Below are 47,612 nucleotides of genomic sequence, written 5' to 3' on the forward strand. Positions count from 1 at the left end.
GCGGCGGGCAGGCCGCGGCGGGCGGCGGCGACGGCATGCCGCGGGTGGCGATCGTCCCGGCGAACGGCAACGGCAAGGCCCGCCCCGACCAGGGCGTGACGGTCACCGCCGCGGGCGGCACGCTCGGCCAGGTCTCGGTGAAGCTGAAGGGCGCCGACGTGCCCGGCGCCCTCTCCCCCGACAAGACCACCTGGCGTTCCAGGTGGACGCTGCAGCCCGGCGGCCGCTACCAGGTGTCGGCGACGGCGACGTCCCCCGAGGGCAAGTCCGCCACCGCGACCAGCGCGTTCCGCACCAGCCGCGCCACCGCGGCCACCCGCGTCAACAACGTCGTCCCCTCGGAGAACGAGACGGTCGGCACCGGCATGCCGGTCTTCGTCCAGTTCAACAAGGCCGTCCCCGAGCGGGCCAAGCCCGCCATCGAGCGCAGCATCGAGATCTCCTCGACCACCCCCACCGAGGGCGCGTGGCGCTGGCTCAGCCCCGGCGAGTCGTTCAACGGGCTGCCCTCCGTGGTGTTCCGGCCGAAGCGTCCCTGGAAGCCCCGGCAGAAGGTCTCGGTCACCGTCCACTACGCCGGGCTGCGGATCGGCGACAAGGTCTTCGGCGACCGGGACGTCACCCGCACCTTCCGGATCGGCGACTCCCACACGGTCAGCATCAGCGGCAAGACCCACCGGCTCGTCGCCAAGCAGAACGGCCGCACCGTCCGCACCTGGGGCGTCAGCCTCGGCTCCGGCGGCGAGGTCAAGAACGGCGTCGACACCCTGCTCACCACCAGCGGCGTCCACCTGACCATGGACCGCAGCCGCATGGAACGCATGATCTCGCCCGGCAAGAAGAAGGGCGACCCCGGCTGGTACGACGAGAAGATCCCGTGGGCGACCCGCATCACCAACAGCGGCGTGTACATCCACCAGAACACGGCCGACCCCGCCTGCCTGGGTCGGCGCAACTGCAGCCACGGCTGCATCCGCTCCCCCACCGCCGACGCCAAGTGGTTCTTCCACTGGGCCTACCGCGGCGACATCGTCAACGTCACCGGCACCAAGCGCGACCTGGCCTGGACGAACGGCTGGGGTTACTGGCAGCTACCCTTCTCCACGTGGGCGAAAGGCAGCGCCCTGGGCAAACCGGTAACCACCACCCGCGCCTGACCCGTCAGGCCGACGGAGCGAGCTGTGGCATCGAAGATCGTCCTGCACATCGGCCTGCAGAAGTCGGGCACGACGTTCCTGCAGCACATGCTCCAGGACAACCACGAGACCCTGGCGGCATCGGACGTCCTGTACCCGATCCCGCGGGACTGGCAGCGCGGCCGGCGGACCGTCGCCAACCACGAGTGGGCGAGCTACGGCCTGCTCGGCACCGAGTACCCGTGGGTCTCGGAGCTGCGCGCGGCCAAGGAGGAGCCCTCGTGGCGGGCGCTGCTGGAGCAGGTCAGGGCATGCCCCGGGACGGTGCTGCTGTCGGCCGAGGCCCTCTCGGTCATCCGGTCGGACGCCGCCTCCCGGCTCTTCACCACGCTCGGCGCCGACGACGTCGAAGTCGTGATCACCGCCCGGAGCCTGGGCCGCTCCCTGCCCTCGCTGTGGCAGCAGCACATCCGCAACGGGCTGAGCGGCAGCTTCGACTCCTACCTCAAGAGGCTCGCCCGGCAGCGGGACGCCCGCATCGAGACCGACCCGGACGCGCACATCTGGCGTGCGTTCGTCCTCAGCGGACTGGTCCGGCGCTGGTCAGCGGCGGGAGCGTCCAAGGTGTCGGTGGTGACCAGCCCCGGCAGGCCCCCGCAGCTCCTTCTGGACCGTTTCACGCAGGCGGCGGGTCTGCCCGGCCTCACCCACACCCCCGTCGCGGACCGTCAGGCCCACACCGGCCTCACGGCACCCGAAACGCTGGTGCTCGCGTCCCTGAACGCCGCGTTCCGGGAGAGGTCCTGGCCCAAGGGGAAGGCCGACCGGGCACGGCAGGCCATCACGGAGAGCTTCCAGGCCCGCGACCAGCGCGGCGGCAAGGTGACCGTCCCACCCGCCTGGCGCTCCCGCGTCGCCGAGTGGAGCAAGGAGGACCTCGACGCCCTCCAGAAAACGGAAGCGCACATCGTCGGCGACCTGGCCGACCTGCACTACGACCCCGCCGCGGACGAGACGGACCCGGCGACCCCCGAGGAGACCGCCCGCGCCGGCGCCGCAGCGGCCCTCACCCTGCTCCACGCAGAGCCCCGAGAGTCCACCCTGCACCGCAACACCCGCCGCCTACGCCGCCGCCTAAAGCCCTGACTCACCAGGTGGACGGGAACATGCGGTGCTTCAGGAGCAGATCGACCTGCTCCGCCGCCGCCTTGGCGTCCCCGCAGGGGAAGAGGTAACCGGCCCGCCCCCGCTGCACGTCGTGGTAGGCCCACATCCCACCGGGGACGGCCCGCACGCACACCACGACTCCCACGTCCTCCGCGACCCCGCTGGCGTAGACCCAGAGCAGCGGCCGGGGGAACTCGCGCCCGTACAACCGCACGCACCGCCACCCGCGCGCCTTGACCGCGAGCGCGAGCACGTCCAGGTATCGGACGGCGACCCGCCGCCCGATGTACGTCCGCCACCTCAGTGCGTACCGCCCCACCCTCAGCACGCGACGGCCGCCCATACCCACTTACCGGACGGCTCGGTCCTGCGCACTCCGCACCCGGACGAGAGCGCCTGGACGAGCGGAAGCCCCCAGCCGCCCGTCCCGTCGTCGTAGCCGTCGTCCAGCGCCCGCGCGTCCGGGGCAATGTCGTCCAGGGTGAGTTCGGCGACCGGACGCACCACCGGCATCTCATCGGACGGGTCCCACACCGCCAGCACGACCGCCCCGGCCTCCCGCGTGAACCTGACCCGAATCTCCCGATCCCGCGCGATCCGCACCGCATTGGCCACGAGTTCCCCGCCGATGAGCAGAACGTCCCCAGCGATCTTCTCCAGCCCCCATTCGGCAAGCCGGAACTCCACCAGCGCCCGCACCATCCCCGATACCGTCCCCGCCGCCAAACAAGAAATGTCCAACTCGCCCGAGGTTGCGGCTTTCACAAGCATTTCACCTGCCCTTCCATCTCCGCGTTTCCGGGACAAGCGTTCCTGGAGCGAGTTAATTTCGGAAGGTTCGCGAAGCAGATGCAACGACGAAGGAGAGCGGATGAGCCGCGCCGACTCACTGCGTCCCGACTTCTCCCTATGGCACCTCATAGCCGTTGAGCTGCGCAGACAGCGCCAGCTACGCAAGATCTCCGGTGCCACGCTCGGCGTCATACTCGACTGCGATCGCTCAACTGTTGCACGGTACGAATCGGGCGACGTTCAGCTTCCCATTGGCCGCGCCCGGGTTCTAGACCGCGAATGGGGCATGCCAGGCTTCTTCGAGAACCTCGTCAAACATGCCAAAAACGCCCAGGATCTCGACTGGTGGGAGACTTTCAAGGAATACGAGCGCCGAGCGAACCTCATCAAGACCTACGAGCCCTCCCTGATCCCCGGCCTCCTCCAACGCGAGGACTACGCTCGCGCTGTATACACGACCAGCCGGAGGGCCGATGCCGAAGATGCGGTGGCAGAGCGCATGGCCCGCCAAGAGATCCTAACCCGCCAAGATCCGTGCACACTTATGGCCATCCTGGACACAGCGGCCGTCCTCCGTGTCTTCGGAGACGAGGACGTCATGCGCGCACAGCTCAGCCACCTGCTCGAGATCTCCGAGCGTCCGAACATCTACATACGGGTGACCTCCGACCGCCTCATCGGCTACGGCGGTGTCGGAGGCGGCTTCACGGTGATGCAAACACCCACAGGCGACCTCGGTTTCGCCAATTACGGAACCACTGCCCACATGTCGCTCGACCCTGCCGATATCCAGGAACAGACGATACGGTACGACCAGATCGGCATGTCCTCGCTGACCGTCGAGGCATCCCGCGCCTTCATCGCCAAGACACTGGACTCGCTCGCATGATCATTCAATGGCGGAAATCTACGCGATCAGACGACTACGGAAACTGCATCGAACTCGCCGCGCTGCCTGACGCCATCGCCATCAGAGACAGCAGAGCCCCCGACATCGGCCACCTCACCCTCACCCCCCAAGCCTTCGGCTACCTCCTCACCCAGTTGAAGCGAGACGAACTGACGTGAGCCCGGCATGGCGGAAGTCCAGTCAAAGCGACGAAACCGGCGGTCAGTGTGTGGAGTTGGCGGACCTGTCCGGCGCCATCGCCATCAGAGACAGCAAGGCCCCCGACAGCGGTCACCTCACCCTCACACCGCGCGCCTTCGCCAGGCTCCTTGCTCGTGCCAGGCAAGATGCGGGCTCAAGCTGATCATTACGCTCCGCAAGCTCCGCGTTGTTCTGTGCAGAAGTACATATTGACGGACAGTAGCAACCTGCTCACCATCTGTAGATAGGTATTCACATGCCGGAGCAACCGGAGGGAGCAGGATGGGAAAGCACGAGGACCCGGCGGAGAAGAACGGGCACAAGCCCGATAGGCCGATTCCGCCGCCGAACAAGGACGACAAGGGCGACGGCAAGCGGGGGAAGTAGCGGGTGATGGAGGGCGTTGCGCGGCGTACGGAGGCGCTGGTCGAGCGGCTTACGGCGGCTGGGTGGCTTACCCAGGGGCGGGTGCGGACGGCGTTGCGCGACGTCCCTCGGCATGCCTTTGTTCCTCCGGTGGCGTGGGCCGGAGAAGGGGATCGGGTGGACCGGGCGGCCTCGCCTGAGAAGTGGCTCGACCTCGTTTACCAGGACGACGCCATCATCACGCAGCTCGATGACGGGCAGACCGATGTCGCCACGGGGGCGGGCAGCTTCACCTCGTCATGTTCGGCGCCGAGCACCGTCGTGTCCCTGCTTGAGTTGCTGGACGCCGAGGTCGGCCACCGGGTCCTGGACGTCGGCACCGGTACCGGGTGGACGGCCGGTCTGCTCGCCCGGATGGTCGGGGCGGAGAACGTGACCAGTGTGGAGGTCGACCCCTTCGTCTCCGCGCGGGCCGCGGAGAACCTGAAACGGCTGGGTCTCTCTCCGCGTCTTGTCGTGGGCGATGGTGGCGAGGGCTGGGCGGACGGGGCTCCGTTCGATCGGGTGCACGCTACATGCGGGGTGTCGCACGTCCCCTATGCGTGGGTGCGGCAGACGCGGCCCGGTGGCGTCATCGTGGCCCCGTACGCGCCTGGATTCGGTTCGAGTCACGAACTGCGGCTGGTCGTCATGCCCGATGGGACGGCGGTGGGCCGTTTCATCGGCCACGCCTCGTACATGATGATGCGTTCGCACAGGCAGCCGCCCTGGCCCGCGCCGGGCGACGAGGGAGCCGAGTCAACGACGCAGATCGACCCCCGGACGATCGGTTACGCCCCGGCGGGCGCGGATCTCGCCATGGGCGCGTTCCTGCCCGGCGTCAACGCCCGAGGGCACCACCGGGACGACACGTACGTCCTTCGGCTGTGGTCGACGCACGCGTGGGCAACCGCGACTTATCGGCCAGGGCAGCGTGACTACGTGGTGCATGGAGACCGGGGCCTGTGGGACGACGCGGTCCGGGCCTACTTCTGGTGGGTCGGCCAGGGCAGCCCAGGCCGCGACAGCTTCGGGCTTACCGTCGCCTCCGAAACGGAAACCGTATGGCTTGGCACCCCGACCAATCCCATCCGTCCTCAAGGCCCAGCGGGCGTCATGCCTCCCGGACGCTGATGGCGGCGCGGTGGTGGCGTGGTGTTTCGATGTCGTCCAACAGCGCGATGGCGAAGTCCGCGTAGGTGATCCGGCTGGCCGGGTCACCGTGCTCGGCGATCCGGTACCGGCCGGTGCGCGGGCCGGAGTGGTCGAAGTCGCCTGCGGGGGCCACGTAGGCCCAGTCGAGGTCACAGGCTCGAAGCTCGTCCAGGCCCGCCGCGTGGCCGAGGTAGAAGGAGCGGTACTCGTTGGGGTACCCGGGCTCGTCCATCAGGGGAACACCGGACGCGCCGGGCAGTATCGATGCGAGGCCGACCACCACCAGGCGCGGCACGCCCGCCTTCGCCAGGCCGGTGGCCAGGGCCCTGGACGAGGCGGTGAAGAATTCGTGCGGTGGCACGGACAGATCCGCTGCGGCGCTGATGGCCGCGTCATGCCCGGCGCCTGTCCGCTCGACGCTCACCTCGTCGGTGACATCGCCCGCCACCACCCGCGCGCCGGTCAGCTCGCCGTGGCGTCCCGGGTCCCGCACCACGGCGGTGACCCGGTGGCCGCGCCGGTGCGCCTCTGCGACGGCCTGCCGCCCGGCCCGGCCGCCCGCGCCGTAGACCACGATGTTCATGACGAACCGCCTTTCACCAGGGCCGGAGCCCGACTGCCCGGCCGGTTCGCCGACGTTAACGGGGGCCGCGGTTACCGCCGGGATACCGGCTATCGTGAGCCCGTGAGGAGACCGCTGCCCGCCGACATGTTCGACGAGCTGTGCCCGTCCTCGCTGAATCCGATCCGGTTCGGCGACAAGTGGGCGGCGCTGATCATCCGCTGCCTTGAGCACGGGCCGCGCCGCTTCTCCGAGTTGCGCGTGCCGCTGAGTCGCGTCACTCCCAAGGTCCTCACCCAGTCGCTGCGCTCCCTCGAACGGGACGGGCTCATCAAGCGCACCGTCTACGCCGAGGCCGCCCCGCATGTCGAGTACGAACTGACGCCCCTGGGCCGCAGCATGCTCGAACCGATGGCGGTCGCCTGCGCCTGGGCCGAGCAGCACTGGGACGAACTGCTCGACGCCCGCGAGTCGTACGACCACGCCACCCGCCGCGACCACGCCGGATGACGGGGCGGCGACCCGCCGGCACCGGACGCTGCCGCTGAGGTCGCCGGCCACGGTTTTGTCGGAGGCGGAACATACGCTCACCTAGGTCGTGCGACCGAGGCGGTGCGGGACCTTCGGCCGAGCCGAGCGCCAGGGCGGAATCGAGTGCGTCCTTGATGACTTCCTTACTCACAGGCGTCCGGTGGCCCGCGCGGCCGGACGCTTGAGCTATCCGGCGAGGAAGGATTCGACTATGGCGTCTGTTCGCAGGCGGTGGATCGGGCTGGCTGTGCTCACGCTCCCCACACTGCTCATCTCGATCGACATGACCGTGCTGCATCTGGCGATCCCGCAGCTCGGCGCCGACCTGGACCCGACCGCGAACCAGCTCCTGTGGATCCTCGACATCTACGGCTTCATGATCGCGGGATTCCTGATCAGCATGGGGGTGCTGGGGGACCGGATCGGGCGGCGCAAGGTGCTGCTGGTCGGCGCGGGTGCCTTCGGCGTCGCGTCCCTGCTGGCCGCGTACTCCACCAGCGCGGAGATGCTCATCGTGTCCCGTGCGCTGCTCGGCGTGGCCGGGGCGACGTTGATGCCGTCGACCATGTCGCTGATCCGCAACATGTTCACCGACGACGCGGAACGCACCAAGGCCCTGGCCGTCTGGATGGGCGGCTTCATGGTGGGTTCCGCGATCGGCCCGCTGGTCGGCGGGCTGCTGCTGGAGTTCTTCTGGTGGGGCTCGGTCTTCCTGCTGGGCGTTCCGGTGATGGCGATCCTGCTGCTCGCCGGGCCGTTCCTGCTGCCCGAATACCGTGACCCGGAGGCCGGGCGGCTCGACCTGCTGAGCGCCGTCCTGTCGCTGGGCACCGTCCTCTCGCTCATCTACGGCGTCAAGCGCATCGCCACCCATGGCATGGACGAGACGGTGGCGGTGTCCATCGTGGTCGGCCTGGTGCTCGGGGTCGTGTTCGTGCACCGGCAGCGCCGGCTGGCCGACCCGATGATCGATCTGCGGCTGTTCCGCTACCGCAACTTCAGCATCTCGCTCGCCTCGCTGATGGTGGGGCTCGTCGCGATGGGCGGCGTGCTGCTCTTCGTCAACCAGTACCTGCAGCTGGTCCTGGGTCTGTCGCCCTTGGAGGCGGGTCTGTGGATGCTTCCGCAGGCCGCTTCGGTGCTGCTGAGCACGCAGTTCGCGCCGAGGGTCACCGGCAGGTTCCGTCCGGCGGTGGTGCTGGCGGGTTCCATGAGCGTCGTGACCGTCGGCGTGCTGATGATCAGCACCGCCGGTCTGGCGTGGGTCGTCATCGGGCTGGTCGTGATGGGCCTGGGCTTCGGCCCCTGGATCCTCCTGGCGATCGACCGGATCATCGCCACGGCACCTCCGGAGCGGGCCGGCGCGGCCTCGGCGATCTCGGAGACCGGTCAGGAGTTCGGGCTCGCCGCCGGGCTGGCGCTGCTCGGCAGCCTGGGAACGGCGATCTACCGGGGCGACCTGGGCGACTCCCTTCCGGCCGGGGTCCCGCCCGCCGCCGAGGCCGCGGCCCGGGAGAGCCTCGCCGGTGCCGTGGAGGCCGCCGAACGGCTTCCCGGACCGGTCGGCCCCGAGATGCTGGACGCCGCACGGGACGCCTTCACCACCGGCCTGCAGGTGACGACGCTGATCAGCGCCGCGATCGTCGCCGCCGGAGCCGTCGTGATCGGTCTGCTGACCCGCAACGAGGAGGCACCCGTCCCCGTGGAGACCGTTGGCACGATCGACACCGCCCAGGAGACCTCGGACGTCGTCCTCACCTGAGTGAGGCGTTACTCGTCCGGGCTGAGGAATGCGGCCAGGGTGCCGCGGTTGCGCTGGAGGCCCGCTATGCGTCCGTCCAGGGCCGCCAGTTCCCGGGCCAGGAGGTCGCGGATGTCCGCGCACCAGTCGAACTCCGGGCGGTCGTCCCGCGTGCACGGGAGGACCGCCCGGATCACCTCGCTGGTCAGGCCCGCGTCCAGCAGGACGCGGATCTTCCGGACGGTGAGCACGGCGTCGTCGTCGTAGTGGCGGTACCCGTTCGGGCCGCGCCCGGCGTTCAGCAGGCCCTGCTCCTCGTAGTACCGCAGCAGCCGCGGGCTGACCCCGGTACGCCCGGACAACTCCCCGATCAGCATGTCTCCGTCCCGCAGGTTGACCTTCTCACCGGTGTGAAGCCCTAACGTCGTCCCGCCAGCCGCTCATTCCGCACCGCAGGAGACACGCATGACCTCCCTCGTCGTCCAACGCAACGGCCGCGCGGCGACCGCCGAAGAACTGGCGCCGCTCGCCTTCGCGGGCTATGCCCATTTCACCGCCATGCAGGTCCGCGCGGGCAAGGTGCGGGGCCTCGACCTTCATCTCGAACGGCTGCGCCTCGCCTCCATGGAGCTGTTCGGCCGGGCATTGCCCGACGATCGGATGCGGTCCCACTTGCGGGCGGCGCTGGAGGCCGGTCCGGCGGACGTCTCGCTGACCGCCACCGTGTACTCCTCGCCCGGGGAGTTCATCGGGGACGCGAGTGACGCGGAGATCGAGGTTCTGGTCCGTACCGGGCCGCCCTCGTCCGGCCCGGCGGGACCGCTGGCGCTGGCGACGGTCGAATACGAGCGGGTCCTGCCCTCCTTCAAGCACGTCGGCGAGGTGGCCAAGACCTACTTCATGCGCCGGGCGGTCCGGGACGGCTTCGACGACGCCGCCTTCGTCGACCGCCGGGGGCGGCTCAGCGAGGGAACGATCTGGAACCTCGCCTTCTGGGACGGCGACGCCGTGGTGTGGCCCGACGCCGAGATGCTGACCGGGACCACGATGGGCATCGTCCGCCGGCAACTGGACCGCCTCGGCGTCCCCCAGCGCGTGGAGGAGATCACACCGGCCGTCCTGTCGACGCTGGCCGGTGCCGTGGTCATGAACTCATGGACGCCGGGCGTCGCGGTCCACCGGATCGGCGCGGTGCCCGTACCCGCGGCACCGCGCTTCCTGGACCTGCTTCACCGGGCCTACCGGGCCGAACCGCTCACCGAGTGCTGAGGGACGGGGCGGATCAGCAGCAGGCGGGGGCCGTTCCCTTGTCGGTGGCCGGGGTGCAGCAGGAGGAGCCTTCGGCCTTGGCGAGGGTGTCGGCATCGGACTTGACCACGTACACCTCCCAGGGCTCGTTGCCGGGGCCGGTGACCCAGACCTTGTCCTGGACGGCGTAGCAGCAGGTGGTGTCGTTCTCCTCCAGGGTGACCAGGCCGGCCTGCTTGAGCCGCTCGGTGGCGTCGGTGACCTCGGTGGTCTCCGCCACCTCGACGCCGAGGTGGTCGAGGCGGGTGGCCTCTTCGTCCGTGCCCTCGATCAGGACCAGCTTGAGCGGCGGTTCGGCGACGGCGAAGTTGGCGTAGCCGGCCCGGATCTTGGCCGGTTCCGTGCCGAACAGCTTGGAGTAGAAGGCGATCGACGCCTCCAGGTCGGGGACGCGCAGCGCAAGCTGAACACGGGACATGAGCCCTCCCTGATTCGATGGATGTCTAAACAATTCGAGTCTGGCCCTTGTTTCGATGGATGTCAAATTAGAGGTGAGTCGAATCAAGCGTGCCGGTGGTCCCGCGGCGGGGTGTTGCACCTCGGTGTGGCGGACGGATCGCGCACGCGGGACCCCAATGACCGGACGAGCAGTGCAAATCCGGGCGTTTTCACTAGGATGCTCGCGTGCGCGAAGATCAGGAGATCACGGACGACGGCATGCTGACCGCGCCGCTCCGGCTGCCGGGCGACCGCACCGGCGACGGCGAGCCGGCGGCGGTCGGCAAGGGCGTGGCCATCGCCCGGGTCGATCCCGCGCCGGTGCGGGCCTTCGGGGAGGACGTCGAACGGCTCGCCGAACTGGTGGAGCGGCTCACCGCGGCCGCCGCCACGGTGGGCGACCGGCTCGACGGCGAGGCGCGCGCCGTCCTCGGCAAGGCCGAGAGCGCCCTGGCCGAGGCGCGTGCCGCGCGGCAGTCGGCGGCGGACGCCGACGCCAGGGCCGCGCGGGCCCAGGCCGAGGCGGAGGCGGCCCGCAAGGAGGTCGCCGAGGCGCAGGAAGAGCTGAGCAAGGGCCTCGCCGCGGCGAAGGCCAGCGTCACGGCCGCGCAGGAGAGCGAGGCCAACGCCTGGAAGGAGGCGGGCGCCCACCAGCAGGCGCGGGCGACGTCCGCCAACGAGGCCGCCACCGCCGAGGGGCTGCGCAAGCGCGCCGAGGCGGCGTGGAGCACCGAGCACCAGGCCCGGACGGACGCCGAGCGGGAACGCGACGACCTCGCGACCCGGCTGTCCGCCGAGCAGGCCGCCCTGGCCACCGCGCGAAGCGAGCTGACCGACGCGCGCACCGAGCTCGCGGACGCGCGGGCCAAGCTGGAGGCCGCCGCCGACGCCGAGCGGCGGCTGCGCGCCGAGCTGGCCGCCGCGCAGGGCGAGATCGCGGGACTGACGGTGGAACGCGACTCCGTCGCGGCGCGGGCCGCCGAGCTGGCCACCCGCGCCGACCGCGCCGAGCAGGTCGCCGACACCGCCGAGGCCCGGATCGAGACCGAGCGGAAGCGCGCCGACCGGGCCGAGGAGCGCGCCGACGACGCCGAGGTCCGCATCAACCGGGACGCCGCGACCGTCCGGGCGCTGCAGGACACCATCCGCTCGGCGCTGGACCTGCCGGCCGTCGAGGAGCTCCCGGACGGGCACGGGATCAAGGTCGGCTCCGGCACGGTCACCGCGCGGCCCGGCGGGATGATCGGCGTGGACGAGGTCCCGGACCTGCTGGACGGCGAGCTGGCCGCCCGGTTCGCCCGCGCGCTGCTCGCCGTCCGCGTCCACCAGGCCACCCGCCGCGTCGCCGAGGAGCGGGCCGAGGCGGCGGCCGGCGAACCGGCCGCCGAGGCCGAGGACACCGGCTCCGACGACTGAGCTACCTCAGCGCGGCCGGGGCGTGCTCCGGGACGGCGGGATCGTCCGGCATGATCCGCTCGATGCGCTCGTAGGGAGCGCCCGGCTCGGGACGCGGGTCCCGCTGCCCGCGGTTGGGCCAGAACGCCATCGCCCGTTCGGCCTGGGCGGTGATGGTGAGGGACGGGTTCACCCCGAGGTTCGCGGTGACCGCCGAGCCGTCCACGATGTGCAGGCCCGGGTGCCCGTGGACGCGGTGAAAGGGGTCGATGACGCCCGCCTCCGGTGTCTCCCCGATGACGCAGCCGCCGATGAAGTGCGCGGTCGTCGGGATGTTGAACAGGTCGAACCACGTCCCGCCCGGGGTGGCGTCGAGTTCCTCGGCGAGCATCCGGACGGCGTCGTGCGCGACGGGGATCCAGGTGGGGTTGGGTTCCCCGACGCCCTGGCTCGCGACGAGCCTGCGGCGGCCGAGGCGGCCGCGCTTCTCGCCGACGGTGATGGAGTTGTCGGCGGTCTGCATGACCAGGGCGATGACGGTGCGCTTCGCCCAGTCGCGCAGCGACAGGCCCCGCAGGATGACGGTGGGGTGCCGGGCCGCCTGCCCGAGGAACTTCAGCCAGCGGGGCGGGCCGCCGCCGTCGACGAGCAGGGTGCGGATGACGCCCATCGCGTTGTTGCCCGCGCCGTAGCGGGTGGGCTCGATGTGGGTCTTCTCGTCCGGGTGGAAGGACGAGGTGATGGCGAGGCCAGTGCTGTGGTCGACGTCCTTCTCGCGGTGCCACACCGTCATGCGCTCGACGCCGAGGAGCGCCTCGGAGTTGGTGCGGGTGAGTTCGCCGAGGCGGGGGGACAGGTTCGGGAGGCGTCCGGTGTCCCGCATCCGGTGCAGGAGCCGCTGCGTCCCGTAGGTCCCGGCGGCGAGGACGACGTGTTCGGCGGTCAGCGTCCCGCGGCGCTTGCGCAGGGAGCCGGTGCGTTCGGTGGCCACCTCGTAGCCGCCGGACGGCAGGGCCGTGAGCGCGGTGACCGTCGTGTCCGGGACGACCTGCACGCCCGCCCGCTCGGCCAGGTACAGGTAGTTCTTCGTGAGCATGTTCTTCGCGCCGACCTTGCAGCCGATCATGCAGGAGCCGCAGGCGGTGCAGGTCCGGCGGCGCGGACCGGCGCCGCCGAAGTACGGGTCGTCCGCGTCCTCGCCCGGCCGGTCGCCGAACAGCACGCCCACCGGGGTCGCGTGGAAGGTGTCGCCGACGCCCATGCGGTCCGCGACGCGCTTCATGGCCTCGTCGGCGGGGGTGACGAGCGGGTTGACGGTGACGCCGAGCATACGGCGGGCCTGGTCGTAGAACGGTTTCAGCTCGTCCTGCCAGTCGGTGATGTGGCCCCACTGGCGGTCGGTGAAGAAGGGCCGCGGCGGCTCGTACAGGGTGTTGGCGTACACGAGGGAGCCGCCGCCGACGCCAGCGCCCGCCAGCACCAGCACGCCGGCCTTACCGCCGACGAGGTGGACGCGCTGGATCCCGCGCATCCCGAGGCGCGGCGCCCACACGTACCTGCGCAGCCGCCAGGACGTTTTCGGGAGGGTCTTCTCGTCGAAGCGGCGGCCCGCCTCGATGACGGCGACGCGGTAGCCCTTCTCCGCCAGCCGCAGCGCCGAGACGCTGCCGCCGAAGCCCGAGCCCACCACGATCACATCGAAGTCGCAGGCGTCTCCGGTCACTGCACACCAACCTTCGTCGCGGGATCACGAAGGTCCCCGAGTGTGGCCCGCGCACCGCCCGCGCGCCATGCCCGGGGGTGCGGCAATCCGGCTTCGCGACTATCAGCGAAGTGACAACTCGTTGATCAACGCGATGCGATTCCCACCGGTGCCCGCCGCGAAATCCCTATTGCTGAAAGTTGCGCGAAAAATGCGCGGCCCATCGGTCGATGCCGCGTCCGTTGGATATCGTCCAGGCCCCCGCTCCGCTGGTGCCGCTCCGGTGAACAGACGTCAACTCGCGGCCGGCGGAGCCGGGACCTTGCCGATCCCGAGGGTGTTCTGCGCGGGCAGCAGACCGCTTTCCAGGACCTTGACCAGGATCGGCATGGTCAGCCGCCCGAGACGGTCGACCTTCTCGGCGCCGAGCGTCCGCCAGGGGCCGTAGGCGAGGTCGTCGGTCATGCGTTCCACCGCCTCGCGCAACTCGCGGCCCCGGTCGGTCGCGGCCCCGGCGGCGTCGACGAGACCGCGTGACCGGAGCCTGTCGCGGGCCGCGGCCCACTCCTCGTCCGTCCAGCCCCGGCTCGCGAACGTCTCCACGGGGGCGGCGCCGATCGCGGCGAACGAGACGAGCGCCTCGGCCGGGTCGAGTCCCGCGGTGAGCAGCGCGGCCACGTGGCCGTCGCCGCGGTGCTCGCGGAGGATGCCGAAGGCGTGCCAGAGGACGAGGTGGGGCTCGTCCGGCCAGGGAAGCCCGGCGTTGGCGGCGGCGATGGGGCGTCCGGCGGTGCATGCGGCCTCGGCGGCGGCGCGGGCCAGTGCGGCCGCCTCGACGACCTCTGGGGTGTGGACGTCGTCGCCGAGGAGCGCCCGGTACATCCGGTCGACGGCCCGGGTGCGGGCCTCCAGGACGCGTCCGGGCGGCGCGACCGTCCAGGCGGCGGGGACGTGCTCGGCCACCATGCGCGGGCTGAAACTGTAGAAGGCCGACGACACGGCCACCGGGCCCGCGGCGCCGAGCGGTGCGGCACGCCAGGCGAAGTAGCTCGGCCACCGCGTCTCCACCTTGTAGCCGAGCGCCTCCGCCTCGGCGAACACCTCGGGCGAATACCAGAACAGGGCGTGCACCGGCTCGATCTGGTGCCACGCCCGCCGGGCCAGGCCGGGGTCCTCCGTCATCGCCGCTCTCCTCTCGCCGGGTCCACCGCCACTCTAACTTGACAATGACTAGATTACACCTCGGACCCACTCGGCCGAAACTGGGGAGAAATGTCCGACTTGTAGGGGCAAGCGAGCAATAGTGTGTCTCGGTGAACAGACGTCATCTCGCGGCTCTGCTGCTCGTGCCGGCGCTGGCGCTGACCGCTTGCGGCGGCGACGGCGATCCCGAGCCGACGCCGTCCGCCCAGCCCAGCGCGGACAGCCCCGCGGCCACCACGTCCGGCGACGCCGGGGGCGGGGACGAGTCGTCCCCGGGCAGCGGCGCGACGCCGGGCCTGCCCTCGGCCGTCCCGTCCAAGGTCGTCAACGCGTTCGTCGCGTGCATGCGCAAGCAGGGCGTCAAGGTCCCCGAAGACGTGACCACCTGGCAGCCCGACCCGCAGGACGGCCGCACGCAGAAGGCGCTCATGGCCTGCATCGGCCGTTCCGGGGCGCCGGGGTCCTGAGCCGGCCCGCCGCGCTCAGCCGAGCGGCCACCGGCCCCCGGACGGAACGTCGCCGCGCGGGCCGACCAGCCGGCCGTCCCCGCGGAAGCCGGCGGGCCCCGCGACCGGCCACGCCGGCGGCTGCGCGCCGGCCCGCGGCGCCGGGGCGGGCACGGGCCGGGCCGGGACCGCCGCGGGCGGCACCCGGGGGAGCACCGGGCGCTGCCCGGCCGTCCGGACGGCGCGGGCGCGGCGCTCGTGGCGCGGGAACACCAGCAGGGCGAGGACGGCGAGGCCGACCCCCGCCACCCGCAGCAGGAACAGCCCGGACTCGCGCGGCCACGGCTCCCCGTACAGCAGCGTGGCCGACAGCAGCAGATGCGTCTTCGCGGTCACGGTGACGACGGTGACGATGATGGTGAGGCGGCAGCGCTGCAGCCCGATCGACAGCATCCCCAGGCCGAGCACGCCCGCGAGCAGGAACAGCGCCGGGTAGCCGGTCGTCAGCGCGTGCCACCCGTCCGGCCCGGCGAGCAGCATCGCCATGCCCATGCCGAAGACCTCGGTCGCGCCGAGCAGGACGCCCGCGCCCAGCCCGTAGGCGATGCCGGTCAGCGGCCTCGCGTGCCGGCCGCCGACCTGCCGGTCCCGGACGCAGAGCAGCCACAGCGGCAGCGCGAGCGAGGGGACGAAGACGAGGGCGGCCTTCCACGGTGACAGCGCGGCGGCGGCCTCCGCGCCGCCCGTCCGGTGCAGTGCCTCCGACAGCGACTCCCCGTGGCCCGGCATGACCGACAGCGCCGCGGTGACCATCGCCGCCACGGTGATCAGGGCGGCGAGCCACTCGCGCGACGTCGGCCGCTCGCCGAACCCGCTCACCCCCACCACCAGCAGCAGGACCAGGCTGAGCCCGAACGCGGGGAGCGTCGCGACGACCGGGAGCGTGACCAGCGCGGTCGCCGACAGGGCGAAGCCCGCCAGCAGCACCAGGACGCCGGTCAGCCAGCGCGGGCTGCGCACCAGCCGCCCGGCGGCGTGCAGCGGATGGCGGCCCCCGATCGGGCTCATCCGGCCGGTGGCCGTCTTGAACAGGACGTAGGCGACGATGTAGACGGCCTGCGCGGCGCAGGCGAGGACGATCGCTTGCATGGCACACCTCCTGCCCGGATGGTGACATGGGAGGCACGCCGGGGGATCCGGTCCGAAACGCGGAGTAATTGCCCGATTTGTGCGTCTAGGTGAGCAATATTCTGATCGCGCGAGGGAAGGGCCATCACGGTCCGCGCGGGCATGGCGCGGGTATGTGCTGGAGTGAGTAAGAACGAGGTCGATGTTTCATATTTTCGCAATGCGCGGATGCGGCGGTAACTCGTACCGTAGGCTCCGCGATTAGCGCAGTAACCCTCCGGAAAGGCCGAGATCAATACGCCCAGGACGTTGCCCCATCACTCACCGGAGGTGAATGATTGCGGTGCGCTTCCGAGTTCCGACTGTGTGGTGATGGATTGACCGTGGGGATGGAACGACTCGGTGAACCGTTCGAGTTCACCGGCGACGGCGACGGCGGCCGCCGGGCCCGGCGCGCCGTCCGCGAACGCGCCGCGAAGGTCATCACGGACGGGACGCTCCTGGACGACGTCGAGCTGATGGCCGCCGAGGGCGTCGCCAACGCCATCCTGCACGGGACGGGGATCATCGCCGTCACCGTCGCCACCGACGGCCGGCACCTCCGCGTCGACATCACCGACGACGGCCCCGCCCAGGACGACCCCCGCGCCGCCGAACCCCGCCTCGACCACGGCCGCGGCCTCACCGTCATCGACGCACTGGCCGCCGAGTGGAGCCTGGAGCAGTCCCCCCGCCGCACCCGCCTCTGGTTCATCGTCGACGCGCTGCGTTGATCGCAGGCCGGCGTCGTCGAGCCGTCAGGCGGGCCGCTCGTCCTGGTAAGTCTGGAGGTCGCGGCGGACGATCTTGCCTGTGGCGTTGCGGGGGAGGGCGTCGAGGAAGTGCACGTCGCGCGGAACGGCATAGCGCGCCAGATGGTCGCGGACGTGGTGGCGGACGGTGTCGGCGTCCAGGGTCTCGCCCTCGTGCAGGGCGAGGAAGGCGGCGGCCCGCCGGCCGAACTTCTCGTCCGGCACCCCGATCACCGCGACCTCCCGCACCTGCGGCAGGGCGCCCAGGACCTCCTCGATCGCGCTCGGGAACACGTTCTCGCCGCCCGAGACGATCATGTCGTCGTCGCGGCCCCGCACGAACAGCCTGCCCGCCTCGTCCAGGTGCCCGACGTCGCCGAGGCTCATCAGGCCGTCGCGCATCTCCTTGGTGTCGCCGCTGGTGTAGCCGGCGAACGGCAGGTCGTTCGCGACGAAGATCCGTCCCGTGGTGCCGGGCGGGACGCGCTCGCCGGACTCGTCCAGGATCGCCACCCGGGTCCCCGGCGGCGCCGTCCCCGCGGTGTCGGGGCGGGCGCGCAGGTCGGCGGGTGTGGCGATGGTGACCCACGACGCCTCCGTGGACCCGTACAGGTTGTAGAGGACGTCGCCGAACTCGTCCATGAACGCCGTCGCGAGCGTCGCCGGCAGCGCCGAGCCGCTGACCGCCGCGATCCGCAGCGAGGACGTGTCGTGCCCGCTCCGCGCCGACTCGGGGACGTTCAGGACGCGCTGCAGCATGACGGGCACGGCGATCAGCGCGGTCGCCCCCGTGGCCTCGATCGTCTTGAGGGTCTGCTCGGGATCGAAGCGGGACCGCAGGACGATCGTGGCGCGCAGCGGGAGCGCCGCCTGGAGCATCGCGTATCCCCAGGTGTGGAACAGCGGCGCCTCGATGAACATCCGCTCGTGCACCCGGAACGGGATGCGCGACAGGATCGCCACCATCGGCGACAGGCCGGGCCGCGAGTGCCGGTTGGCGCCCTTGGGCCGGCCGGTCGTGCCCGAGCTGAGCACGATGGTCCGGCCCGCCTTCGCCGGCGGGTCCGCCCGCTCCGCGGGTGCCGTGGCGATGAGGTTCGCCAGCTCCGAGTCCGTCCCGCCGGCCTCGACGGTGTGGACGGTCTCCGGCAGCGCCGCGAGGAAGCCGCCGAACTCGCCGTCGGCGATGACGACCTCGGCCTCCTGCTCCGCCACGACCGTCACGAGCTGGTCGGTGCTCATCCCGGTGTTCAGCAGGACGACGTCGGAGCCGCGCTTGCTGCACGCGACGAGCGTCTCGACCATGCCCCGGTGGTTGCGGCACAGCACCGCGACGCGGGTTGCGGCGCCGAACCGCCCGAGGGCGGCGGCGAGCCGGTCGGTGCGGGCGTCGAGCTCGGCGTAGGTCAGCTCCCCCGCGTCGTCGATGACCGCGACGCGGCCGGGGTCGCGGGCCGCGGACGACACGAGCGTCCCGCCCAGCAGGGTCCCCCAGCGGCGCAGCGCGGCGAGCTGCCGGACGACCTTCAGCGGCGGCCCGGGACGCCCCATCCCGCTGCGGACGAACATGCCTCCCGCCCGCGCGACCAGCGCCGCGCGGCGCCCGAACTCCGACGATCGTCCGCTCATCTGCCGCCTCCGGCCCTAGTACGAGTCATGATCCGACCGTAGGGATATCCACTTTCCGCCTTCTTCTACATGGACCCAGGCATTCAGTCACGCGTTTGTCACGTCCCTGACAACGGCCCCCGCCCCCGCCGGGCCCGTGGGCGCCCCTGTGCGTCAGGCGGTGATTCCTCGGCGGCCGGCCCGAGCCCCTCGCTGATCACTCCCCGCACCGTGGTCAGGGGCGGGGGATGTTGCGCAGGTTGCTGCGGGCGAGGTCCAGCATCTTGCCGACGCCGCCGGTGAGGACGGTCTTGCCGGCGGAGAGCGCGAAGCCCTTCACCTGCTGCGAGGTGATGTGCGGCGGAATGGAGAGGGCGTTCGGGTCGGTGGCAACGTCCAGCAGGTAGGGGCCGGGGGCGGCGAGGGCGCGCTTCAACCCGTCCCCGACCTCGGCCGGACGCTCCACGCGGGACGACTCGATCCCCATCGCCGCGGCGACCGCGGCGTAGTCGACGGCCTCGTGGTCGGTCTCGTAGGCCGGGAAGCCGTCCACCATCATCTCCAGGCGCACCATCCCGAGCGACGCGTTGTTGAACAGGATGATCTTCACGGGGACGCGGTGCAGCCTGACCGTGAGGAGTTCGCCGAGCAGCATCCCGAGGCCGCCGTCGCCGGAGACGGAGATGACCTGCCGTCCGGGCGCGCCGTACTGGGCGCCGATCGCGTGCGGGAGGGCGTTCGCCATGGAGCCGTGGACGAACGACCCCATCACGCGGCGCCGCCCGTTGGGGGTGATGTAGCGGGCGACCCAGACGTTGCACATGCCGGTGTCCACGGTGAATATCGCGTCGTCGGCGGCGACGTCGTCCAGGACGCTCGCGACGTACTCAGGGTGGATCGGGATGTGCTTCTCGATGTCCCGCGTGTAGGCGGAGACGACGTTCTCCAGAGCGCGCGCATGGCGATGCAGCATCTCGTCCAGATAGGACGAGTCGTGCTTCTGCTCGACCTTGTCCAAGACGAGCCGGAGCGTCTCCCCCACGTCGCCATGGACGGCCAGATCGAGCGGCGTGCGGCGGCCCAGTCTCGATGGGTCGGCGTCCACCTGAACGGTGTTCTTGCCAGGCAGGAACTGGTCGTACGGGAAGTCGGTGCCCAGGAGGACGACGAGGTCGGCCTCCTGCGTCGCCTCGTAGCAGGCGCCGTATCCGAGGAGGCCGCTCATCCCGACATCGAACGGATTGTCGTACTGGATCCACTCCTTGCCGCGCAGCGCATGCCCCACGGGTGAGAGAACCCTGTGCGCGAGTGCCATCACCTCGGAGTGGGCGCCCCTGACGCCGCCGCCGCAGAACAGCATCACCTTGCGCGCCCTGTTGAGCGCCCCGGCGAGCTGCGCGACCTGGTCCGCCGGTGGATGGACGATGCCCTTGTGGACGAGGAAGTCGTGCTCGCCGGCGGGACCGGCGACGTCCTTGCCGGCCGTGTCGCCGGGCAGCGTCAGCACGGCGACGCCGCCCAGCCCGATCGCGTGCTGGATCGCGGTGCGCAGGATGCGCGGCATCTGCTCCGGGGTGACGATCGGCTCGCAGAAATGGCTGCACTCGGCGAAGAGCCGCTCGGGGTGGGTCTCCTGGAAGTAGCCGCTGCCGATCTGCGTGCTGGGGATCTGCGACGCGAGCGCCAGCACCGGCGCGCCCGACCGGTGCGCGTCGTACAGGCCCTGGACGAGGTGCGTGTTGCCCGGACCGCAACTCCCGGCGCACACCGCGAGACGCCCGGTGGCCTGCGCCTCCCCCGCCGCGGCGAACGCGCCCGCCTCCTCGTTGCGGACGTGGACCCAGTCGATGTCGTCGGTGCGGCGGACCGCGTCCACGATCGGGTTGAGGCTGTCGCCCACCACCCCGTAGACGCGCCGGACGCCGGCCTGCCGCAACACCTCGATGAACTGGTCGGCGACCGTCGCCATCGTCCCTCCCGCTCCCGTTTCCGCTGCCTCGTCCCGAGAGATGCCCCATGCTCTCCTCCTGACACGCACGTCTCCCCCGGGTTAAATAGTTAACTCATGAACCAAATCAAGGGGGTCCGGTGACGGCCACGGATGCTGAGGAACCGGACTTCTGGTCGTTCGTCGATCTCGCGGGGCGCCGGTTGTCCGAGGAGTTCGGGTTCCCGCATCCGCTCGCGACGCGGCTGCTGCTGACCCTCAACCGGGCGTCCGCGATCGTCACCTACGACCTGGAGTCCACGGTGCACCGGCCGCGCGGGCGTTCGTGGGCGGGTTTCCGGCTGCTGTTCGTGACCTGGCTCGCGGGGCCGCTGGAACCGGGCCGGGCCGCCACGCTGGCCGGGATGAGCAGGGCCGCGGTGTCCAACCTGGCCAAGACCCTGATCGCGGACGGGATGCTGGAACGCACCCCCGGCGAGCGGGACGGCCGGTCGGTGATCCTCTCGCTGACCGAGCACGGCCACCGCGCCATGCTGGACGTCTTCGCCGGTCAGAACGAGCGCGAGCGGCAGTGGGCGGGCGTGCTGACCGAGACCGAGCAGCGGATGCTGATCATGTTGCTGGACAAGCTCATCGACGGCCGGAACCGGTTCGACGTGCGCGAACGGAGCTAGCCCGCGGGTACGACGATGGCGTCCGAACACGGTTAGACCCTTCCCTGGGCGGGAGATGAGTCGTAGTGTCGCCACAAAGTAGTTAATGCGTTAACCATCGGAGGCGATGGAGCATGGCCCACTACCGCCGGGTCGGCCACGTGCCGCCGAAACGCCACACCCAGCATCGCCACAGCGAGGGCGGGGACGGCGGGCAACGGCTGTACTTCGAGGAGCTCATGGGCGAGGAGGGCTTCTCGTCCGACTCGTCCCTGCTGTACCACCGGGAGATCCCGTCCGCGATCGTCGACTCGCAGGCGTGGGAGATCCCGGACGCCTCCACGGCGCCCAACCACCCGCTGAAACCGCGCCACCTCAAGCTGCACGAACTCTTCCCCAAGGAGACGTGGGCCGAGACCGACGCCGTCACCGGGCGGCGCCTCATCCTGGGCAACGGCGACGTCCGGCTGTCGTACGTCGTCTCCGCCGCCGACTCGCCGCTGTACCGCAACGCGACCGGCGACGAGATCGTCTACGTCGAGTCCGGCACCGCCACCGTCGAGACGGTGTTCGGGACGCTGTCCGCGCGGGAGGGCGACTACGTCATCATCCCGGCGTCCACCACCCACCGGTGGCTGCCCACCGGCGACCAGCCGCTTCGCGCGTACGCGATCGAGGCGACCGGCCACGTCGCGCCGCCCAAGCGCTACCTGTCGCGCTACGGCCAGTTCCTTGAGCACGCCCCGTACTGCGAACGCGACCTGCACGGCCCGGACGAGCCCCTCCGGATGGACGGCACCGACGTCGACGTCCTGGTGAAGCACAACGGCTCGCGCGGCATCACCGGAACCCGCATGACGTACGCCCGCCACCCGTTCGACGTCGTCGGCTGGGACGGCTGCCTGTACCCGTTCACGTTCAGCGTCCACGACTTCGAGCCGATCACCGGCCGGGTGCACCAGCCGCCGCCCGCGCACCAGGTGTTCGAGGGGCACAACTTCGTCGTGTGCAACTTCGTCCCCCGCAAGGTGGACTACCACCCGCTGTCGATCCCGGTGCCCTACTACCACTCCAACGTGGACTCCGACGAGATCATGTTCTACTGCGGCGGCGACTACGAGGCCCGCAAGGGCTCCGGCATCGGGCCGGGCTCGGTGTCGGTCCACCCGGGCGGCTTCGCGCACGGCCCGCAGCCCGGCGCGTACGAGCGCAGCATCGGCGTCGAGTTCTTCGACGAACTCGCCGTCATGGTCGACACGTTCCGCCCGCTGGAACTCGGCGAGGGCGGCCTGGCCTGCGAAGACCCGGACTACGCCTGGACGTGGGCGAGGGGGCGGTCATGATCGCGACGTTCGCCCGCGGGCTGTGCGACGACGCGGCCGTGTTCCCGCCCGGCCTCGCGCCGCTGACCGAGGCGGTCCCGGCCCACCGCGCACACCGCGCCGCCCCCTACGCCGCTCTCGTCGGCCCGCTCGTCCTGCCGGCGACCGCGCTGCGCGCCCTGGACCCGCTCCTCGACGACGGCGACCCGCTCGACCTGTCGGTGACGGCGCCGGGCGGGCCGTGCGAGGCGGCCAAGGCGCTCGGGACGGCCGCCGACCTGCCCGTCGACCTGCGCGGGCTGGAGGTCGCCGTCCCGCCCGGCATGCACCCGGACGAGTTCTTCCGCGTGCTCGGCCGCGTCGACGTGCCCCTCTACGTCGAGGTGCCGCGGGACGACCGCCGCCCCGCGATGATCGCCGCGATCGCCGCGCGGGGGCACCGCGCGAAGTTCCGCACCGGCGGTGTGAAGGCCAACCTGTACCCGACCCCGGAGGAACTGGCCGCCGCGATCCTGGCGGTGGCGGGCGCCGGCGTCCCGTTCAAGGCGACCGCGGGGCTGCACCATGCCGTCCGCAACACCGACCCGGAGACCGGCTTCCACCAGCACGGCTTCCTCAACCTGCTGCTCGCGGCCGACGCCGCCCTGGACGGCCGCCCGATCGGCGACCTCGCCGCCATCCTCGCCGACCGCGACGCCCGGTCCGTCGCGCATCGCGTGGCCGCGCTGAGCGAGCCCAGGACGATCGCCGCCCGCGCCCTGTTCCTGTCGTTCGGCACGTGCAGCATCACCGACCCCGTCACCGAACTCACGGACCTCGGGCTGCTCGAACCCGTGTTCCAGGAGACCACCCGATGACCCGCATAGAGATCCCCGATGACTCCCTTTACGGACACGCCAACCTCCCCTACGGCGTGTTCTCCACCCCCGGCACGTCACCGCGCGTGGGCGTCCGCGTCGCCGACACCGTCGTGGACCTCACCGCCGTGGACCCCGTGTTCGCCGCCCCGTCCCTGAACCCCTTCATGGCTCAGGGCCACTCACGATGGGTGGAGGTCCGCGAACAGATCCTCGACCTCGTCGCAGGAGAGATACCGGACGCGGCCGTGCATCCCGTCGACGCGGTCACGATGCACATGCCGTTCGAGGTCGCCGACTACGTCGACTTCTACGCGTCCGAACACCACGCGTCCAACCTGGGCCGCCTCTTCCGCCCCGGCTCCGAGCCGCTCATGCCGAACTGGAAGCACCTCCCCGTCGGCTACCACGGCCGCGCGGGGACGGTCGTGCCGTCGGGAACCGGCATCGTCCGCCCCACCGGCCAGCGCAAGGGCGAGGACTCCCCCACCTTCGGTGAGAGCCGCCGCCTGGACATCGAGGCAGAGGTCGGCTTCGTCGTCGGCACCCCGTCTCCCCTGGGCACCCCGGTGGGCGCGGACGACTTCGACGAGCGGGTCTTCGGCGTCGTCCTGGTGAACGACTGGTCGGCACGCGACATCCAGGCATGGGAGTACGTACCCCTTGGCCCGTTCCTGGGGAAGAGCTTCGCGACGTCCATCTCCCCTTGGGTCGTCCCCCTCCTGGCCCTGGAAGCCGCCCGCGTAGCCACCCCGCCGCAAGACCCCGAACCTCTCCCTTACCTCCGCGAGAAGAACCCGTGGGGTCTCGACCTCTCCCTGGAGATCACGTGGAACGGGCAGGTGGTCTCCCGCCCGCCCTACCGCGAGATGTACTGGTCACCGGCCCAGATGCTCGCGCACATGACGGTGAACGGCGCCTCGTCCCGCACCGGCGACCTGTTCGCGTCCGGCACGGTCTCCGGCCCGGAGAAGGACCAGCGCGGCGCCTTCATCGAACTCACCTGGGGCGGCAAGGAACCCGTGACGGTCAACGGCGAACCCCGCACGTTCCTTGAGGACGGCGACGAGGTGACCATCACGGCCACCGCCCCGGGCCCGTCCGGCACCCGGATCGGCTTCGGCGAGGTCACCGGCCGCATCCTCCCCGCCCACTGACCAGAGCGGCGGGTCAGGAGCGGCTGCCGGGCTCGTCGACGACTTTCTGGGCCAGTTCGGCGTACCAGGACAGGACCGTGCCCGGCTTGGTCGTGAACGGCTTGCCGTTCTCAGGCTTCCACGTGTGCGCGCGTGCGACGTCTTCGCGGGTGCCGAGGTAGGCGTACGTCTCCGGGTCGAGGATGATGCTGGTCCGCTCGCCGAGTTCGTTGACCCGGGCGAACGCGACCCCCGGACGGCCGGCGGCGTCCCGCACCCCCTTGCGGAGGGTCACGCCCTCGACCTTGGGCAGCGCCCGGTAGACGGCCGCTCGCAGCTTGGGCGGTGACGGATCACGGAGGATCTGGTCCATGAGCTCGAAGACGTCTTGGGCGCTCGTCTCGCCGACCTGATCGGGGTAGCGGGCCGTGGAAAGGCGGTGCAGGAGCGCATCGGGTGTCGTGGGCAGCGTGTGGTAGTTGCCGAGGTCGAACAGCGGGCCACTCCTTCGGAACCGCACATTCGGCTCGCCCTGCTCGGAGTCGTAGATGCGCACGCTCAGTTCGCCGTTGTCGTAGTGGGCGCGACCGCCGCCGTCAGCCCGCTTCCACTGCTCGTTCGTTTCACGGGTCGTGACGTCGACGCCCTTCCACCAGGCGCTCATGTCGAACCCGCCCGCGTGCACCGAACGCGTGTAGATCCACTGCTTGGGGCCGGGCTTGCGGTACGGCTGCCGTTCGGCCGCCATGGCCGCACGCGAACCCAGCTCGACCGCGCCGGCCAGCCGGACGTGGGGCATTGGCACGGTCGCGTCGACATCCGGTGCGGGGAGCGCCGCGGTGGGACGCGGCGGATGCGCCGCCTCGCCGGAGTCGTTCAGGACGACAACACCCGCCACGGCGCCGGCCACGACGGCGAGCGACCCGGCCGGCAGGGCCCACGGCGCGAGCCGTCCGCCCGGGGGACGCCGGACGGGCCGCCTGCCCGGACGCCCGCCGGGCCCGGCCGCGGCGCGGGGCGCGGGTCCCTCGCCGCCGGCCAGTGCCCGCAGGCCGTGCCGCACCGATTCCTCGGCCTCCCCGGACATCGGCGGGACGTGCTCGCGGAACTCCTTGACCTTCGTGAGGTCGTCCATCATCGTTCCTCCTCGGTCGGATCGGTGTCGCCGAGTGCAGTGCGGATCTTGCGCCGCGCCCGGTTGAGACGGGACCGGACGGTGCCCACCGGGATGTCGAGCGCCGCCGCGACCTCCTCGTAGGTGAGCTCGGCCCAGGCGACCAGCAGCAGTACGTCGCGGTCGCGGCGGTGCAGCGCCGCGAGCGTCCCGGCCAGGCGGCGGTCCTCGACCTGCGCGTCCACCCGCCGGACGACGGCCTCGGCGAGCGGTTCGGGGAGCGGGTCGAGCCCGGTGCGCTGAAGTGCCCGGTACATGCGCTCCTCCGTGCGGCGGTGCCGCGCGATGAGGTTGGTCGCGACCCCGTACAGCCAGGGCCGCGCCACCGGCTGTGCCAGGTCGTAGGAGGCACGGCGGCGAAACGCGACGAAGAACGTCTCGGCGACGATGTCCTCGGCCGCCTGCGTACCGAGCCGCCGCGCCGCGTAGTGGTGGATCTGGCGCCCGTACCGTTCGAACAGCGCCGAAAAGCACTCCGGCTCGGTCAACGAGCGCCGGATCACCTCCGCGTCGTTCAGGTCCGGGGCCGCCCGCGGATCAACGGCGGCGCCGGTCACCGGGGCGTCCCGTGTCGATGCGTCATGGTGTCCTCCCTTGGGCATCCGATGGTTGTTGCCCGAAGGGACACACCGAGTTCACTCGCGTGTGCTGCCTCGGCGAACGACGGACCACGACGCGGCCTGCGAGCCCGGCTTCCGGCCGAGCGCGGCGTACGCGCATGCCGCTCCCTGGTCGCGTAGCGACTGCGCCACCGTCGTCAGCCCGAGTTCCGCCGCGACCGCCGAGTCGTCCCAGCCGGTCACCGCCAGCTCGCCGGGCACGGCGCGGCCGGCGGCGCGGGCGGCGCGGACGATCCCGGCCGCCTGCTGGTCGCTCATGGCGGCGATCGCGTCGGGCGGCTCGGCGGCGGACAGCAGGGTCGCGGCGAGCCGCTCGGCCTCGGCGGCGTCGTTGCGCGCGCATACCGCCACGACCACATCGCGCCAGGTGAAGCCCGCGCCCTCGGCCGCTCGCCGGTAGCCCTCCAGCCGCTCCCGCGTGACCGGGAACAGGACATCCGTGATGTCCGCGCCGACGGTGACCGTGCTCGTCCGCTCGCGGGAGAGCGGGAGGCTCAGCACCGCCGGACGTGCGGCGCCGGCGAACGCGACGGCGCCCACCGCGGCCGCCGCCGCGCGGTTGTCGATGCTCACCAGTCCCAGGCCGCGGACGGCCGGGCCGCCGTGGACCACCGCCGGGCGCCGCACCGCCCGGACCGCCGCCAGGATCGGATCGTCGTCGGACGTGGTCCAGACGACGAACCCGTCGACGGCGGCGTCCCTGATCCGCGAGACGTCGTCGGCGGCGCCCGAGATCGGCAGTATCGTCACGCCGTAGCCGTGGTCGGCGCAGACATCGGCGATCCCGGCCAGGAAGGACACGGCCTCCGGGTCGTCGAACGCGTAGCTCAGATGCTCCCCCAGGACCACGCCGAGCGTGCGGGTGCTGCCGCGCCGCAGCGATCGGGCGCTCGGGTCGGGTCCGGCGTACCCGAGCCGGGCCGCCGCGCCCAGCACCTTCGACCGGGCCTCCGCTGACACGCGCTCCGGCCGGTTGTAGGTGTAGGAGGCGGTCATGACGGACACGCCCGCCAGTTCCGCCACCTGCGCCAGCGTCACCCGCTTCGAGCCCGAGGAGGGTTCCATGGGCTCCAGCCTAGATTGTGTATCGTTACACACATGCCATGGAGATCCGCCGGGCCGCACCGCCGCCTCATCGTCTCGGCGATCGTGGCCTTCGCCGCGTTCGGTGCGTTCTGGGGGGTGTGGGGCGCCTCGATACCGCGGGTCCAGCAGCGGACGGGCATCGGTGACGGCCGGCTCGGCCTCGCGCTGCTGTTCGTCGGTGCGGGCGCGCTCCCCGCGATGCTGCTGGCGGGCAGGGCGCTCGATCGCTGGGGCCTGCGGGTCGCGGCCCTGGCCGTCGCCGCCCTGGGATGCGCGGGTGCCGGGGTGGCGGTGACCGCGGTGAACCTGGCGGGGCTGTGCATCGGGCTGGCCGTCATCGGCGCCGCCAGCGGAGCGGCGGACGTGGCCATCAACGCGGTCGCCGGACGGGCCGAGAAGCTCGCCGGCCGCCCCGTCATCACCCCCGCCCACGGCGTCTTCTCCGCGCTCGTGGTCGTCGCGAGCCTCGCCACCGGCCTCGCCTCGGCCGCGTCGCTGCCGCTCGCGGCCCCGTTCGTGGCCGTGGCCGTCCTCTCCCTGGTCGCCGGGATTTCGCTGCTCAAGACGCTGCCCGCCGACGTCGTCACCGCTCAGCGAGTCCCGGCGGCGGGTGCGACGCCGTTCCCCCGGCGCGGCATCGTCCCGTTCCTGCTCATCGGGGTCCTGGGCGCGCTGGCGTTCGCCAGCGAGAACGCGCACCAGAGCTGGAGCGCGGTCTTCGCCCACGACGAGCTCGGCTCAGGCACGGGGCTGAGCGCCGTCGCGCCCGCCGTGTTCGCCGGCACGGTCGCGATCACCCGGTTCTGCGTCGGCGGAGTGCGGGCCGCCCATGCGCGCACCGTCCTCCTCGTCGGCGCGTCGGCCGCCGCGGCCGGCGCGGCCCTGCTCGCCGCCGCGCCCACCCTGCTGATCGCCGCACCGGGTCTCGCGCTGGCCGCCGCCGGGACCGCGGTGCTGTTCCCGACCCTGCTCGGCATCGTCTCGCGGATCGTCGACGAGTCCCGCCGCGGCCGGGCGACCTCCGTCGTCACGACCGTGTCCTACCTCGGGTTCCTCGCCGGCCCCGGCTACGTCGGCCTGTGGGCCGAGGCCGTGGGACTGCGCGGAGCCATGGTCGCGGTCGCCGCCCTCGCGGCCCTCCTGCTCGTCCTCACCCCGCCGCTGCTGCGCCTCCCGTTCACCGGGACGCCGCTGGACGGCGCGTCCCCCATGCCCGAAGGTCGAGCCACCATGCCGCAGCCACCGGGTCCCGACCTCGCCGGGCGCATCGCCCGGCTGGAGGCCATCGAGGAGATCAAGGCGCTCAAGCACCGCTACCTGCGGGCCTGCGACGCGAAGGACCCCGCGGAGTTCCGGGCGTGCTTCGTCGCCTCCGGCGCGTCGATCGACTTCGACCGCCTCGGCACCTTCGACGACGCGGACGGCATCGTCAGGGTCTTCGAACGCATCGCCCTCCAGCGGGTGGACGGCCGGAACGCGATCCTCGACATGCACCACGCGATGCACCCGGACATCACCGTCCACGGCGAAGGCAGCGCCTCCGGCCGCTGGACGCTGCGGTTCCGCCAGGTGAACCTGCTCGACGACACCGAGACGGTCAGCACCGGCGAGTACGACGACGAGTACGTGGTCGAGGACGGCCGCTGGAAGATGTCCAAGTGCCACTTCCGCCGCCACTGGTCGATCACCCGTCCGCTGGGCGACGGCTGCCGCGTCGACCAGCAGGGCCTCGCCCGGCCCGCGACCCGTACCCACCCATGATCGGCTGTCACCGGCCCCGCGTCCCTATCACGTCGCGCAACGTCCGCAGGAAGGCCCGTTCCGTGTCGTTGGTGGCCAGGGCGATCGCCTCGTCGTAGGCGGTGGCGGCCTCGGCGGTACGGCCGAGGCGGGTGAGCAGGTCCGCGCGGGTGGCCGGCAGCAGGTGGTAGCCCGGCAGGTCCAACTCGTCGACGATGGCCAGCGCCCGCGCCGGACCGTGCACCTCGGCGACGGCGACCGCCCGGTTGAGCGCCACGATCGGGGTCGGCGAATGCCGCAGCAGCTGGTCGTACAGCGCCAGCACCTGGGCCCAGTCGGTCGCCGGGCCGTCGGTGTGCACGGCGTTGATCGCGGCCTGCAGCTGGTACGGGCCCGGCCGGCCGCGCCGCAGGCACCACCGCACCAGCTCGTGCCCCTCGGCGATCAGCTCCCGGTTCCACAGCGACCGGTCCTGCTCGGCGAGCACGACCAGCTCGCCCGCGGGCCCCACCCGCGCGGGCCGCCGGGCCTCGGTGAGCAGGAGCAGCGCCAGCAGCCCGATCACCTCCGGCTCGTCGGGCATCAGCTCGGCGAGTTCCCTGGCCAGGCGGACGGCCTCCTGGCACAGGTCCGTCCGCAGCAGCTCCCCGGACGTCGAGGTGTAGCCCTCGTTGAAGATCAGGTAGAGCACGGTGAGCACCGGCGGCAGCCGGCCGGCGAGGTCCGCCGCGGCGGGCACCCGGTAGGGGATGCCCGCGTCGCGGATCTTCTTCTTCGCGCGGACGATCCGCTGCGATACGGCCGCCTCGGGCACCAGGTACGCTCGCGCGATCTCCGCCACCTGCAGCCCGCCGAGCAGGCGCAGGGTGAGCGCGGTCTGCGCGAGCGGCGACAGCGCCGGGTGGCAGCAGGTGAAGATCATGCGTAGCTGGTCGTCGCGCACCGGTCCCACCTCCCCGGGTTCATCTGGTCGCTGCAGCAGCAGCGCCTGGGCGTGGCGGGCCTCGCGCGTGGATTCGCGGCGCAGGCGGTCGATCGCGCGGTTGCGGGCGGTGGTCACGATCCATCCTCCGGGGTTGGGCGGCAGTCCCTCGTCCCACTTGCGGACGGCGACCGCGAACGCGTCCTGGACGGCTTCCTCGGCGAGCCCGATGTCTCCGAACAGGCGCGTCAGCGTGGCCACGCAGCGGCCGTACTCCGCCCGGTAGACGCCGTCCAGGTCCATGCTCATCTCCACTGCGCGTCTTGGAACGGGCGCACCTCGATCGGAGCCCCGCAGGCCAGCGCGCACTTGTCGGCCCAGGCCAGCGCCTGGTCCAGGTCGTCGCACTCGATCACCCAGAACCCGCCGAGCTGCTCCTTGGTCTCGGCGAACGGGCCGTCGGTCATCGTGGTCGCGCCGCCGCCGGGGTGGACGACGGTGGTGGCGGGCGAGGGCAGCAGACCTCCGACGAACACCCACGAACCGGCGGCCTGCATCTCGGCGGTGACCTTGGACGTCAGGTCCATCTGCTCCTGCAGCTCCTCCTCGGACGGCGGCTGCGCACTTTCGTCGAGCTGGACGGCGAGCAGGTACTTCTTCACGGTGAACTCCCTTTGTGTCGAGCGTCCGCGGCGGACCAGGCGGCCTGGGTCACTCCCGTCCCCGCCCTCTCACCTTGGCCACGAACGGGGCCGGCGCCATTCGACACCACCACGAAAGGAACCACGGAAAGATTCCGAGGACGTACTGCCGCCCGCATGAGGAGGGTCCATGCGTTTCGCGCTGGACGATCTGTTCGCCAGCCTGCCCGCGGAGCAGGTCGACGAAGCCCGGAGCTTCTACCGTGCGAGGACGGCCGGTCATGGCCCCGGCAGTCTGGAGGAGCTCGACGGCATCGAGACCTGGCTCCGCGACCACATGGTCCATCCGTAAGCGCCCGGCCGGCACGCCTTCCGATCTTTTTCCGCGGGGGGTGTCGAATGGCCCCGATCCCGTTCGTGGCGAAGGTGAGAGACCGGCAACGGGCCGGTCGCGACCGCACCGGCGGGCGCCGGCGACGACGGGATCACATCATGACCGCAGCGAACACGAGGCGCGGAGCGGGACGGCGGGAATGGGGCGGGCTGGCCGTGCTCGGCCTGCCCACCTTCCTCGTCTCGATGGACTTCTCCGTCCTGTACCTGGGCGTTCCGCACCTGACCGCCGACCTCGCGCCGAGCGGCGTCCAGCAGCTGTGGATCGTCGACATCTACGGCTTCCTCATCGCGGGCTTCCTGGTCACCATGGGCACCATCGGTGACCGGATCGGCCGCAAGAAGCTGCTGCTCCTCGGCGGCGCCGTGTTCGGCGTCGCGTCCGTGGCGGCGGCGTTCTCCACCGGCCCGGAAATGCTCATCGCCAGCCGCGCGCTGCTCGGGGTGGCCGGCGCCGCGGTGATGCCGTCGGTCCTGGCCCTGGTCACCGGCATGTTCACCGACCAGAGGCAACGCAGCCGCGCCCTGGCCATCTACCTCACCTGCTTCATGGGCGGGGCGACGCTCGGCCCGCTCGTCGGCGGCGTGCTGCTGGAGTACTTCTGGTGGGGCTCGGTGTTCCTGGTGGCCGTGCCGGGAATGGTGCTGCTGCTGATCTTCGGCCCCTTCCTGCTTCCCGACCAGAAGGCACCGCGCCCCGGCAGGCTCGACCCGCTCAGCGTCGTCCTGTCCCTCGGGGCGATTCTGCCGTTCGTCTACGGGCTCAAGGAACTGGCCCGCAACGGCTGGGAGCCGCTCCCCGCCGCCGTACTCGTGTCCGGGATCGCGGCCGGGGTGCTGTTCGTCCAGCGGCAGCGGCGCCTGGCGGACCCGCTGCTCGACCTGAGCATGTTCCGCAACCGCACGTTCAGCTCCGCGCTGACCCTCTTCTTCGTGACCGCCCTGGTGGGCACCGGCACCCTCCTGCTGGTCACGCTGTACCTGCAGAACGTCACCGGTCTCACCCCGCTGGAGGCCGGCCTGCTCCTGGTCGTGCCCAACGTCCTGATGATCGTCGGTAACCTCTCCACCCCGCCGCTGGCGAACCGCATCCGCCCCGCGTACCTGATCGCGGGCGGCCTGGCCGTCGCGAGCGCCGGCTACCTGATGTTCATGCTGGCCGACTCGACCTCCGGCCCCGAGAGGATCTTCATCGCGCTGGCCGTCGTCATGCTCGGCACCGCGCCGCTGGCCGCGCTCTGCAACCACCTCGCCATGGGGTCCGTGCCGCCGGAGAAGGCCGGCTCCGGCGCGTCGATCGTGCAGACGACCACCGAACTCGGGCTCGGTCTCGGCATCGCCACCCTCGCCACGCTCGGCACCGCGGTGTACCGCAGCAACGTGGAGGACGCGCTGGGCCCGATCCCGTCCGACGCTGCGAACGCCGCCCGGGAGAGCATCGACCGCGCGATCGTGGCGGCCGACCGGCTCCCCGCCGACCAGGGCGACGCCCTGCTGGCCGCGGCCCGCGACGCGTTCACCTCCGGCGTCCAAACCGTGGGGCTCGTCAGCGCCCTCTTCTACGCCGCCCTGACCGTCCTCGCCCTGCGAGCCTTCAAGCACGTGAAGAACTCCGACGGCGACGTGGACACCGAGGACGTTCCTCCCGCCACCTCCGGAACCGATCGGGCCCCCACCACGTCCCTGCGGTGACACCCCACCGACGAGAGGCCCGGCCTCGTGACCGCCCTGTTCGTCCCCGCCCTCCGCACCGCCGGTGCGGACGGGTCAGGGGCGGACGGGTCAGGGGCGGACGGCGATTGCGTCTACCTCGAATCGCAGGTCGGGGAGGGCTAGGGCGGCTACTCCGGTGAGCGTTTGGACGGGTGGGCTGTCTCCCCAGATCTCGCCGATGTGCTCGGCCAGGATCTCCAGCTTGCCGGGGTCGTGCGCGACGATGTGCGTGCGCAGTTGGACGACGTGTTCGAAGTCCAGGCCGGCCGACGCCAGGGCGGCGCGCAGGTTGGTGAAGGCTCGCCTTACCTGGTCGGCGAAGTCCGTCGACGCGACCTGGCCGCCGGCATCCGAGGCGTACTGGCCCGCGACGAAGACCAGGTCCCCGGAGGCCGTCGCGACGTGGCTGTAGCCGAAGCCGACCGGGTCGTGCAGCTCGGGCGGATTGGTGAAGGAATGCGGCATGGTCGGTCCGGTTCAGGCGGCGGGGTTGCGGACGGTGACGCTGATGCGGTTCCAGGCGTTGATGGCGGCGATCGCCATGACCAGGGCACCGAGGGACTTCTCGTCGTAGTGGTCGGCGGCCTCGTTCCAGACGTCGTCCGGGACGCCGGCCGGGTTGTCGCCGATGCGCGTGGCCGCCTCGGCGAGCGCCAGGGCCGCCCGCTCCTCGTCGGTGTAGAAGGGCGCCTCGCGCCAGGCGGCCACCGACCAGAGGCGCTCGTCGGTCTCGCCCTCGGCCTTGGCGTCGCGGGAGTGCATGTTGACGCAGAACGCGCAGCCGTTGATCTGGCTGACCCGCAGCTTGAGCAGCAGCAGCGTGCTGTGCGGTACGCCGCACTCCCCGAGGTACGCCTCCAGCGCCAGCATGGCCTTGTACCCGCCCGGGGCGGCCTTCGCGATGTTCATCCGTGCCTGCATGATGACCTCCTTAGATCTGGATATCTGATGTCTAGAATTAGGGCCGGCGACTCCCCTCTGGAGTCGCGGGTGGTGAGCGTCAGGTCCGCCGGTCGCGCAGGCCCCGGAGGATGTCGCCGGGCGAGGCCGGGTGCCGCTTCTCGACGATCTCCTTCAGGTCGGCGATGGTCACCGCGGCCAGCTCCCTGCGCCAGGCGAGCTCCGCGCGGCGCATGGACTGGGAGATGATGCAGGACTTGCGGTAGTCGACGCCCTCGTGGTCGCCCGGGGCCCGCCGGAGGACCTCCTCGCAGCGGAACGCGCCGTCCGGTCCCTCGATGGCGGTCACCACGTCCATGAGCGTGATGTCCTCCGGGCGGCGCGCGAGCCGGAACCCGCCCCGCGGGCCGGGCGTGGAGTCCAGGATCCCGGCGCGGGTGAGGGCCTGGAGCTGCTTGTTCAGGTAGGCGGTGGGCAGCTCGTAGTACTTCGCCAGGCGGGCGGCCGTCACCGCCTCCCCCGGTTCGAGCCAGGTGAGGTTGAGGCACTCGTGGAGCGCCCACTCGACGCCCTCGCTCATCCGCATAATCCTGGATACTAAACATCCAGGATTGTCCGCGCAACCGCGTTCGGCCGCGGGCGCGTCCGGTGCGGTTCGGGTGCTGCGCTAGCTTTTGTTCCGATGACTCCCGCGAAGCCGGCATTCCGTGCCGCCACGAAGGCCGACATACCCGCCCTGGTCACGCTCGTCGAGCGTGCCTACCGGGGCGACGAGAGCCGCGCCGGGTGGACGACCGAGGCCGACCTGCTCGGCGGCCAGCGCACGGACCCCGACATGGTCGCGGCCGTGGTGGCCGACGAGTCCGGCCGCCTGCTGATCGCCGAGGCGGACGGCGTCCCGGTCGCCTGCTGCCAGCTCGAGAACCGCGGCGGCCACGCCTACTTCGGCATGTTCGCCGTGGACCCCGGCGCCCAGGGCGGCGGGCTCGGCGGGCGGGTCCTCGCCGAGGCCGAGCGCGTGGCGCGCGAGGAGTGGGGCGCGGACGAGATGCGCATGACGGTGATCACCCTCCGCGCGGACCTGATCGGCTGGTACGAGCGGCGCGGCTACGTCCGGACGGGCGAGATGCAGCCGTTCCCGTACGGCGACGAGCGGTTCGGCCTCCCCAAGCGCGACGACCTGGAGTTCGAGGTCCTGGTGAAGAAACTCGCCTGAGACCGGAGGCGTCTCGCCACGGCACGGGCGCGCCACGCCCGGCCGGGCTCGGCCGGGCGTGGCATTGCCGGGTCGGGTCAGGCGATGTTCTTCGGGTCAGGCGATGTTCTTCGGCCGGTACGCCTTGTACTCGCTGCCGCTCGACAGGCCGTAGGACCGCGTGCGGTAGTCGGTGCCGTAGCCGCCGCGCTGCTCGTAGGCCCAGTACGCGCTACGCGCGCTGTTGGCCCACTTCTCGAAGATCACGACGTGCCGGGTGGTGTTGCTCCCGATCGCGTCGATGATGATGTCGCCCTTCTTGAGCTGGGACATGTTGATGCGCGTGGTGTAGGTCGAGGACGCCAGGCCGACCGTGTTGGGACCGGGCTTGGGCAGCCGCAGCGTCATGGACACGTACCCCGAGCAGTCGGTGCGGTAGCCGCCGTGGGTCTTCGACTGGCTGTACGGGACGCGGTCGGCGGTGTGCGGGTTCCACGTCTTGGCGCGGGAGATGACCTCCGCGCGGGTGACGGTCGGGGCGGCCAGCGGCACGGCCTGCTGACCGGCCGCCTGCAACTGGACGCTCCGCGCGGGCAGTTGCCGTTCGGCGGGGGTCGCGGCCCCGTGCAGGCCGAGGACGGTGCCGCCGGCCAGCGCCAGGGAGCCGGCACCGATGAGGATGGCCCGAGGGGAAGCCATTGATAATCCTCCGTGAATGGTTGGGAGCGGCGCCATTGCCGGCGCCTGGTGGGAGCCGTCGATCGACCCGGCAGACTTTATGGACAACATCGCCGCCGGGCCAGGGTCATCGCGAAATTCGGGACAACGGGACACTGGGCCGCATCCTCACCTGCGCGAACGTGATGGCGATACCGAAAGGGCCGGGACGGCGACCCCGATTCAAACCTTCTGAGATGATCACCCAGTGCAGGTACCGGTGAACCCTCGGTGCTCGACTTGATTTCGTGCTGCCGTCCACTGGACTGGGCATAATGGGCGCCCGGACCGAGCCCATGAGCGCGAGTCGGCATAAGCCGAAGAGGCCACCCGCGGGAGAATCGCCAATGAGTCGAAGCCGACGACCGGCCCCGCTGCCCGGCGACCTGCCGGAGGCGGTGCGGATCCTGCTCACCGAACTGCGCGGGATGAAGGAGGCGGCCGGGCACGACCTGCGCACCCTCGCGCGCGAGACGCACGGGAGCCGCTCGTCGTGGGGGCGGTGGCTCAGCGGCGAGACCTGGATCCCGGTCGACGCGGTCATGGCGCTGGCGGCGCTCTGCGATGCCGACGCGCGCCGCCTGCGGGTCCTCTGGGAGGTCGCGGACGAGGCGAGGCGATCGTCCCCGGCCGCGGTCACTCCCCCGGACGGGCCCGCCGCGGAACCACCACCGACGCGCACCATGGAATCTCCGTCCGCGGCGGACACGCCGCCGTCTCCGGCGACGGAACCGGCACCGGCGGGCCGCCGTCCCCGGCCGATGTTCTTCGGCGCTCTCATCGGCTGCACGCTCCTGGCCGGCACCGCCGGGGTGGCGCTCGGCGCGGCGCTGCAGACCGCGTCCGAGCCGGAAAGCGCCACCACCCGGCCGGTGACGTCCGGCGCGGCCGCCCGCCCGCCGGTCAAGGCGATCAGCAGGCGGACCGTCCTCGCCCGCGCCAGGACCTGGCACCCGGGCGGCCCGGAACGCGTCCCCTACGACCAGTCGGCCAGTCACCAGGGGTACCGGACCGACGGCTCCGGCTACGCGTCCATGGCGCTGGGCCTGCCGAAACCGGGCCCCAACTCCGCCGCCCTGGAGTCCTCCTACTGCCGGCACATCCCGTCCTCCCAGTTGCGGCCCGGTGATCTCGTCATCAAGTCGAGCGGGGACGCCGGCGTCCGCGAGGTGATGATCTTCGACAGGTGGACGAGCCGCGACCGCGCCGCGTACTGGGCCTACCAGCAACGCCGCGGCTACGGGACCGACCACCTGGTCCTCCGTGCCGGGCTCGCGTCCGGCAGCGGCCACCACGGCTGCCGCCCGTACCACGTCCGAGAAGACCAGGTCGGCTGACACCGCGTCCGGCGGGGAGCGACCCTCGCCACGATTGTTTGATGGATATTACGTAGTTACGTAGTATTGGAGTCGTGGAGAACGCGGAGCTGGCGGAGCGGGTCGAGCGCCTGGAAGAGCGCGTGGCCCGCCTGGAAGGTGCGGACGCCCAGGCCGGGGGACCGAAGGCGGACGGCACGTTCTGGGCGCTGGACGGCCTGAAGGACCGCGTCGACGACCCGGGCGCCGTGCTGTTCACCGGCTCGGTGACGCTGCCGTCCGGCGAGCACTACGAATGGCAGCAGGGCCACACGGTGGACGACCTGCTAGCCGACGACTGGTCCCAGGCGGCCGAGACGATGTCGGCGCTCGCGCATCCGGTGCGCCTGCTGCTGCTGCGGGAGATCCTCCACGGCGCCCGGACGACCGCCGAGCTGGCCGCCCACGAACGGCTCGGCACGACCGGGCAGCTCTACCACCATCTGCGCCAGCTGGTCGCGGCCGGCTGGCTGCGGACCGCGGCGCGCGGACGGTACAGCGTCCCCGGGGAACGGGTGGTGCCGCTCCTCGCCGTCCTCGCGGCGACCCGCCGCTGAGACCCCTAGGAGGGAAGATGCACAGGACACTCGCCCGCTTCAGGACGCTGTTCGTCCTGCTCGGCCTGGTACTGACGTTCGGTGAGATCCTGCACGGCCTTACCGCGCTGTCGATCGCGGGCATGGTCATGATCGTCTGCGGCCTGCTGCTGTTCTTCGTGCCCGGCGCCGCCCCGGGACGGGAGCCGGTCGTGCTGCGGAGCCCCGTCCGCGGCCGGTGGGTGCCGGTCAACAGCCCCGCCGACAAGGTCCCCAGCCACGGCACCCACGAGCTGGGGCAGACGTACGCGATCGACCTCGTCCACGTGCCCGAGGGGGCGCCGGAGTGGCGGCCGCTGCGCAAGGGGCCGCTCGCGTCGCGGCCGGAGTCGTTCCCCTCGTTCGGGCAGGAGATCACCGCGCCCGCCGACGGCGTGGTCGTCCAGGCGAGCGGCTGGCAGCGCGACCACTGGAGCCGCAACTCGTGGCCCGCGCTCGGCTACCTGATGGTCGAGGGCGTCATCTTCCGCGGTCTGCTGTCCTACCTCACGCTGTCGGCGGGCCGGTTCATCGTCGGCAACTCCGTGGTGCTGGACCTCGGCGACGGGGTGTACGCGGTGCTCGCCCACATGCGGCGGGGGTCGGTCCGCGTCCGGAAGGGCGACCGCGTCCGGGCCGGGGACGTGCTCGGCGAAGTCGGCAACTCCGGCAACTCGTCGGAGCCGCACCTGCACTTCCACCTGATGGACCGTCCGCGTCCCGGCGCCGCCGCCGGGGTGCCGTTCGCGTTCCGCTTCGAGAGCGGCGGCGAGGTCCGCACCGGGGTGCCCGGAGGCCGCCGGCCGTTCGTCCCGGTGACCGAGGAGAAGGTCGGCGGCGACCGGGCCGCGTGAACCGGCGCCCCGCGGCCCGCGCGGGTCAGCGCGCCGGGGGGCGCCAGCGGGGGTCGCGTCCGGAGGCGGCCACCGCCCGCTCGAAGGGCGTCGCGTCCTCGGCCGCGGGGGCGGGCGCGGCGAACCCCTCGTACTGCCGGTACATCTCGGCGTTCTTCTCGACGGTCTTGAGGACGAACCGCCCGGTATCGGCCGAGACCCGGTATTCCTGGCCGGTGGCCTTCGCGACGTCCCAGCCGTGCAGGGCCATCTCCAGGATCAGCATCGCGGCGGTGTCCGCCGCCGGGGTGCCGGAGATCTCGCCGTCCCACACGGCCGGGTCCGCCCAGGCGGCGACCGCGCGGTCGATCTGGTCGGCGTATTCCCGCGCCCAGGCGTCGTCGGCGGTGAAGTCGCGTCCGGTCAGCTCCTCCGGAAGCTCCTCGCGGAGCGCACGGTGCGCAAGGCCGTGGGACGTGTAGAGGACGAGGTGGTTCACGAGCGTCCGGAGGTCGAACTCACCGCACGGGGTGGGGTCCGCCAGCCGGTCCCGCGGGACGCCGCGGGCGATCCGAGCCGCCTCGGCGGCGCATTCCTTCATGTAGGCGTGTTCATGCGTGTAGGCGTGTTCGTGCATGTCCAGCACGCTATGGGCGTCCGCGGGCGCGCTTCTTGGAGAAACGCGCCAACTATCCTGGTCACGTGGCGGATATGGGACGTGGTGTGCTGTACCCGCACCAGCAGGCGGGCATCGCCGACATCGACCGGAGGCCCCCGAGCGCCGCCCTCGCGCCGTTCGTGGAGTTCTACTGGCACGTCCGGTGGCGGACGGAGGAGCCCTACGAGACGAAGGTGCTGTCCCACCCGAACGTGCATCTCGTCTTCGAGGAGCCCGTGCCGCTGGTCTACGGGGTCGACCGGTCGCTCTTCGTCCGCCGTCTGGAGGGACGGGGGCAGGTCCTCGGTGTGAAGTTCCGTCCCGGCGGCTTCCGCGCGTTCACGGCGGGACCGGTCATCGACCTCGCCGACCGCCGGATCCCCGCCTCCCGCATCCTCCGTCCGGAGGTGGAGGTCGTCAGCCGCGCCGTGCTCGCCCACAGCGACGTGGACGCGATGGCCAGGCTGGCCGAGGAGTTCCTGCTGCGCGACCTCCCGACCCCGGACCCCGTCGCCGGCGAGGTGGCCGCGATGGTCGAGGCCATCACCTCCGACCCCACCCTGTTCCGTGTCGACCAGGCCGCCGAGAAGCTGCACGTCTCGATCCGCACCCTGCAGCGGCTTTTCGCCGAGTACGTGGGGGCGAGCCCCAAGTGGGTCCTGCGCCGGGCGCGCCTGCACGAAGCGGTGTCCCGCGCCGACCGGGGCGTCCCGATCGACTGGACGGCCCTGGCCGACGACCTCGGATACTCCGACCAGTCGCACATGACCCGCGACTTCACCGCCACGGTGGGCGTGTCACCGGCCAAGTACGCCAGCGCCTGAACCCCTCACGCGAGTACGGGGACCAGGCGGAAGGCGATGAAGGCCGGGAGCACCTCCAGCTTGGCGTGGTCCTCCGGGTAACGAACGGCCATCTCCGGGCCCGGGCGAGGTTCCAGGAGTTCCTCTATGACGAACCCCGCCTTGCGGAAGTCGGCGCATATCGCTGTCAAGGGACGGCGCCAGGCGCGGATGGGCCAGTCCCGGTCGGGGTTCAGTGACTCCTCCACGCGTTCCTCGGCGAAGTACGAGCCGCCCAGGCGCACCCAATGCATGACGGGGTGCTCGGTTGACAGGACGACGGCGCCGCGCCGGGTCAGGATGCGGCGGAACTCCCGCAGGAGGCCGATCCGGTCGTCGATGTAGTGCAGCGCCAGCGCGCAGACGACGAGGTCGGCCGAGCCGTCCGGAACCCAGGTCAGCGGTTCGGAGAGGTCATGGACGCGCAGGTCGGCGAGACCGTCGCAGCGCGCACGGGCGAGGTCGACCAAGGTGGGGCTGACATCGCAGCCGGTGACGCGGGCTCCCCGCTCCAGGAGTTCGCGGGCGTAGAGCCCGGGACCGCAGGCCGCGTCGAAGACCGCGAGGTCCCCGACGTCCCCGGCCAGCCCGAGCACGGCGGGACGGTCGTAGAGGGCGTTGTAGGCGCTGTCCTCGGCATGGGCGGCGTACTCGTGGGCGAAACGCTCATACATGCCTCGATCGTCCCAGAAAGATCAACAGGACGTGTCAAGACGAGGGGCCGATCCCGGTCAACTCTCCGGGGTCGCGGGCGCGCCCGGCCTGCCATGGAAAGGGGGGCAGCAAAGAAGGCGCGGAGGGATCGCGAACCCCGACCGACCCGCGAGCCCTCCACGCCTTCGTCTATGGGGCGGCTCCAGCGTGGGCCTCGACCGCCGCTCCCGTAGCAGAAGTACGGTAAAGCGGCCTGCGGGGGTTCAAACCCCCCGGAACCAGACGACGGCGGGACGGGTCATATGCGGGTGGTTCTCATCGACGTTTCGCGAGGCGGGCGGCAGTGACCCGCGGCGACGGCTCCCCCGCGGACGGCCCGATCAGCCTGCGCAAGGACACGGAGCGGCCGGCCGAGACGCCGCCGGGCCCGGCGTGGCTCGTGGTCCCCGTCCGCGTGGTCGCGCTGATCGTCCTGGTGCCGCTGCGGCTCGTCCACGACCTGGCCGTGCAGGCCGGGCGGGGCGTCCGGGCGGTGTGGAACCGGCTGATGCGGGCGCCGCGGCGGCTCGGCCGCCTCATCGGCCGGATGCTGCACGCGGTCCGGCGCGGGCTGTACCGGTGGCTGCTCGCCCCCGCCGGACGGCTGCTCGCGGCCGTCACCCGGGGGATCGGCGCCCTGCTCGACCTCCTCGTCGTCCGGCCCGCGCGGTGGCTCGCCGTCGTGGTGATCTTCGGTTTCGCGAGGTGGCTCGGCCGCGGGGCGGCGTACCTGGCCCGCTGGATCCACCGCACGCTGCTCGTCCCGCTCGGCGCGTTCCTGGCCTTGCTCGGACGCGGCCTGGCCATGGTCGGACGCGGCCTGGCCGCCATGATCGGACGCGGCCTCGCGGTGATCGGAGGCGGCCTGGCCATCATCGGGCGCGGGCTCGCCGTGCTCGGGCGCGGGCTGGCCTGGCTCGGCGACCGGGTCCTGCTGCGCCCGCTGCTCGCCCTCGGGCGCGGCCTGCACTGGCTGCTGAGGTCCACCGGCCGCGCGTTCGCGCTGCTGTTCGCGGGCATCCTGACGGGTCTCCGCCTGCTGGCCAACGCGCTCGTCGTCATCCCGGCCCTGTTCCTGTGGCGCTACCTCCTGCGGCCGCCGCTCCGCGGCCTCCTGTGGCTGGGACGCGCCGTCCAGCACGGCCTCGCCTGGGTGGGACGCGGCCTCCTCGCCATGCTGGGCGCGCTCGGGAGGGTCATCGCCTCCGGGTGGCGCGCCTTCGCGGCCGCCGCCGCCTGGATCGGCCGGTCCCTCGCGGGGCTGGCGCGAATCCTGCTGCTGCGTCCCGTCCAGGCGGTGTGGCGGTACGTCCTGGCCCCGCTCATCGCCGGGCTCGTCGCGGCGTGGCGGCTCGCGGGCCGCGCCGTGCGGTGGCTCTGGCGGACGCTCGTCGTCCTGCCCGTCCGGACGCTGGTCGTCGAGCCGGCGCGCTGGGTCGGGCGGAGCGTGCTGCGTCCGGTCGGGCACGGCGTGCACGGGGTGTGGCGGGCGTCGGTCCGCGACCCGCTGCGCGCCGCCCGCCAGACCGTCCGGGAGACGAGCCGCGACATCCGCCTCCAACTCCGCCGCACCTTCCGCGGGCAGCAGTGAACCGCGCCGGCTCCGCACCCCTCAACGCGTTTTCGGGTGCCCCGGCTGAGATACTGCAGGGGATGTATCGACTCCTGTTCTCACTGGTCATCGCCCGGATCTCCGCGGAGACCGTCCATCACCTGACGCTGCGGGGGCTCCGCGCCGTCCAGGCGGTGCCCGGGGCGGTGCCGCTGCTGCGGCGGCTGCTCGCACCCCGCGACCCGGCGCTGGCCGTCCGCGCGCTCGGGCTGGACTTCCCCAGCCCGCTCGGCCTCGCCGCCGGGTTCGACAAGGACGCCGTCGCCTACGAGGCGCTCGGCGCGTTCGGGTTCGGCCACGTCGAGATCGGCACCGTGACGGGACGTCCGCAGCCCGGCAACCCGCGCCCGCGGCTGTTCCGGCTCGTCCCCGACCGGGCGGTCATCAACCGGATGGGCTTCAACAACGCGGGCTCGCAGGCCGCCGCGGAGCGGCTGCGCGGCCGCGGCACCGGACCGATCGTCGGGGTCAACATCGGCAAGACGAAGGTCGTCCCGGAGGCGTCGGCGACGGCCGACTACGTGGCGAGCACCGAGCGGCTCGCGCCGCACGCGGACTACCTCGTCGTCAACGTCAGCTCGCCCAACACCCCGGGCCTGCGCGACCTGCAGGCCGTCGAGCACCTGCGCCCCCTCCTGGCGGCGGTGCGCGAGGCCGCGGACCGCTCCACCGGCCGCTCCACCGGCCGCCGCGTCCCGCTCCTGGTCAAGATCGCCCCGGATCTGGCGGACGACGACATCGACGCGGTCGCCGACCTCGCCCTCGACCTCGGCCTGGACGGCATCATCGCCGCCAACACCACCATCGGCCGGGACGCCCTGCTCAGCCCGCCCGCCCTGGTCAAGGAGACCGGCGGGCTGTCCGGCGCGCCGCTGAAGGAACGCTCGCTGGACGTCCTGCACCGCCTGCGGTCCCGCACCGGCGGCCGGCTCACGCTGATCTCGGTCGGCGGCGTCGAGACCGCCGACGACGTGTGGGAGCGCATCCGGGCGGGCGCCACCCTCGTCCAGGGCTACACCGGCATGATCTACGGCGGCCCGCTCTGGGCGCACCGCATCAACCGCGCCCTGTCCCGCCGCCTCCGCGACAGCGACTCGAAGTCCCTTCCCTCGCCCCGTCCCTGACTCCGCTCCCCCGGCCGGGCGGCTTTGCCAGTTGGTTGCCTCGGGGGCCGGCATCGGCGGGTCGGCGCGGGGCACGGTGCGGGTATGTCCGGCGAGCCGAGCGTGCGCGAGCCGCCGCCCGTGTCCCGCGAGACGCTGCTGGTCCGGGTCACCGGCACGCTGGTCCTCGCGCTTCCCGCGGTCGTGACGTGGGCGGGCGGCCTGCATCCGCCGGCGCTCCCGGCGGTGCTGATCTTCGGCGCCGGGGTGCTGTCCGCGGCGATCCTGCTGATGTGGGCGGCGGAGACGGCCCAGGCGGACATGCCCGGAGCGCTCGCCGTCGCGCTGCTGGCGCTGGCCGCGGTCCTGCCGCAGTACGCGCTGGACCTCTACTTCGCGTATGCCGGGGAGACGAAACCGGGTTACACCGCCTACGCGGCGGCCACCATGACGGGCGCGAACCGGCTGCTCGTCGGCGTCGGCTGGGCACTGGTCGTGCTGGCGTTCGCGCTGGGCGTGCGGCGGCTGAGCGGACGTTCCGGCGGCGGCTCCGGCAGGCACGCGGCACGCGGAACGGGACGGCGCACCGTCCGGCTCGCCGCGCGGCACCGCACCGAGCTGGGCTTTCTGGCGCTCGCCGCCGTCCTCGGCTTCATCCCGGCGCTGACCGGGGAGATCGGCTGGTACATCGCGGTCGTGCTCATCGCCGTGTACGTGGTCTACCTCGTCCGGATCGCACGCGGCGCCCGGGGCGCCACCTGGATGACCGCCGGGGTGCCGGGACGGCTGGTCAGGATGCCGCGGCGGGAGCGCCGGATCGCCGCCGGCGCCGGGTTCGCGGTCGGTGCGGTGATCGTCTACGTGTCCACGGCGCGGTTCGGGGACGCGCTCGTCGGCACCGGGACGTCGCTCGGGGTGGACGAGTTCCTGCTGGTGCAGTGGCTGGCACCGGTGGTGTCCGAGGCGCCGCTGCTGCTCGCGGCGGCCATGCTGGCGTGGCGGCTGCGCGACGCCGACGCGATCGGCGCGCTGCTGTCCGGCAAGGTGAACCAGTGGACGCTGCTGATCGCCCTGCTGCCGTTCGCGTACCGGGTGGGCGGCGGCTCCTGGTCGCTGCCGCTGGACTCCAGGCAGATCGAGGAGGTGCTGCTGACCGCCGCGCAGACCGTCCTCGGGCTCGGCCTCCTCATCGACCTGGTGTTCCGGCGGTGGGAGGCCGCGGTGCTGTTCCTGCTGTTCGCGGTGCAGTTCGTCCTGCCGGGCGAGGACGTCAGGCTGGTCCTGTCGGGCGGGTACCTGGCGATCGGCTTCTCCGTGCTGATCGCGCGGTACCGGGAGCTGGGGGAGGCGATGGAGACCGTCGTCCGGCCGCGCCGGCGGGGCGGCTAGCCGAAGAAGCCGTCGGCGATCAGTTCGGGCAGGACGGCGTCCGCGTGCGCGCGGACCTCGGCCGGGTCCATGCCGGTGAGCTGGGCGATGGCGTCGAGGAGCGGGGCGAGGGGCAGGGTGCCGTCGCAGACGCCCGCGAGCCCGGCCTCGACCGTCCCGACGCCGGCCGCGCGGCGCAGCCGCCCGGTCTGGCGGAGCACGATCCGCTCGGGGTCCTCGGCGCCGGGCGGGCCCAGCTGTTCCTGGATCAGGCCGGGGGCGGCGGCCAAGGTCTGTCCACAGGCTGTGGAAAACTCCGCGCCCTTCGCGAGGCCGTCCAGGATGTCCGCTACGTAGGCCCCGACGGGCTGCTCGACGGCGTGCCGGAGGTCCTCGATCCGGACGGCCGGACGCTCGCTGCGCCGCAGGGTGATCCAGCCGAACCCGATGCCGGTGACGCCCATTCGCTCGAAGTGATCGAGCCACGCCGCGTACCGCGCCCGGTACTCCGGGGTCCCGGCCTCGCAGGAATCGCGCAGCCACAACTCGGCATATTCCGCGGGATCCTGGACGTCCCGCTGGACGATCCACGCGTCGCACCCGGCCACCCAGGAGCCGACGCGCTCGTCCCACGGGACCCCGTCCAGGTGCAGCCAATTGGCCAGGAGCTGGCAGTATCCGCCGTCGGTCAGGTGCCGGGGCGCCTCCTGGACGAGGCGCCGGCAGAAGTCGTCGCCCGGCAGCCCCGACTCGCGGTAGGTGAACCGCGGCCCCCCGGACGGCGCGACCACGAACGGCGGATTGGACACGATCAGATCGAACCGGCGGTCCCGGACGGGCTCCAGCAGCGACCCGCGGAGCAGTTCGGCGCCGTCCATCCCGGAGAGCGTGAAGCTCATCGCGGCGAGCTCCAGCGCCCGCGGACCGACGTCCGTCGCGGTGATCCGCCCGGCCGGTGAGCGCCCCGCCATATGCACCGCCTGGACGCCGCATCCCGTCCCGAGATCCAGCATGTTATCCACAGCCCTGTGGACAACCAGCCGGGCCAGATTCCCGGACGCCCCGCCCGCGCCCACCACGTGATCGGCCGCCGGAACGCTCCCCGACCCCGGCCGCACCGTCAGATCGGACACGACGTACCCCGCATGCCCCGCGCCGCTCACCGCCTCCAGCGGCTCGACGCGCAACCGCGCCCGCACCTCCCCGCCCGACACCTCGGCGAGCCCGGCGGCCACCAGCTCGTCCACCCCGCCCGCCGACTCGACCGCCGCCTCGACCGCAGCCTCGGCCACGGGCACCTGCAACCAGAACAGCCGCGTCAGCACCTCAAGCGCCGACCCGCCGCCGGTCGCCCGCAGCGCCGGCACGATCTCGTCCCGCGCCAGCGCCCCGCCCGCGACCGGGCCGAGCAGCTCCCGCACCCCCGCGACGGTGTAGTCCGCCTTCAGCAGGACGTCACGGACACGAAGCAGAACCTCCCGAAGACCACCCACGCCCCCATCCTCCCGCGTGGTCACTTGAGGTAGATCTTGAAGCCCTCGGTCAGGGCATCGGCTATGCGCTGGCGGAACGGCGCGCTGGCGAACTTGGCCGCGTCCCCCTTGTTGCGCATGTTCCCGCACTCGATGAAGACCTTGGGGACCCGCGACAGGTTGAGACCGCCGAGGTCGTCGCGCCGGTCGCGGCCGTCCTCGCCGAGGTAGTTGGAGTAGGGCATGCCGGTGCCCTCGCGGTAGGCGTCGCGGAGGGCCTTGCCCAGTTCGTGGGAGCCCGGCACCATCCCGGCGTTGTCGCCGATCGAGGTCGGTTCGATGATGTGGAAGCCGTGGGCGGACGCGCGCGCGTTGCCGTCGGCGTGGATCGAGACGGCGGCGTCCGCGTCCAGCCGGTTCGCGATCGCGGCCCGCTCGGTGATGCACGGGCCGACGCCCTTGTCGTCCTTGCGCGTCAGCGTGACCTCGGCGCCCTCGGCGCGCAGCAGCTTCGCGAGGCGCTTGGCGACGTCCCAGGTGAAGGCGTGCTCGGGGTAGCCGTCATTGGACGCGGTGCCGGTCGTGTCGCACGCCTTGCTGCCGTTGCCGATCCGGACCTTCTTGTTGATCTCCTCGGGGTGGTCGGCGTTCCCCCCGTTGTGCCCGGGGTCGATGACGATGACCTTGCCGTCCAGGGCCGGCGCGTCGTTCCGGGCGGCCGCGGGCGTCCGGTCCTGCTCGGCGGGCGCTCCCGCCCGCGGCGGGTTGACCGGCGCGCTCGCGCCGTCGGACGCACCGGAGGATCCCCCGCACGCGGTGAGCGCGCCGAGACACAGCGCGATACCGGCGACCCACGGGCCACCTCGATGGACTCGCACTGGCGGTCTTCCTCCGTGACGGGTTCGTTATGGACCCACACAGTTTGCACGCCGCCGCCGCTTCGTCAAACGAACTCCGGTAAACCGGTGTCAGCCGAGGGGGTCCTCCTTGCCGAGCAGGGCGGCCAGTGCGCGCGCCTCGTCCGCGTCCAGGCCGAGCACCACGCGGGGCCGGCCCCACGGGTGGTCGATCGAATGGGCGACGTAGCTGGCGACGGACTCCGAGACCTCCTCGGCCAGGCCGCGAGCGTGGCGCCACTCCGACCACGCGCGCTCCAATTCGCTCGCCGCGCGCTGCGCGCACGACACCAGTTCCGGGTCACGCACGGGACCCACCCCCCTGATGGACATGTCCTTCCCCTTGCCCGCGCGGCGGTGTCCCCGGTCCGGGCGGCCTCCCCCGAGGCCGCCCGGACGGTACCGCCGGACGCTGCGTCCCATTAACCCGCCGGCGGGGCGGCACGGGCCGGCGAATGCGGCAGTCTTGGCCGGCCCCTTACCCGGTGCACACCGGATCGAGGCACGATCGGCCGTTTCCGTTCCCCGGACATGACCGGGCACGGCGGGAAGGCGAGGATTGGCGGGAGCGAGATGTGAGGGCGGGGGGA

General features: G+C 72.0%; 51 protein-coding genes. 27 read left to right on the top strand and 24 right to left on the bottom strand.

Features of this window, described 5'->3' with window-relative positions; genetic code table 11:
* The coding region (locus E1289_RS15060; RefSeq protein ID WP_131980470.1) for an Ig-like domain-containing protein at nt 1-1,157 on the top strand (1,157 nt) is incomplete at its 5' end.
* A 24-nt stretch (nt 1,158-1,181) separates the two neighbouring features.
* A complete protein-coding gene (locus E1289_RS15065; protein ID WP_131980472.1) occupies nt 1,182-2,282 on the top strand; it encodes a hypothetical protein in 1,101 nt (366 codons plus the stop codon).
* Nucleotide 2,283: 1 nt separating this feature from the next.
* On the opposite strand, the gene E1289_RS15070 is transcribed toward E1289_RS15065, so the two are convergent.
* Nucleotides 2,284-2,622: a hypothetical protein gene (locus E1289_RS15070; RefSeq protein ID WP_131980474.1), complete on the bottom strand. Its 339-nt coding sequence runs from the start codon at nt 2,620-2,622 to the stop codon at nt 2,284-2,286.
* Nucleotides 2,623-2,624: 2 nt separating this feature from the next.
* Nucleotides 2,625-3,005, bottom strand: coding sequence for an ATP-binding protein (locus E1289_RS38220; protein ID WP_165970479.1), 381 nt, complete (start codon nt 3,003-3,005; stop codon nt 2,625-2,627).
* Between the two features lie 169 nt (nt 3,006-3,174).
* On the opposite strand from E1289_RS38220, the gene E1289_RS15080 reads away from it, so the two are divergent.
* The 4 genes from E1289_RS15080 (at nt 3,175) to E1289_RS15095 (ending at nt 5,724) form a co-directional block, all read left to right on the top strand.
* A complete protein-coding gene (locus tag E1289_RS15080) occupies nt 3,175-3,984 on the top strand; it encodes a helix-turn-helix transcriptional regulator (protein ID WP_165970480.1) in 810 nt (269 codons plus the stop codon).
* Nucleotides 3,981-4,163, top strand: a complete 183-nt coding sequence (locus E1289_RS15085) for a DUF397 domain-containing protein (RefSeq protein ID WP_131980480.1) — start codon at nt 3,981-3,983, stop codon at nt 4,161-4,163. The genes E1289_RS15080 and E1289_RS15085 overlap by 4 nt, the downstream gene beginning before the upstream one ends.
* On the top strand, nt 4,160-4,348 hold the full coding sequence (locus E1289_RS15090) for a DUF397 domain-containing protein (RefSeq protein WP_131980482.1): 189 nt from the start codon (nt 4,160-4,162) through the stop codon (nt 4,346-4,348). The genes E1289_RS15085 and E1289_RS15090 overlap by 4 nt, the downstream gene beginning before the upstream one ends.
* A gap of 230 nt (nt 4,349-4,578) precedes the next feature.
* Nucleotides 4,579-5,724, top strand: a complete 1,146-nt coding sequence (locus E1289_RS15095) for a methyltransferase domain-containing protein (RefSeq protein WP_131980484.1) — start codon at nt 4,579-4,581, stop codon at nt 5,722-5,724.
* On the opposite strand, the gene E1289_RS15100 is transcribed toward E1289_RS15095, so the two are convergent.
* Complete coding sequence (locus E1289_RS15100) at nt 5,705-6,328, bottom strand: NAD(P)H-binding protein (protein WP_131980486.1); 624 nt, start codon at nt 6,326-6,328, stop codon at nt 5,705-5,707. The genes E1289_RS15095 and E1289_RS15100 overlap by 20 nt on opposite strands.
* 102 nt (nt 6,329-6,430) lie before the next feature.
* Between E1289_RS15100 and E1289_RS15105 the strand changes: the two genes are divergently transcribed.
* Both E1289_RS15105 and E1289_RS15110 read left to right on the top strand, forming a co-directional pair.
* Nucleotides 6,431-6,817, top strand: coding sequence for a helix-turn-helix domain-containing protein (locus E1289_RS15105; RefSeq protein WP_131980488.1), 387 nt, complete (start codon nt 6,431-6,433; stop codon nt 6,815-6,817).
* Nucleotides 6,818-7,049: 232 nt separating this feature from the next.
* Nucleotides 7,050-8,600 carry an MFS transporter gene (locus E1289_RS15110; RefSeq protein WP_131980490.1) on the top strand — a complete coding sequence of 517 codons (1,551 nt, stop codon included), beginning with the start codon at nt 7,050-7,052 and terminating at the stop codon, nt 8,598-8,600.
* A gap of 8 nt (nt 8,601-8,608) precedes the next feature.
* On the opposite strand, the gene E1289_RS15115 is transcribed toward E1289_RS15110, so the two are convergent.
* Nucleotides 8,609-8,956, bottom strand: coding sequence for a MerR family transcriptional regulator (locus tag E1289_RS15115; protein WP_131980492.1), 348 nt, complete (start codon nt 8,954-8,956; stop codon nt 8,609-8,611).
* 88 nt (nt 8,957-9,044) lie between these two features.
* Here E1289_RS15115 and E1289_RS15120 point away from each other — a divergent pair, with 88 nt between their 5' ends.
* Complete coding sequence (locus E1289_RS15120) at nt 9,045-9,848, top strand: aminotransferase class IV family protein (protein WP_131980494.1); 804 nt, start codon at nt 9,045-9,047, stop codon at nt 9,846-9,848.
* A 13-nt stretch (nt 9,849-9,861) separates the two neighbouring features.
* Here the strand turns inward: E1289_RS15120 and E1289_RS15125 are convergent, their stop codons facing one another.
* Nucleotides 9,862-10,305: an ArsI/CadI family heavy metal resistance metalloenzyme gene (locus E1289_RS15125; protein ID WP_131980496.1), complete on the bottom strand. Its 444-nt coding sequence runs from the start codon at nt 10,303-10,305 to the stop codon at nt 9,862-9,864.
* A gap of 206 nt (nt 10,306-10,511) precedes the next feature.
* On the opposite strand from E1289_RS15125, the gene E1289_RS15130 reads away from it, so the two are divergent.
* Nucleotides 10,512-11,741, top strand: a complete 1,230-nt coding sequence (locus E1289_RS15130) for a hypothetical protein (RefSeq protein ID WP_131980498.1) — start codon at nt 10,512-10,514, stop codon at nt 11,739-11,741.
* Between the two features lies 1 nt (nt 11,742).
* Here the strand turns inward: E1289_RS15130 and E1289_RS15135 are convergent, their stop codons facing one another.
* Nucleotides 11,743-13,443 (bottom strand): GMC family oxidoreductase, encoded by a 1,701-nt coding sequence (locus E1289_RS15135; protein WP_131980500.1) that lies wholly within the window; start codon nt 13,441-13,443, stop codon nt 11,743-11,745.
* Between the two features lie 273 nt (nt 13,444-13,716).
* Nucleotides 13,717-14,604, bottom strand: coding sequence for a hypothetical protein (locus tag E1289_RS15140; RefSeq protein ID WP_131980502.1), 888 nt, complete (start codon nt 14,602-14,604; stop codon nt 13,717-13,719).
* A 131-nt stretch (nt 14,605-14,735) separates the two neighbouring features.
* Between E1289_RS15140 and E1289_RS15145 the strand changes: the two genes are divergently transcribed.
* Nucleotides 14,736-15,092: a hypothetical protein gene (locus E1289_RS15145; protein WP_131980504.1), complete on the top strand. Its 357-nt coding sequence runs from the start codon at nt 14,736-14,738 to the stop codon at nt 15,090-15,092.
* A 15-nt stretch (nt 15,093-15,107) separates the two neighbouring features.
* Here the strand turns inward: E1289_RS15145 and E1289_RS15150 are convergent, their stop codons facing one another.
* Nucleotides 15,108-16,220, bottom strand: coding sequence for a hypothetical protein (locus tag E1289_RS15150; protein WP_131980506.1), 1,113 nt, complete (start codon nt 16,218-16,220; stop codon nt 15,108-15,110).
* A gap of 368 nt (nt 16,221-16,588) precedes the next feature.
* Here E1289_RS15150 and E1289_RS15155 point away from each other — a divergent pair, with 368 nt between their 5' ends.
* Nucleotides 16,589-16,972 carry an ATP-binding protein gene (locus tag E1289_RS15155; protein WP_131980559.1) on the top strand — a complete coding sequence of 128 codons (384 nt, stop codon included), beginning with the start codon at nt 16,589-16,591 and terminating at the stop codon, nt 16,970-16,972.
* Between the two features lie 24 nt (nt 16,973-16,996).
* On the opposite strand, the gene E1289_RS15160 is transcribed toward E1289_RS15155, so the two are convergent.
* Both E1289_RS15160 and E1289_RS15165 read right to left on the bottom strand, forming a co-directional pair.
* Entirely contained in the window at nt 16,997-18,619 is a 1,623-nt protein-coding gene (locus E1289_RS15160; RefSeq protein WP_131980508.1) for an AMP-binding protein, read from the bottom strand.
* A gap of 214 nt (nt 18,620-18,833) precedes the next feature.
* A complete protein-coding gene (locus E1289_RS15165; RefSeq protein ID WP_131980510.1) occupies nt 18,834-20,567 on the bottom strand; it encodes a pyruvate dehydrogenase in 1,734 nt (577 codons plus the stop codon).
* Nucleotides 20,568-20,686: 119 nt separating this feature from the next.
* Here E1289_RS15165 and E1289_RS15170 point away from each other — a divergent pair, with 119 nt between their 5' ends.
* The 4 genes from E1289_RS15170 to fahA all read left to right on the top strand — a co-directional run bounded on the left by E1289_RS15170 (nt 20,687) and on the right by fahA (nt 24,535).
* Complete coding sequence (locus tag E1289_RS15170) at nt 20,687-21,220, top strand: MarR family winged helix-turn-helix transcriptional regulator (protein WP_131980512.1); 534 nt, start codon at nt 20,687-20,689, stop codon at nt 21,218-21,220.
* 113 nt (nt 21,221-21,333) lie between these two features.
* Entirely contained in the window at nt 21,334-22,542 is a 1,209-nt protein-coding gene (locus E1289_RS15175) for a cupin domain-containing protein (RefSeq protein WP_131980514.1), read from the top strand.
* A complete protein-coding gene (locus E1289_RS15180) occupies nt 22,539-23,378 on the top strand; it encodes a hypothetical protein (protein WP_131980516.1) in 840 nt (279 codons plus the stop codon). Before E1289_RS15175 ends, E1289_RS15180 begins: the two co-directional genes overlap by 4 nt.
* Nucleotides 23,375-24,535 (top strand): fumarylacetoacetase, encoded by a 1,161-nt coding sequence (fahA, locus tag E1289_RS15185; protein ID WP_131980518.1) that lies wholly within the window; start codon nt 23,375-23,377, stop codon nt 24,533-24,535. The genes E1289_RS15180 and fahA overlap by 4 nt, the downstream gene beginning before the upstream one ends.
* 13 nt (nt 24,536-24,548) lie before the next feature.
* On the opposite strand, the gene E1289_RS15190 is transcribed toward fahA, so the two are convergent.
* From E1289_RS15190 to E1289_RS15200, 3 genes are read right to left on the bottom strand one after another with little or no spacing between them, the layout of a single operon-like run.
* Nucleotides 24,549-25,652, bottom strand: coding sequence for a CU044_5270 family protein (locus E1289_RS15190; protein ID WP_131980520.1), 1,104 nt, complete (start codon nt 25,650-25,652; stop codon nt 24,549-24,551).
* Complete coding sequence (locus tag E1289_RS15195; RefSeq protein ID WP_131980522.1) at nt 25,649-26,290, bottom strand: RNA polymerase sigma factor; 642 nt, start codon at nt 26,288-26,290, stop codon at nt 25,649-25,651. The genes E1289_RS15190 and E1289_RS15195 overlap by 4 nt, the downstream gene beginning before the upstream one ends.
* A 33-nt stretch (nt 26,291-26,323) precedes the next feature.
* Nucleotides 26,324-27,373, bottom strand: coding sequence for a LacI family DNA-binding transcriptional regulator (locus E1289_RS15200; RefSeq protein WP_131980524.1), 1,050 nt, complete (start codon nt 27,371-27,373; stop codon nt 26,324-26,326).
* A gap of 33 nt (nt 27,374-27,406) precedes the next feature.
* Between E1289_RS15200 and E1289_RS15205 the strand changes: the two genes are divergently transcribed.
* A complete protein-coding gene (locus tag E1289_RS15205) occupies nt 27,407-29,155 on the top strand; it encodes an MFS transporter (protein ID WP_243712838.1) in 1,749 nt (582 codons plus the stop codon).
* A gap of 7 nt (nt 29,156-29,162) precedes the next feature.
* Here E1289_RS15205 and E1289_RS15215 read toward each other — a convergent pair whose 3' ends face one another.
* A complete protein-coding gene (locus E1289_RS15215) occupies nt 29,163-30,359 on the bottom strand; it encodes an RNA polymerase sigma factor (protein ID WP_131980526.1) in 1,197 nt (398 codons plus the stop codon).
* Nucleotides 30,360-30,361: 2 nt separating this feature from the next.
* Nucleotides 30,362-30,718 carry a YciI family protein gene (locus tag E1289_RS15220; RefSeq protein WP_131980528.1) on the bottom strand — a complete coding sequence of 119 codons (357 nt, stop codon included), beginning with the start codon at nt 30,716-30,718 and terminating at the stop codon, nt 30,362-30,364.
* 169 nt (nt 30,719-30,887) lie between these two features.
* On the opposite strand from E1289_RS15220, the gene E1289_RS15225 reads away from it, so the two are divergent.
* Complete coding sequence (locus tag E1289_RS15225; protein WP_207928978.1) at nt 30,888-31,049, top strand: hypothetical protein; 162 nt, start codon at nt 30,888-30,890, stop codon at nt 31,047-31,049.
* A gap of 140 nt (nt 31,050-31,189) precedes the next feature.
* Nucleotides 31,190-32,782, top strand: a complete 1,593-nt coding sequence (locus E1289_RS15230; protein ID WP_131980530.1) for an MFS transporter — start codon at nt 31,190-31,192, stop codon at nt 32,780-32,782.
* Nucleotides 32,783-32,872: 90 nt separating this feature from the next.
* On the opposite strand, the gene E1289_RS15235 is transcribed toward E1289_RS15230, so the two are convergent.
* The 3 genes from E1289_RS15235 to E1289_RS15245 form a co-directional block, all read right to left on the bottom strand.
* The gene (locus E1289_RS15235; RefSeq protein WP_131980532.1) at nt 32,873-33,268 is read right to left on the bottom strand and encodes a RidA family protein; all 396 of its coding nucleotides are present in this window, start codon (nt 33,266-33,268) and stop codon (nt 32,873-32,875) included.
* Between the two features lie 12 nt (nt 33,269-33,280).
* Nucleotides 33,281-33,724 (bottom strand): carboxymuconolactone decarboxylase family protein, encoded by a 444-nt coding sequence (locus tag E1289_RS15240; RefSeq protein ID WP_131980533.1) that lies wholly within the window; start codon nt 33,722-33,724, stop codon nt 33,281-33,283.
* 79 nt (nt 33,725-33,803) lie between these two features.
* A complete protein-coding gene (locus E1289_RS15245) occupies nt 33,804-34,283 on the bottom strand; it encodes an Rrf2 family transcriptional regulator (RefSeq protein ID WP_243712839.1) in 480 nt (159 codons plus the stop codon).
* 102 nt (nt 34,284-34,385) lie between these two features.
* Here E1289_RS15245 and E1289_RS15250 point away from each other — a divergent pair, with 102 nt between their 5' ends.
* The gene (locus tag E1289_RS15250) at nt 34,386-34,919 is read left to right on the top strand and encodes a GNAT family N-acetyltransferase (RefSeq protein ID WP_131980537.1); all 534 of its coding nucleotides are present in this window, start codon (nt 34,386-34,388) and stop codon (nt 34,917-34,919) included.
* A 96-nt stretch (nt 34,920-35,015) separates the two neighbouring features.
* On the opposite strand, the gene E1289_RS15255 is transcribed toward E1289_RS15250, so the two are convergent.
* Entirely contained in the window at nt 35,016-35,597 is a 582-nt protein-coding gene (locus E1289_RS15255) for a hypothetical protein (RefSeq protein WP_131980539.1), read from the bottom strand.
* Nucleotides 35,598-35,962: 365 nt separating this feature from the next.
* Here E1289_RS15255 and E1289_RS15260 point away from each other — a divergent pair, with 365 nt between their 5' ends.
* From E1289_RS15260 to E1289_RS15270, 3 genes are all read left to right on the top strand, one after another.
* Entirely contained in the window at nt 35,963-36,952 is a 990-nt protein-coding gene (locus tag E1289_RS15260; RefSeq protein WP_131980541.1) for a helix-turn-helix domain-containing protein, read from the top strand.
* Between the two features lie 74 nt (nt 36,953-37,026).
* Nucleotides 37,027-37,527 carry a helix-turn-helix domain-containing protein gene (locus E1289_RS15265; RefSeq protein ID WP_131980543.1) on the top strand — a complete coding sequence of 167 codons (501 nt, stop codon included), beginning with the start codon at nt 37,027-37,029 and terminating at the stop codon, nt 37,525-37,527.
* Nucleotides 37,528-37,544: 17 nt separating this feature from the next.
* Entirely contained in the window at nt 37,545-38,399 is an 855-nt protein-coding gene (locus E1289_RS15270; RefSeq protein ID WP_131980545.1) for a M23 family metallopeptidase, read from the top strand.
* Between the two features lie 25 nt (nt 38,400-38,424).
* Here the strand turns inward: E1289_RS15270 and E1289_RS15275 are convergent, their stop codons facing one another.
* Nucleotides 38,425-39,015 (bottom strand): TIGR03086 family metal-binding protein, encoded by a 591-nt coding sequence (locus E1289_RS15275; protein WP_131980547.1) that lies wholly within the window; start codon nt 39,013-39,015, stop codon nt 38,425-38,427.
* A gap of 74 nt (nt 39,016-39,089) precedes the next feature.
* Between E1289_RS15275 and E1289_RS15280 the strand changes: the two genes are divergently transcribed.
* On the top strand, nt 39,090-39,860 hold the full coding sequence (locus E1289_RS15280) for a helix-turn-helix domain-containing protein (protein WP_131980563.1): 771 nt from the start codon (nt 39,090-39,092) through the stop codon (nt 39,858-39,860).
* A gap of 5 nt (nt 39,861-39,865) precedes the next feature.
* Here E1289_RS15280 and E1289_RS15285 read toward each other — a convergent pair whose 3' ends face one another.
* Nucleotides 39,866-40,552, bottom strand: a complete 687-nt coding sequence (locus E1289_RS15285) for a class I SAM-dependent methyltransferase (protein ID WP_131980549.1) — start codon at nt 40,550-40,552, stop codon at nt 39,866-39,868.
* A 323-nt stretch (nt 40,553-40,875) separates the two neighbouring features.
* Here E1289_RS15285 and E1289_RS15290 point away from each other — a divergent pair, with 323 nt between their 5' ends.
* The 3 genes from E1289_RS15290 to E1289_RS15300 all read left to right on the top strand — a co-directional run bounded on the left by E1289_RS15290 (nt 40,876) and on the right by E1289_RS15300 (nt 44,675).
* Nucleotides 40,876-42,162: a hypothetical protein gene (locus E1289_RS15290; RefSeq protein ID WP_131980551.1), complete on the top strand. Its 1,287-nt coding sequence runs from the start codon at nt 40,876-40,878 to the stop codon at nt 42,160-42,162.
* 62 nt (nt 42,163-42,224) lie between these two features.
* On the top strand, nt 42,225-43,307 hold the full coding sequence (locus E1289_RS15295; RefSeq protein ID WP_131980553.1) for a quinone-dependent dihydroorotate dehydrogenase: 1,083 nt from the start codon (nt 42,225-42,227) through the stop codon (nt 43,305-43,307).
* An 84-nt stretch (nt 43,308-43,391) separates the two neighbouring features.
* Complete coding sequence (locus E1289_RS15300) at nt 43,392-44,675, top strand: sodium:proton exchanger (protein ID WP_131980555.1); 1,284 nt, start codon at nt 43,392-43,394, stop codon at nt 44,673-44,675.
* Here the strand turns inward: E1289_RS15300 and E1289_RS15305 are convergent.
* The 3 genes from E1289_RS15305 to E1289_RS15315 form a co-directional block, all read right to left on the bottom strand.
* Entirely contained in the window at nt 44,672-46,147 is a 1,476-nt protein-coding gene (locus E1289_RS15305) for a class I SAM-dependent methyltransferase (RefSeq protein ID WP_131980557.1), read from the bottom strand. The two genes, E1289_RS15300 and E1289_RS15305, sit on opposite strands and share 4 nt — an antisense overlap.
* A 20-nt stretch (nt 46,148-46,167) precedes the next feature.
* A complete protein-coding gene (locus E1289_RS15310; RefSeq protein WP_243712840.1) occupies nt 46,168-47,004 on the bottom strand; it encodes an N-acetylmuramoyl-L-alanine amidase in 837 nt (278 codons plus the stop codon).
* A 90-nt stretch (nt 47,005-47,094) separates the two neighbouring features.
* Nucleotides 47,095-47,355, bottom strand: a complete 261-nt coding sequence (locus E1289_RS15315; protein WP_221480527.1) for a hypothetical protein — start codon at nt 47,353-47,355, stop codon at nt 47,095-47,097.
* Nucleotides 47,356-47,612 lie beyond the last annotated feature (257 nt).

The sequence above is a fragment of the Actinomadura sp. 6K520 genome (assembly GCF_004349245.1).
Classification (GTDB): Bacteria; Actinomycetota; Actinomycetes; order Streptosporangiales; family Streptosporangiaceae; genus Spirillospora.

Coding starts and splice junctions, on each gene's coding strand:
- E1289_RS38220 (WP_165970479.1), bottom strand. CDS start 3,005: ATGGTGCGGGCGCTGGTGGAGTTCCGGCTTGCCGAATGGGGGCTGGAG.
- E1289_RS15080 (WP_165970480.1), top strand. CDS start 3,175: ATGAGCCGCGCCGACTCACTGCGTCCCGACTTCTCCCTATGGCACCTC.
- E1289_RS15085 (WP_131980480.1), top strand. CDS start 3,981: ATGATCATTCAATGGCGGAAATCTACGCGATCAGACGACTACGGAAAC.
- E1289_RS15095 (WP_131980484.1), top strand. CDS start 4,579: ATGGAGGGCGTTGCGCGGCGTACGGAGGCGCTGGTCGAGCGGCTTACG.
- E1289_RS15100 (WP_131980486.1), bottom strand. CDS start 6,328: ATGAACATCGTGGTCTACGGCGCGGGCGGCCGGGCCGGGCGGCAGGCC.
- E1289_RS15110 (WP_131980490.1), top strand. CDS start 7,050: ATGGCGTCTGTTCGCAGGCGGTGGATCGGGCTGGCTGTGCTCACGCTC.
- E1289_RS15115 (WP_131980492.1), bottom strand. CDS start 8,956: ATGCTGATCGGGGAGTTGTCCGGGCGTACCGGGGTCAGCCCGCGGCTG.
- E1289_RS15120 (WP_131980494.1), top strand. CDS start 9,045: ATGACCTCCCTCGTCGTCCAACGCAACGGCCGCGCGGCGACCGCCGAA.
- E1289_RS15125 (WP_131980496.1), bottom strand. CDS start 10,305: ATGTCCCGTGTTCAGCTTGCGCTGCGCGTCCCCGACCTGGAGGCGTCG.
- E1289_RS15140 (WP_131980502.1), bottom strand. CDS start 14,604: ATGACGGAGGACCCCGGCCTGGCCCGGCGGGCGTGGCACCAGATCGAG.
- E1289_RS15150 (WP_131980506.1), bottom strand. CDS start 16,220: ATGCAAGCGATCGTCCTCGCCTGCGCCGCGCAGGCCGTCTACATCGTC.
- E1289_RS15155 (WP_131980559.1), top strand. CDS start 16,589: ATGGAACGACTCGGTGAACCGTTCGAGTTCACCGGCGACGGCGACGGC.
- E1289_RS15160 (WP_131980508.1), bottom strand. CDS start 18,619: ATGAGCGGACGATCGTCGGAGTTCGGGCGCCGCGCGGCGCTGGTCGCG.
- E1289_RS15165 (WP_131980510.1), bottom strand. CDS start 20,567: ATGGCGACGGTCGCCGACCAGTTCATCGAGGTGTTGCGGCAGGCCGGC.
- E1289_RS15175 (WP_131980514.1), top strand. CDS start 21,334: ATGGCCCACTACCGCCGGGTCGGCCACGTGCCGCCGAAACGCCACACC.
- E1289_RS15180 (WP_131980516.1), top strand. CDS start 22,539: ATGATCGCGACGTTCGCCCGCGGGCTGTGCGACGACGCGGCCGTGTTC.
- fahA (WP_131980518.1), top strand. CDS start 23,375: ATGACCCGCATAGAGATCCCCGATGACTCCCTTTACGGACACGCCAAC.
- E1289_RS15190 (WP_131980520.1), bottom strand. CDS start 25,652: ATGATGGACGACCTCACGAAGGTCAAGGAGTTCCGCGAGCACGTCCCG.
- E1289_RS15195 (WP_131980522.1), bottom strand. CDS start 26,290: ATGCCCAAGGGAGGACACCATGACGCATCGACACGGGACGCCCCGGTG.
- E1289_RS15200 (WP_131980524.1), bottom strand. CDS start 27,373: ATGGAACCCTCCTCGGGCTCGAAGCGGGTGACGCTGGCGCAGGTGGCG.
- E1289_RS15205 (WP_243712838.1), top strand. CDS start 27,407: ATGCCATGGAGATCCGCCGGGCCGCACCGCCGCCTCATCGTCTCGGCG.
- E1289_RS15215 (WP_131980526.1), bottom strand. CDS start 30,359: ATGGACCTGGACGGCGTCTACCGGGCGGAGTACGGCCGCTGCGTGGCC.
- E1289_RS15225 (WP_207928978.1), top strand. CDS start 30,888: ATGCGTTTCGCGCTGGACGATCTGTTCGCCAGCCTGCCCGCGGAGCAG.
- E1289_RS15230 (WP_131980530.1), top strand. CDS start 31,190: ATGACCGCAGCGAACACGAGGCGCGGAGCGGGACGGCGGGAATGGGGC.
- E1289_RS15235 (WP_131980532.1), bottom strand. CDS start 33,268: ATGCCGCATTCCTTCACCAATCCGCCCGAGCTGCACGACCCGGTCGGC.
- E1289_RS15240 (WP_131980533.1), bottom strand. CDS start 33,724: ATGCAGGCACGGATGAACATCGCGAAGGCCGCCCCGGGCGGGTACAAG.
- E1289_RS15245 (WP_243712839.1), bottom strand. CDS start 34,283: ATGAGCGAGGGCGTCGAGTGGGCGCTCCACGAGTGCCTCAACCTCACC.
- E1289_RS15250 (WP_131980537.1), top strand. CDS start 34,386: ATGACTCCCGCGAAGCCGGCATTCCGTGCCGCCACGAAGGCCGACATA.
- E1289_RS15255 (WP_131980539.1), bottom strand. CDS start 35,597: ATGGCTTCCCCTCGGGCCATCCTCATCGGTGCCGGCTCCCTGGCGCTG.
- E1289_RS15260 (WP_131980541.1), top strand. CDS start 35,963: ATGAGTCGAAGCCGACGACCGGCCCCGCTGCCCGGCGACCTGCCGGAG.
- E1289_RS15270 (WP_131980545.1), top strand. CDS start 37,545: ATGCACAGGACACTCGCCCGCTTCAGGACGCTGTTCGTCCTGCTCGGC.
- E1289_RS15275 (WP_131980547.1), bottom strand. CDS start 39,015: ATGCACGAACACGCCTACACGCATGAACACGCCTACATGAAGGAATGC.
- E1289_RS15280 (WP_131980563.1), top strand. CDS start 39,090: ATGGGACGTGGTGTGCTGTACCCGCACCAGCAGGCGGGCATCGCCGAC.
- E1289_RS15285 (WP_131980549.1), bottom strand. CDS start 40,552: ATGTATGAGCGTTTCGCCCACGAGTACGCCGCCCATGCCGAGGACAGC.
- E1289_RS15295 (WP_131980553.1), top strand. CDS start 42,225: ATGTATCGACTCCTGTTCTCACTGGTCATCGCCCGGATCTCCGCGGAG.
- E1289_RS15300 (WP_131980555.1), top strand. CDS start 43,392: ATGTCCGGCGAGCCGAGCGTGCGCGAGCCGCCGCCCGTGTCCCGCGAG.
- E1289_RS15315 (WP_221480527.1), bottom strand. CDS start 47,355: ATGTCCATCAGGGGGGTGGGTCCCGTGCGTGACCCGGAACTGGTGTCG.